Consider the following 57,671-nt stretch of genomic DNA (forward strand, 5'->3'; position numbering starts at 1 on the left):
AACCGAGATTCCCTTAGTAGTGGCGAGCGAACGGGGACTAGCCCTTAAGTGGCTTTGAGATTAGCGGAACGCTCTGGAAAGTGCGGCCATAGTGGGTGATAGCCCTGTACGCGAAAATCTCTTAGTCATGAAATCGAGTAGGACGGAGCACGAGAAACTTTGTCTGAATATGGGGGGACCATCCTCCAAGGCTAAATACTACTGACTGACCGATAGTGAACTAGTACCGTGAGGGAAAGGCGAAAAGAACCCCGGAGAGGGGAGTGAAATAGATCCTGAAACCGTATGCGTACAAGCAGTGGGAGCAGACTTTGTTCTGTGACTGCGTACCTTTTGTATAATGGGTCAGCGACTTATTTTCAGTGGCGAGCTTAACCGAATAGGGGAGGCGTAGCGAAAGCGAGTCTTAATAGGGCGTCTAGTCGCTGGGAATAGACCCGAAACCGGGCGATCTATCCATGGGCAGGTTGAAGGTTGGGTAACACTAACTGGAGGACCGAACCGACTACCGTTGAAAAGTTAGCGGATGACCTGTGGATCGGAGTGAAAGGCTAATCAAGCTCGGAGATAGCTGGTTCTCCTCGAAAGCTATTTAGGTAGCGCCTCATGTATCACTGTAGGGGGTAGAGCACTGTTTCGGCTAGGGGGTCATCCCGACTTACCAAACCGATGCAAACTCCGAATACCTACAAGTGCCGAGCATGGGAGACACACGGCGGGTGCTAACGTCCGTCGTGAAAAGGGAAACAACCCAGACCGTCAGCTAAGGTCCCAAAGTTATGGTTAAGTGGGAAACGATGTGGGAAGGCTTAGACAGCTAGGAGGTTGGCTTAGAAGCAGCCACCCTTTAAAGAAAGCGTAATAGCTCACTAGTCGAGTCGGCCTGCGCGGAAGATGTAACGGGGCTCAAACCATACACCGAAGCTACGGGTATCATCTTAGGATGATGCGGTAGAGGAGCGTTCTGTAAGCCTGTGAAGGTGAGTTGAGAAGCTTGCTGGAGGTATCAGAAGTGCGAATGCTGACATGAGTAACGACAATGGGTGTGAAAAACACCCACGCCGAAAGACCAAGGTTTCCTGCGCAACGTTAATCGACGCAGGGTTAGTCGGTCCCTAAGGCGAGGCTGAAAAGCGTAGTCGATGGAAAACAGGTTAATATTCCTGTACTTCTGGTTATTGCGATGGAGGGACGGAGAAGGCTAGGCCAGCTTGGCGTTGGTTGTCCAAGTTTAAGGTGGTAGGCTGGAATCTTAGGTAAATCCGGGATTCTAAGGCCGAGAGCTGATGACGAGTCATCTTTTAGATGACGAAGTGGTTGATGCCATGCTTCCAAGAAAAGCTTCTAAGCTTCAGGTAACCAGGAACCGTACCCCAAACCGACACAGGTGGTTGGGTAGAGAATACCAAGGCGCTTGAGAGAACTCGGGTGAAGGAACTAGGCAAAATGGCACCGTAACTTCGGGAGAAGGTGCGCCGGTGAGGGTGAAGGACTTGCTCCGTAAGCTCATGCCGGTCGAAGATACCAGGCCGCTGCGACTGTTTATTAAAAACACAGCACTCTGCAAACACGAAAGTGGACGTATAGGGTGTGACGCCTGCCCGGTGCCGGAAGGTTAATTGATGGGGTTAGCTAACGCGAAGCTCTTGATCGAAGCCCCGGTAAACGGCGGCCGTAACTATAACGGTCCTAAGGTAGCGAAATTCCTTGTCGGGTAAGTTCCGACCTGCACGAATGGCGTAACGATGGCGGCGCTGTCTCCACCCGAGACTCAGTGAAATTGAAATCGCTGTGAAGATGCAGTGTATCCGCGGCTAGACGGAAAGACCCCGTGAACCTTTACTATAGCTTTGCACTGGACTTTGAATTTGCTTGTGTAGGATAGGTGGGAGGCTTTGAAGCGTGGACGCCAGTTCGCGTGGAGCCAACCTTGAAATACCACCCTGGCAACTTTGAGGTTCTAACTCAGGTCCGTTATCCGGATCGAGGACAGTGTATGGTGGGTAGTTTGACTGGGGCGGTCTCCTCCTAAAGAGTAACGGAGGAGTACGAAGGTGCGCTCAGACCGGTCGGAAATCGGTCGTAGAGTATAAAGGCAAAAGCGCGCTTGACTGCGAGACAGACACGTCGAGCAGGTACGAAAGTAGGTCTTAGTGATCCGGTGGTTCTGTATGGAAGGGCCATCGCTCAACGGATAAAAGGTACTCCGGGGATAACAGGCTGATACCGCCCAAGAGTTCATATCGACGGCGGTGTTTGGCACCTCGATGTCGGCTCATCACATCCTGGGGCTGAAGCCGGTCCCAAGGGTATGGCTGTTCGCCATTTAAAGTGGTACGCGAGCTGGGTTTAGAACGTCGTGAGACAGTTCGGTCCCTATCTGCCGTGGACGTTTGAGATTTGAGAGGGGCTGCTCCTAGTACGAGAGGACCGGAGTGGACGAACCTCTGGTGTTCCGGTTGTCACGCCAGTGGCATTGCCGGGTAGCTATGTTCGGGAAAGATAACCGCTGAAAGCATCTAAGCGGGAAACTTGCCTCAAGATGAGATCTCACTGGAACCTTGAGTTCCCTGAAGGGCCGTCGAAGACTACGACGTTGATAGGTTGGGTGTGTAAGCGCTGTGAGGCGTTGAGCTAACCAATACTAATTGCCCGTGAGGCTTGACCATATAACACCCAAGCAATTTGCGTCGAAAGGCCAGATTGCGGTGTGTGAAGACGAAACGAACCGAAAGTTCGATGTTCACAAAACACCGACAGCTGTCACATACCCAATTTGCTGAAGCGAGGCCAACAGGTCACGACTCAGTACCCGAATTTCTTGACGACCATAGAGCGTTGGAACCACCTGATCCCATCCCGAACTCAGCAGTGAAACGATGCATCGCCGATGGTAGTGTGGGGTTTCCCCATGTGAGAGTAGGTCATCGTCAAGATTAAATTCCGAAACCCCAATTGCGAAAGCAATTGGGGTTTTGTTTTGCCCGCAGGAAAGTTCGGAGAGCATTCAAAAGCGCAATGGCGCAGGAAGCGTCCGATACTTATTTCGCAAATTTCCTACATTTTGTTTGCCTCGCCAGTAAAAAACAGGGTTATTATCCGACGGCGTTTCGGGTCATAAGCCCGGCGCCAGAAGATTGCCGTGTGTCCACAGACCCGGTAATCGCAGCCGATCGGGACCACCCTGGCGCTGTTATCCCCGCACAGGTTGTTCCTCGTCGTTGACCCTCAAATGGAAGGCGAGGTTTCAATTGGTCACGCGGTTTGCAATCGACGATGTAATGGCCAAGGCGAACGATCTCGCCAGTGCGCCAGTCAATTCTCCAGCTGTTTGTGCTGACCGCGTTGCGGTTTTTTTCGCCTGCTCATCTCCCCCGGATTTCATGTGTGTGCCCGCGTCGGACTTAGCTCTGCACGCGCGCGCCGCGCCATCTCCCTGAATTCGAATCACCGAACCGGCACTTGAGGCCGGGGCCTGACTGACGGGGACGTACTGTCGCCGTCTGATCACAAAAATAAAGTAGTCATGGACGGTAGCCTCCGATGCTCGACAACACTTCCTTGCGCGGGACGACGCCTGCGCAGCCCGACCTTTCATCCAGAAAATCGCCAGCCGCTTCGGCATTGACCGATTCCGACTACCAGCGACTGATCCACGACTGGAACAGCGCGACGCAGTCGTTCGATGAAAACATGTGCGTGCACGGCCTGTTTGAAGCGCAGGTGCTGCGCCATCCCGATGCTATTGCGGCACGTTGGCAGGCAGAGGCGATCAGTTACCGTGACCTCAATACCCGCGCCAATCGCCTGGCCCATCACCTGCGCAGTTTCGGGGTCGGGCCGGACGTGCGCGTCGGGTTGTGCCTTGAGCGTTCGCTCGACACCCTGATTGGCGTGCTTGCGGTGCTCAAGGCCGGCGGCGCTTATGTGCCGCTGGATCCGGCGTATCCGCAGGCGCGGCTGGCACACATGCTGGCTGACAGCGCACCGCCAGTGGTGCTCACCCACGGCGCGGCGAAGCTTGCATTGTCGGCAGCGCTCGAGCATTCGGTCACTGCGCCGAAGGTTCTTGATCTGGATGACACCAGCCATTGGGCTTCGCTCTCGCCAGACAATCCCGATCCGCACGCTGTCGGCCTGACACCTCGCCACCTCGCTTACGTCATCTACACCTCCGGTTCGACTGGCACCCCGAAAGGCGTGATGGTCGAGCACCGAGGGCTCATCGCTGTGAGCGCCGCCTGGGCGCAACTCTATGCCTTGGACGAGCCAATCAATCACCTGCAAATGGCGGGTTTTTCATTCGACGTGTTCAGTGCCGATCTGATTCGGGCGCTGGGTTTTGGCGGCACGCTGGTGTTGTGCCCTCGGGAAACCCTGATTGACCCGCCGGCGCTGTATCGCCTGATGAACGAAGCGCATATCGGTTTTGCCGACTTCGTGCCAGCGCTGCTCAACCCTTTGTTGGCCTGGGTCGAAGAAAATGCTCACGACCTGTCGTTCCTGCGCACCGTGGTCTGCGGCTCGGACATCTGGACCGCCCACAGCGCACGGCAATTGCGCAGGCTTTGTGGTGACCGCGTGCAAATCGTCCAGGCCTACGGTGTCACCGAAGCGAGCATCGATAGCACCTGTTTTGAACTCAGCGACGCAAGCCAGATTGATGGCGTGCTGCCCATAGGTAGGGCGCTGCCCAACACCCGGATTTACCTGCTCGACACTCAAGGTGCGCCTGTCGCCGTGGGTGTCGCGGGTGAGTTGCACATAGGTGGCATCGGTGTGGCGCGAGGCTATCTGAACCTGCCGACACTCACCGCCGAGCGTTTCGTTGATAGCCCGTTCGTGACGGGCGAGCGTCTGTACCGCACGGGTGATCTGGCGCGATATCGGGCCGATGGGCAACTGGAGTTCCTTGGGCGCAACGACTCCCAAGCCAAGTTGCGCGGCCTGCGCCTGGAATTGGGGGAAATTGAAACGCGCCTGGCGGACATCCCGGGCGTGCGTGAAAGCGTGGTGCTGCTGCGTCAGGACGGCGCGCATGAGCCGCGACTGGTCGCTTATTTCTGCGCCGACGCAGCCACCGCGCTGACCTCCCGCTCACTGCGTGAGCAACTGCAATTGAGCCTGCCGGATTTCATGGTGCCGACAGCGTTCGTGCGTCTCGATGCGTTGCCTTTGACCGCCAACGGCAAGGTGGATCGCCCCAATTTACCGGCCCCGAACGTCGAAGCATTTTATCAACAGGATTACCAGGCGCCGCAAGGTTCGCTGGAAACTGCGCTCGCTGCGATCTGGGCCGAAGTGCTCGGCGTCGAGCGGATAGGTCGTCAGGATCAGTTCTTCGCGTTGGGTGGCCACTCGTTGTTGGTGATGCGGGTGCTGGCCCGAGTTCGCCACGATCTTGGGCTGGAAGTGACAGCTTCAGCGCTGTTCGCTGCACCCGTGCTCGCAGAGTTCGCCAAACGGCTGCAAGCCAGTCAGGCTGCGGCTCGTCCAGCCATTACGGCCGTTGCACGGTCGGACGCGCAAACGTTGTCGTCTGCTCAGCAGCGCTTGTGGTTTCTGGCACAAATGGAGGGCGGTAACGCGGCTTATCACATGCCGTTGAACCTGCGCTTGCGTGGCTCACTGGACGTGGCGGCACTTGAACGCAGTTTCAATCAACTGGTGGCGCGCCATGAGGCGCTGCGTACCACTTTCCTCTCCGTTGAAGGCGAAGGGCGGCAACGGGTTTCGCCACCAGCACACAGCATCCGGCTGACGGTGATTGACCTTCAGGGGCCTGACGCGCAAGAGCGTCTCAACCGATTGATCGATGAAGAGGGCGCCAAGCCGTTCGACCTGAGCCGTGGCCCGTTGATGCGGGTCAGCGTGGTGCGGATGGCGGCGGACGATCACGTGCTGTTGCTGACCCAGCACCACATCATTTCGGATGGCTGGTCGATGGGCGTGCTTACCCGCGAACTGGGCGAGTTGTACGAAGCGGCGTTGCAGGATCGCGACGATCCGCTGCCGGCATTGCCCGTGCAGTACGTGGATTATGCCGTGTGGCAAAAGCAGTGGCTGTGCGGTGACGAACTGGCTCGCCAAAACCGCTATTGGCGCGAAACGCTAACGGGTGCACCAGTGCTGCTGGAGTTGCCAGCCGATCACAAGCGTCCGCCCATGCAGGACTACCTCGGCGGTTATGTGACGCTGGTATTCGACGAGGCCTTGACCGTTCGCTTGAAGACCTTGGGCATGCAGCAAGGCACCACGTTGTTCATGACTTTACTGGCCGGTTTTTCGTTGCTGTTGTCGCGCCTGGCGGGGCAGAGCGATGTGGTGATCGGCGTGCCATCGGCCAACCGGCCTCAGCAGGAGTTGCACGGGCTGATCGGCTTCTTCGTCAACACCCTGGCGCTACGCATGACTTGCTCAGGCACACCGTCAGTGGCGCAATGGCTGCAACAGGCGCGGCGGGTGGCGCTGGAGGCCCAGGAACATCAGGATCTGCCGTTCGAGCAAGTGGTGGAGTTGCTCAACCCGCCGCGCAGCCTGGCGCACAGTCCTGTGTTTCAGGTGCTGTTTGCTTGGGAGCAGGATCAGGATTCGGACCTGCTGTTGAGCGGGTTGGAGGTCACTCCGGTCGAGAGTGGTCATCACGTGGCCAAGTTCGATCTGCAACTGGCACTCAGTGAGCGCGACGGCCAGATTGTCGGTGGCCTGGAATACGCCTCGGGCTTGTTCAATCGAGACACCGTCGAGCAGTTTGGCGATTACCTGCGCCGGGTGCTGGAGCAGATGGTCGAGGACAGCCATCAGCCGCTGGCGATGATCAACCTGTTGAGCGCCGAACAGCAGCGCAAAATCGTTCACGACTGGAACCGCACCACCCGCGATACCTCGTCGATACCCGGTTGCGTGGCACGCTTCGAAACCTTGGCCCGGCAGATGCCCGACGCTGTGGCGTTGCTCTCCGAAAGCGAGCAACTGAGCTACGGCGAATTGAACCGCGCCGCCAACCAACTCGCCCATTACCTGATCGAGAAAAACATTGGCCCCGAGCATCGAGTCGGCCTGTGCCTGGAACGCTCGCCGCAGATGGTTATCGGCCTGTTGGCGATCCTCAAGGCGGGCGCGGCGTACGTGCCGTTCGATCCGGCCTATCCGAGTGAACGGCTGGCGTTCATGTTCAGCGATGCCGCGCCGACCCTGTTGCTGACGCAGGCCAGCCTGCTTGCCGGATTGCCCGTCAGCGATGAGATGGAAATCTGCTGCCTGGACACTGATGCGCAGCAATGGGCGCAGCATCCGAGCCACGAGCCACAGGTAGCGGTGAACCCGGAAAACCTCGGCTACGTGCTTTACACCTCCGGCTCAACCGGACGCCCCAAAGGCGTGGCGCACAGCCGGCGTGCGCTGGATAACCTGATCGCCTGGCAACTCGACCAGGCCACCACGCCGCAGCGTGTGCTGCAATTCGCGTCGCTGAACTTCGATGTGTCGTTCCAGGAAATCTGCAGCACGCTCTGCCAGGGTGGCAGCCTGTTGCTGATGACCGAAGACAGCCGCAAGGACCTTGCCGCGTTGCGTCCGACGCTGGTGGCTGAAGGTGTGCAGCGGGCGTTTCTGCCGTTCGCCGTGTTGCAGCAACTCGCCGGCCTGACCGAGGCCGATGCACCGATGCCGGCCGGCGGCTGCGAGATCATCACGGCCGGTGAAGCCCTGCAAATCAATGATGAGTTGCGCGGTTTTGTCCGAGGTCTTGGTGGCGCGCAATTGCACAACCAATACGGGCCGACCGAAACCCATGTGGTCAGTCAATTCAGCCTTTTGTGCAGCGAGGCCGAGGCCTGGCCGGATGCGCCGCCTATCGGTCGCCCCATCGCCAATGCGCGGCTGTACGTGCTGGATGAGCATCTGAATCCAGTGCCGGTCGGCGTGGCAGGCGAGTTGTACATCGCCGGTGCATGCCTGGCCCGAGGTTATCTGAACCGCGCGGATCTGACCGCCGAACGCTTCCTCCCTGATCCGTTCAGTGACGAGCCCGGCGCGCGGATGTATCGCAGCGGCGACCAAGCCAAGTTCCAGTCCGACGGCAACGTGCAATACCTGGGACGCATCGACCAACAGGTCAAGCTGCGCGGGTTCCGCATCGAACTCGGCGAGATCGACAGCCTGTTGCAGCAGCAACCCGGCGTGCAGGAAGCCGCCGTGCTGTTGCGTGAAGACGTGGCCGGCGACAAGCGTCTGGTGGCTTATGTGGTCGGCTCCGCGAGCAGTGAGGTGCTGCGTGCCGAACTGCAACGGCACTTGCCCGAACACATGATCCCGAGCGCGTGGGTCAGGCTGTCGCAACTGCCGCTGACCCGCAACGGCAAGCTCGACCGGCAAGCGTTGCCTGCGCCGGAGCGCAGCACCGGGCCCGCATACGTGGCGCCGCGTAACGACATCGAACGGCAAATGGCCGATATCTGGGCCGAGGTGCTCAAGTGCGAGCGGGTCGGTATCCACGATAACTTCTTCGACCTGGGCGGGCATTCGTTGCTGGCGACGCGGATGATCTACGCGATCAATCAGCGCATGGGCGCGCAGTTGTCGCTCAGCAGCCTGTTCCAGAAGCCGGTGCTGATGGACCTGGCGGCGCACGTGCACGGCGCACGTGATGCCGACACTTATATCGAGCCTGCCTTCAGCCAGATCGAACCGGATCGCGGCGCCCGACATGAGCCTTTCCCTCTGACCGATATCCAGCAAGCCTACTGGTTCGGTCGTGAGTCCACGGTCAGCCTTGGTGGCGTCAGTGCCCACGGCTATGAAGAATTGCGCATTCCCGACTTCGATGCTGAACGTTTCGAGCAGGCGTTGAATCGCATGATCCAGCGTCACGACATGCTGCGCGTGGTGTTCCTCAGTGACGGCACGCAGCAGGTATTGGCACAGGTGCCGACGTATTGCATGCCGCGCAGCGACCTGCGCGGTCTGCCGGCCGAGGTGGCGCAGCGCACGCTGGAAGCGACTCGTGAACGCCAGTCCCATCAGGTGCTGGATGCCAGTCGCTGGCCGCTGTTCGAGTTCAGTGTGTCGCTGCTTGATGACGGCATTACCCATTTGCACATCAGCCTGGATGCGCTGATCGTCGATGCTGCGAGCACGCAGATTCTTGCGCGCGAATTGATGGCGTTCTACGTCGATCCGACCCTTGATCTGGCGGAACCGGGCCTGACGTTCCGCGACTATGTGCTGGCCGAGCAACAACTGCGCAGCGCCAGCCGTTACGAGCAAGCGCTGAGTTACTGGCGTGAACGGGTGACCACCCTGGCACCGGCACCGGATCTGCCGCTGGTGCGTCAGCCCGAGAGCATTGCCAATCCACACTTCACGCGGCGCGACCGCGACATGTCAGCGGCGCAGTGGAGCCGACTCAAAGAGGTGGCCAAACAGTTTGCGGTGACGCCTTCGGTGATGCTCCTGACAGCGTTCAGCGAAGTGCTCGCATTGTGGAGTCGCACGCCACGCTTCACCTTGAGCCTGCCGCTGTTCAATCGCATGCCGTTGCACCCTGACGTCGACGAAATCATTGGTGACTTCACCTCGCTGGTGTTGCTGGAAGTGGCGATCGACGGGGCGCTGAGTTTTACCGAAAAGGCCCGTGCCGTGCAGGCGCGGTTGTGGCAAGACATTGATCATTCGGCGGTCAGCGGTGTACGGGTGCTGCGTGAGTTGTCGCAGGCCCGGGGCGTGCAGCAGACGGCGATGCCGATTGTGTTCAACAGCACATTGTCGGAAGCAGCGCCGGAACTGGCCGAGTTCAATCTGGCGGACGCGTTGAACGCCCGGCACATGCACAGCATCACCCAGACCCCGCAAGTGTGGCTCGACCATACGTTGCTGGAACTGGAAGGACGCCTGTTGTTCAACTGGGACAGCATCGACGAACTGTTTCCCGAAGGCCTGATTGAGCAGATGTTCGTCGCCTACAACGCGCTGCTCGATCGTCTGAGCGAACCCCAAGCGTGGGACGCGGACACACCGCAGCTGCTGCCGCAAGCAGGGCTGCCGGCGCCTGTCGACAGCCACGACACGCTGCCCCTGATGCACGAACTGTTCGAACGTCAGGCGCTCGCCACGCCCGATGCGCTGGCGGTGATCGGCGCGCGGCAGCTGACTTACCGCCAACTGCGTGCAGAGGCTCGGCAACTCGGCGCCGCGCTGCAAGCGCAGGGCGTGGTGCCGAATCAGTTGGTCGCGGTGGTGATGGAGCGGGGCTGGGAGCAGGTGGTGGCGACCCTGGCGATTCTCTATGCCGGTGGCGCTTACCTGCCCATTGAGCCCACTCAGCCGGCTGAGCGCCTGCGGCATATTCTGCAGCGGGCCGAGGCGAGTCTGGCACTGACCCAACCGGCACTGATCGACAAGATCGAATGGCCGGCGCAAGTGACGGCGATTGCCGTGACCGACGCTGTCACTGCTGAGGTCGTTGCTTTGCGACCGGTAGAGCTGGCCAGCAGCGATCTGGCCTATGTGATCTACACCTCCGGTTCCACCGGCCAGCCAAAAGGCGTGGTGATTGATCATCGCGGTGCGGTCAACACGTTGCTCGACATCAACCGGCGCTTTGCCGTCGGCCCGACGGATCGGGTGTTGGCCATCTCGTCGCTGAGTTTCGATCTCTCGGTCTATGACTTCTTCGGCACCCTGGCGGTGGGCGCGGCGGTGGTTGTGCTCGAACCGCAGCTGGCGCTCGACCCGGCGCACTGGTTGACGTTGATCGAGCGTCACCGGGTCAGTTTGTGGAACTCGGTGCCGGCGCTGCTCGGCATGCTGCTTGAGTATGTGGAGGGCGAGGGTGGTGCATTGCCCGCCCACCTGCGCCTGGCGATGCTGTCCGGCGACTGGATTCCGTTGACCTTGCCCGAACGGGCCTGGGCCTTACAGCCGGACTTGCAGTTGATGAGTCTGGGCGGCGCGACGGAAGCGTCGATCTGGTCGATCGGTTACGCCGTGCAAAACGTTGATCCGGCGTGGCGCAGCATCCCTTATGGCAAGGCCCTCGATCACCAGCGTTTTTACGTGCTGGACGAAGCGCTGCAAGTGCGTCCGACCTGGGTCGCGGGGCAGTTGTACATCGGCGGAATCGGTCTGGCCAAGGGATACTGGCGCGATGAAAAACTCAGTGCCGGCAGCTTCTTCGCCCATCCACTGACCGGCGAACGCCTGTATCGCACCGGAGATCTGGGGCGTTTGTTGCCGGACGGCAACATCGAGTTTCTCGGCCGCGAAGACAATCAGGTCAAAGTTCAGGGTTATCGCATCGAACTGGGCGAGATCGAAGCTGCTCTCAACCGCCATCCGGGTGTGCAGAGCGCCGTGGTGCGCATCCTGGGCAGCACGTTGGGAGAGAAGCGCCTCGCCGGTTACGTGCTAAAGGCTGATCCGGAGCTGCAAGCCCGGGACTTCAGCGAATACCTGGCGGATAAGCTGCCGGCCTACATGATTCCGTCGTCGTTCACTTTCGTGGAGGCCTGGCCGTTGTCGTCCAACGGCAAGGTCGACAAGAACCGTCTGCCGGAGCCGGCTCAAATCGAGGAACAAGGGCCGGCACTGCAAGTCGATGGCCCGCAGGAGCAGCACCTGGTGGAGATCGTGCAGGGCGTGCTCAAGCGCGATGCGATTGCCGCCAACGCCAACCTGCTGAACCTTGGCGCGACCTCCATCGATATCGTCAGGATCAGCAATGCGTTGTCCAGCGCCTTGCAGTTCCGCCCGCACGTGGCGCAATTACTGGCCCAGCCGACACTTCAGCATCTGCTCGCCATGTACCGCCAGAGCCGGGTTCGCCAAGAGGTCATCGGCAGCGTTCAGCAACCATCGGACACCCCTGCGCAAGTCATCGAAGATCCGCAGTTACGGGCGCAGTTCAAGGCGGAGCAGCGCGGGCGGCGTGAGTTCGCTCAAGCCTTGCCGACGCTGGAACTGGCCTTGCCACAAGACCCGACGTTCGCCCGGCGCTTCAGCGAGTATCGCTCGGTGCGTCAGTACAGCCCGCAGCCGATTGCCGGCGAGGTTTTCGCGCAATGGTTGGCGGCGTTGGCGCAAGGGCAATTGGACGGGGAGGCGAAATACCAGTTCCCGTCGGCGGGCGGGCTCTATCCGATGCAGACGTACCTGTACGTCAAGCCGGATCGCGTGCGCGGCGTGCCCGGTGGCGGGTATTACTACGATCCCCGCCAGCATCGCTTGCTGGCCCTGCAGAGCGGTGTGCTTGACCCGGACACCTATGACTATTTCGTCAATCGTCCGGTGTACGAGAACGCTGCATTCTCGCTGTTTTTCATCGCCGACATGGCGGCGATTCGTCCGTTGTATGGCGAGCGCAGCCGTGACTTCTGCCACATCGAAAGTGGCGCCATGGCGCAGTTGCTGAGCATGACCGCGGTCGAACAAGGCCTGGGCCTGTGCGGGATTGGTTCGGTCGAGGAACAGTCGCTGACGGCGCTGTTCGACCTCGGGCCGAGCCATGAGCTGATCTACTCGATGATCGGCGGTTTGCGCACGGCCGATGAGCAACACCGCGCGTCGGTCGAGGCGTATGCCCCGGTGCCGGTGACGGAATGCCTTGACGACGATGACATGGAGGAATTCGAAGTATGAATGCCGATCAATTGCTGGCGCTGTTCGCTCGTCATGGCGTGGTGCTCGATGTGGATGGCGACAAACTGCGCTGCAAGGCGCCTCGGGGTTTTCTCACCGAAGAGCTGACCCAGGCGCTCAAGCAACACAAGCAGGAACTGATTGCCTTGCTCGGTGGCCAGGACAGCGCGGCGATTCCCCGTCGTGGCGGCGAGCAAACAGCCTGGCCGTTGTCGTTTTCACAGCGGCAACTGTGGTTTCTCGATCAACTGGAACCCGGTAATCCGTTCTACAACGTGCCGAGCTCAGTGACGCTCAAGGGGCATCTGGACGTTGCGCTGCTGGAGCGCGCGCTGAATGAACTGGTCAGTCGCCACGAAATCCTGCGCACCACTTTCTGCCGCGTGGAAGGCGAGCCGCGCCAAGTGGTGCATCCGCCACTGGCGCAGGCGTTGCCGGTGAAGGATCTGCGCCAGGTGTCTGCCCGCGAGCGTGAGCAGCAGGTCAGCCGCGCCGTCGAGCAGGAGGCCCGTGCGCCGTTCGATCTGGCCAGCGGGCCGTTGCTGCGCGCGTCTTTGCTGCGCCTGGCCGACGACGAATACCTGTGGCTTTACAGCGTGCATCACATCATCGCGGACGGTTGGTCGATGGGCGTGATCCTGCATGAGGTTGCCGTGTTGTATGGCGATTATCAGCGTGGCGAGGCGTCGAGTCTGGCGCCGCTGCCGGTGCAATACGCCGACTACGCCTGCTGGCAGCAACAGCGCGTGGGCGGAGCGATGCTGGACGATCAACTCGACTACTGGCGCCGCGCCCTGGCCGATGCGCCGGCGCTGTCGACCTTGCCCGCCGACCGGCCGCGACCGTTGGTGCAGCGTTATGTCGGGGCGACTTTCAGCTCCTCCGTCGATGGCGGCACGCTGCGCGAACTCACGGCGCTGGCCAGGCAGACGCAGGGCACGCTGTTCAACGTGCTGCTGGGTGCGTTGGCCGTGTTGCTGTGGCGCCACAGCGGCCAGCAGGATTTGTGCATCGGCACGCCATTCGCCAACCGCAACCGTGCGGAAATCGAGCCGCTGATCGGTCACTTCGTCAATACGCTGGTGCTGCGTCAACGCCTGAACCCGCAGCAGACCTTCGCCGAACTGCTGCGCGAGGTGCGCGGCCAGATGCTCGACGTCCACGCCCATCAGGACGTGCCGTTCGACCGCGTGGTCGAGGCTGTCAACCCACAGCGTGATACCGGTCATTCGCCACTGTTTCAGGTGATGCTGGTGCTGCAGAACACCCCCGGCAGCGCCGTGCAAATGCCCGGGCTGGCACTGGCGCCGTACAGCACCAGCAGTGCCACGGCCAAGTTCGATCTGGCGTTTGAATGGGTCGAGCGCGAAGGGCGTCTGGACTTGTTGGTGGAATACAACACCGACCTGTACGACGTCGCGACCATCGAACGCCTGAGCGGACATTACCGGCATCTGCTCGAACAGATCGCCACGGACGCCAAGCAACCGATCGGTGCGCTGCCGTTATTGGCCGAAGCCGAGCGTCAGCAGATTCTGCTCGACTTCAATCACGCGGCTCCGCTGACGCAAGCGGTCGACTGCGTTCATCGTCTGGTCGAAACCCAAGTCGCGCGCAACCCACAGGCCTGCGCGGTGGTGTTCGAAGGCGAGTCGCTGAGTTACGCCGAACTGAATGCCCAGGCCAACCGCCTGGCGCGGCACTTGCTCAGCCTGGGTGTCGGCCCGGATGTGCGCGTGGCGGTGTGCATCGAGCGCTCGCTGGCGTTGCCCGTGGCATTGCTGGCGGTGCTCAAGGCCGGTGGCGCCTATGTGCCGCTGGACCCGGATTATCCGCTGGGGCGCCTGAGTCATATGCTCGGTGACAGTACGCCGGCGGTGCTGCTGACCCTCGGTTCGGCGCACGGAATTTTGCGTCAAGCCCTGCAAGGTTCAACCTGGGAAGCGCCGGTGCTGGACCTCAAGGACGACGCCGCGAGTTGGGCGCAGTTGTCGGCGGACAATCTCGATCCGCACAGTGTCGGCGTCACGCCTGATCATCTGGCCTACGTGATCTACACCTCGGGCACCACCGGTTTGCCCAAAGGCGCGATGGTTGCCCACCGTGGCCTGAGCAATCTGCTGCTGTGGTGTTTGCAGGTCTGCGGCGAAGCAGGGGCGATGCTGCACAAGATCCCGTTCGGTTTCGACGCCTCGGCCTGGGAGACATTCTGGCCGCTGGCAACCGGCGGGCGTCTGGTGATAGCGCGGCCCGGCGGCCATTACGAGCCGGCGTATCTGGCCCGGGAAACCCGCGAACAGCAGGTCACGGCACTGGTGTTTGTGCCGGCAATGCTTGAGCTGTTTCTGGAGGTCGAAGAGGTCAGTCTGTGTGCTTCGCTCACCGATGTATTCAGCGGCGGCGGTGAGTTGCCGCCAGCCCTGGCCCGGCGTTTCCAGGAGCGCCTGCCGCATGTGCGCCTGCACAACGTCTATGGCCCCACCGAAACCACGGTCATCAACAGCATCTGGACGTTGCAGCCCGGCGCCGACGTGCCGGCGCTGAAACTGCCAATCGGCCGACCCATCGCCAACAACCGTTTTTACGTGCTTGATGAACGCGATGCGCCGGTGCCTGTGGGCGTTACCGGGCACTTGCACATCGGCGGTGTCGGCGTCGCTCGGGGTTATCTGGGTCTGGAACAACTCAGTGCCGAGCGCTTTATCGACAGTCCGTTCGTGGCGGGTGATCGGCTCTACCGCAGTGGTGATCTGGCGCGTTATCGCGCGGACGGACAACTCGAATTCCTTGGTCGCAACGACTTTCAAGTCAAGTTGCGCGGCGTTCGCCTGGAACTTGGCGAGATCGAGGCTCGGCTCGAAGCGTTTGCAGGTATCCGCAGCGCTGTGGTGCTGATGGTCGGCGAGACGGCGCAGGATCAGCGGCTGGTGGCTTGCTGCGTGGTCGCCGCGCAACCGGACGAGACGGCGGTGCATGCGCATCTGGCGGCGACGCTGCCCAGAGCGGTTGTCCCCGGCAGCTATCTGTGGCTCGACAGCTTGCCGCTGACCGCCAATGGCAAGGTGGATCGCGCAGCGTTGACGGCACTGGCGGATCAGGACCTGGCCGATCGACAGGTCAACCTGAGCAGCCCGCGCGATCACATCGAACTGGCGTTGTACCAGATCTGGAAAAGCCTGTTGCTGGCGCCGCAGATCGGTATTCGCGACAATTTTTTCAACGTCGGCGGCACGTCCATCGCCGCGATCAAAATGGCTCATGAAATCAGCCAGATGTTTGCGGTGGAAGTACCGGTGCGCGTGGTGCTCAGCTACCCGACCATCGAGGCGTTGGGCGGCTGGCTGCGGATCGGGGCCAACCCGGCCGCCGCGCAAAGCAATCTGATCGAATTTCGCCGGGGCGCAGGCCGCAGCAATGTGGTGTGCATTCACCCGGCGGGCGGTACGGCGTTCTGTTACCTGTCCCTGGCCAAAGTGCTGCCGGATGACGCCGGTATCTACGGTGTGCAATCGCCGGGGCTGAATCCGGGAGAGAGCACCGAGCCGACGGTCGAAGCGATGGCCGAGGCATATCTGCGCCTGATCGAACCGCTGGTCAATCAGCCGCTGGTGCTCACCGGGCTCTCGTTCGGTGGCCTGGTGGCCTACGAGATGGCGCGGCTGTTGACGGCTGCAGGGCATCGTCAGGTGAGCGTGGTGTTGCTCGATACTCAGGGCAGCGACGATCCGGGTTTTCGCGAGCAGATCGGTACGGTGGACATGGCCGAGTTCCGCGACAAGCTGGTGCGCTTCAACGGCATGTATCCCGGCATCGAAGACGCGCAAGTCGAACGCTATTTCCATCTTTACAACCATAACCGCCTGGCCATGGCCGCCTATGAGTGCGCGCCAAGCGCCGGGCGTGTCGTGCTGATTCAGGCGCGGGAAGATTTCAGCCGCCCTCAATTGCATGAGCTGCGCGGATTTTGGCGCCGCCGCGCCGGCAGCGGCTATCTGGCGAAACTGGTCAGCGGCGGCCACTGGGACATGCTCGAAAGCGCGGAAATCCACCGGGTGTCGCAGATCATCAGGCAGGAACTGCAACGTTGCGATTCGCAGGAGGCGAAATGATGAGCGCTACCCATCACATGACGTTGCTCGCACGCTTTACCGCGCAGGTGCAGCGAGATCCACAGGCGTTGGCGGTCATCGATCAATCGGTGCAGCTGACTTACGCGCAACTGGCCAGTGCCAGCGAGCGCATCGCCAAAGGATTGCAGGCACGGGGCGTGCAACCCGGCGAGTCGCTGGCGCTGTGCATGCCGCGCTCCTGGCAATGGCTGGCGACCATCCTCGGCGCTTTGAAACTCGGCGCCGTGGTGGTTCCGCTGGATCGGGCCAGCCCGCTCAAGCGGCGCGACGTGATGTGCGCCGATGCGGCCTGTGTCGGCTTGATCACCTTGGGCGAGGAGCAACCGTGGGCATTGTCATCGCCGCTATGGCAAACCAGTGTCGAGGCATTGCTCGACCAGCCGGATCATCCGCCGCAAGTACTGACTGAAGAGTTCGCCGAGGTGATGTTCCTGTTTTACACCTCGGGCACCACCGGCACTCCGAAAGCGGTGGAGGTCGGCGAGCGCGGTCTGCTGCGTCTGGCGCACACCGACGCTTATATCGAGATTCGTCCGGCGGATCGTTTTGCCTGCCTGTCCAACCCGGCCTTCGACGCGTGCAGTTTCGAGCTGTGGGCACCGCTGCTCAACGGCGGCTGCTGCGTGATGATCGCCGATGAAGACGCGCTGGATGCACGACGTCTGGCCGAAGTTCTGGAGCAAACCCGGGTCGACAACCTGTTCATGACGGTTTCGCTGTTCAACAGCTTGATCGCCGAGTGGCCCGCGTGCTTTTCCAGCCTGCGTCAGGTGCTGATCGGTGGAGAACAAATCAGCGCCGTAGCCGTGCGTGCCTGGTACCGGGCCAACCCTGAAAGCGCCTGCCGGATTTTCAACGTCTATGGTCCCACCGAATGCACCACGTTCGCCGTGTGCTGGCCGATTCCGCGCGACTTTGTCGGCGACCTCGTGCCCATCGGGCGTGCGTTGCCGGACACCGGTCTGCAGGTGCTGGATGACCGGCAACGGCCGGTGGCCGCAGGTGAGGTGGGCGAACTGTATTTGAGTGGCAGCGGTGTCGCCCGGGGTTACCGCAACCGGCCCGAAGAAACTGCACGCCAGTTTGTGCGGTTACCCGAAATCGATGGCGGTGCCCAGGTGCATTACTGCACGGGCGATCGGGTGCGGCGCAACGCCGAAGGCTTGCTGGAGTACTTGGGGCGGGTCGACCGCCAAGTGAAGATTCGCGGTTTTCGAATCGAGCCGGCGGAGGTGGAGCAACGGATTCTTGAGCATCCGGGCGTGGCGCAGGTGTACGTCTGCACCCGGCGCAATGCGGCGGAAGATCATCAGTTGCTGGCGTTCATCGTGCCGCGCGGTGAATTGGACTATCACGCCTTCGAAAGCCATCTGCGGGCACAACTGGCGCCGTACATGCGCCCGCATCAGTTGTTCCTGTTGGAGCGTCTGCCGTTGACTGCCAACGGCAAGATAGATCGCGATAACTTGCTCGCGCAGGCACTGAGCCCATGGCATCCAGCGGCCACCACGCAAGACGGCAGCGTTTCGCCAGCGCTGGAATGGCTGTTGTCGCAGGCCCGCTCACTGCTCGGGCAACCGACGCTGAGTGCGCAGGATGACTGGCTGAGCAGCGGCGGCGATTCGCTGAAGGCCATGCGTCTGCGTTCGGCAATTCGCAGTCGTTGGCAACGCGAGATCGCTGTCGGCACGTTGCTCAACGAATCCTTCGCGACGCTGGCCGAGCAACTGTCCGGTGAACTGACCCGTGACTCGATCTATCCACCCGCGCCGTCCATCAGCACTGCCCGACGCTTGCCCGCCACCGCGGAACAACGTCGCTTGTGGTTGCTGCAACAACGTTCGCCCACCTCGACGGCGTACAGCGTGCCGCTGATTCTGCATCTGGCGCCGGGCGTGGAGGTCGCGGCACTGGCCGAGGCCGTGGAGCGTCTGGTGATTCGCCATCCGGGGTTGCGCACGGCGTTCGTCTCCGGTGCTGAAGGTCTTGATCAGTTGATTGCCGAGCAGGGCCCGGTCTGCCGCACCTTTGCGGTGGGGCATTTCAGCGAACACAACTGGCGGGCGTTCGCGGAGCTGGTGTTCGGCACGCCGTTCGACCTGAGCACACCGAACCTGTTTCAGGCGTGGCTGCTGCCGTTTGCCGATGGCAGCTGTCGGCTGTTGTTGAATCTGCATCACATCATCGTCGACGGTTGGTCGGTGAACCTGTTGTTCGACGATCTGATTCAGCTCTATGCCGATAGCGTGCAAGGCCGCGAGAGCCCGGAACCGCCAGCACGCCTGACCGCGCTGGAATTTGGCCAGTGGCAGCGGCAGTGGAGTGTCGATCCGTATTATCGCGATCAGCGCCGCGCCCTGGCCGAATTGCACCGACGTCAGGAAGAACCCTCGCCGACGCTGCGGCCGATGCGCGCCGTCAGCCCACACGCCAGGCTGTACCGGGAACCGCTGGGCGACGTGCGCAGTGCCGCCCTCGAACGGTTCTGCACGCAACAGCGGCTGACCCGTTTCGAAGTGCTGTTCAGTGTCTTCGCCTGGAGCCTCTACGCTTTGACCGGGGTTGCGCGCCCGCGTATTGCCAGCCCGGTCGCCAACCGGCCACTGGCGGAATTCGAGGACACCGTTGGCATGTTTGCCAACACCGTGCTGATTCCCACCGCCATGGATCAGTCTTCGCCGCTGGGCGAACAGTTGCGCAAGCAGGCCGCCACCGTGCGCGAGGTGTTGGCATTGCAGGACGTCGCACTGGCTGATCTGGTGGAAGACCTGCGGCTGTCGTCGAGCACCGCGCTGTTCGATTTCATGTTTGTGCTGGAAAACACCGATTACGCCGCGCTGGCCGATTCAGGCCTGCGTGCCAAGCTGGAATTCAGCGAGGAGTTGCACGCTAAATGCCCGCTGACATTGCTGATGGTGGGCGCCGGCTCGCAACTGGAGTGCTGGTGGGAATATCAGTGCAGCTACTTTGATGCCGAGCAAATAAGCGCGGTAAACGCGCTGTTCCGTCGTGGCCTGGATCTGCTGCTGGAATCCCCGGCAGCCACCCTCGACGATCTGCTCGACCCTTATCGATCCGGTTTGCCAGCGGCCAGCGAAGGCCCGATCAGCGAACAGGCGTTCAACACGCTCGCGGACTGGTTTGAACATCAGGCGCACAGCACACCCGACGCCATTGCGCTGGTGCAGGGGCAGCAGCGCCTCGCTTATGGCGAGTTGAATGCGCTGGCCGATGCTCTGGCGGCAAGCTTGATCGAACGCCATCCGTTACCGCTCGGGAATACACCGTTGCAGGTCGTGCTGTTCCTCGAGGCTTCGGTGGAGCACATCGTCGCATTGCTGGCGCTGGCCAAGCTCAACCTGACCGCCGTGCCGCTGGATCCTGCGTACCCGGTGGCGATTCAGCGCCAAGTGTTGGCGCAGGCACAACCGCATTGTCTGCTGTTCAGCGCGGCGACCGAGGCGAGGCTGGATGATCTGAATGCGGGGCGGTTTGCCTTGCATCGGGTTGACCTGCACGCCGAAGTTCGGCCATTCGAACGCCCACGCCACGGCGGTGAACTCCCGCTGTACACGCTGTTCACCTCCGGCTCCACCGGTACGCCGAAAGGTGTGCAGGTGTCGGAGCGTACTCTATGCAACTTGCTGCAATGGCAACGCAACGAGGGGCAGTTGCCGGCCAAAGCGGTGACGTTGCAGTTCTCCATGCTGTCGTTCGACGTGTCGTTTCAGGAGATCTTCAGCACCCTGTGCGGTGGCGGTTGTTATCACCTGATCACCCCGGGCTGGCGCCAGGATGCCGAGGCGCTGCTGGGATATCTGGTCGAGGCGCGGATCGAGCGGCTGTTCCTGCCGTATGTGGCGTTGCAGCATCTGGCGCAAACCGCCGTGGCCCGTGGCATTTATCCGGGAGCGTTGCGCGAAGTGGTGACTGCCGGGGAGCAACTGCTCTGTACCGACGCATTGCGCAATTGGTTCAGTGGCATGCCGCAAGCCTCGCTGTTCAATCACTATGGGCCGACCGAAACCCATGTGGTCAGCGCCTTGCGTTTGCCGGCCGTGGCCCGCGACTGGCCGCTGCGCGCTCCGATCGGCCAAGCGATCGGCAATGCCCGATTGCTGTTGGTCGATGAATACGATCACCCGGTGCCGAACGGCTGCCGTGGCTACCTGTTGGTGGCGGGGCCGATGGTTGCCCGGTGTTATCTGGCCGACCCGGCGTTGAATGCCGCGCGGTTTGTCGAACTGGCAGACGGCGAGGGTGGCAGTCGCCTGTTTTATCGAACCGGGGATCTGGCGTGGGCGGACGCTCTGGGTTGTCTGCATTATCTGGGACGCGATGATCAGCAGGTCAAACTCAGTGGTCATCGTCTGGAGCTTGGGCAGATCGAGGCGGCGCTGATGCAGGTGCCGCAGGTGGTCAACGCGGTGGTGGCGGTTCAAGCCGAGCCGCCGCGCCTGACCGCGTGGCTGCAACTCGACGGCGAGCCAGCAACCTGCGCACAACTGGATCGTCAGGTGGCGCGGCAACTGCCGGCCCATGTGCGCATTGATGAGTACCGGCGGATTGACGTCTGGCCACGCACCCCCAGCGGCAAGATTGACCGCAAGGCGTTGCCGGAGATGGGCGAAGCGCTGGAACGGCGCAATGCGCCACCGCCGGGCGTGCCGTTGAGTGCGCTGGAGCGGCAACTGAGCGAGCTGTTCCAGGAAGTGATCGGGCGTGACATCGAGCCGGAGCAGACCTTTTTCGAGGCCGGCGCCACCAGCCTCGGACTGATGCGTTTGCACGTTCGGTATAACCAGGCGTTGTCGCATCAGGTGGCGATGGCCGATCTGTTTGAACACGTCACCGTACGGCGCTTGGCAGCACATCTGTCGAAGGCACCGATGGCTGTCGTGGAGCGCGTGCGCCAGGTCGATGCGGGTCATCAACCGATGGCAATTGTCGGCATGTCGGTCAATGTGGCCGGCGCGCAGAACCTGTCCGAGTTCTGGACAATGGTGCAAGGCAACGGGTTAGGCATCCAACGCTTTAGCGCGAGCGAAGGCTTGGTCGGCGCCCGCAGTCAACTGGCCGGCATGCTCGACTTCGACCCCGAGTATTTCGGCATCAGCCGCCAGGAAGCACGCCTGATGGACCCGCAACAGCGGCATTTGCTGATGGCGTGTGTGCAAGCCCTGCAACACGCGGCCATCGTGCCGTCGGCGCAGGGGCCGCGTATCGGCCTGATCGCCAGTTGCGGCGAAACCACATACTTCCAGCAGATGCTCCGTGAAACCGCTGACGGCGATCTGCCGGACGGCTTCCAGATGGCGTTGCATCACGACAAGGATTTTCTCGCGACCAAAGCCGCTTATCACCTCGATCTCAATGGCCCGGCCCTGAGTGTGCAGGCGGCGTGCGGCAGTTCGTTGATCGCTGTGCACCTGGCCAGTTCGATGCTGCAACAGGGTGACAGCGACGTGATGCTGGCGGCCGGCGTGCTGATCGATCCGACGCTGACCGATGGCTATCGTCATCGCTCACAGCACATCTTTTCCGCCGATGGTCTGTGCTGTCCTTTCAGCGACGATGCCAGCGGAACCATTGGCGCCAGTGGTTATGGCGTTGTGGTACTCAAGCCACTGGCCAGGGCCCGGGCGGATGGCGACCGGATCTATGCGCTGGTCGAAGGCAGCGCGTTGAACAACGATGGTCGGGCCAAGATGAGTTACACCGCACCGTCGGTGGCCGGGCAGAGTGCGGTCATTCGCGAGGCGTTGAGTCGCGCCGGACTGACCGGGGCGGACATCGGCTACATCGAAGCCCACGGCACCGGCACGTTGCTGGGTGATCCGATCGAGGTCGCGGCATTGACCCAGGCTTTCGGCGAGGCGCCTGCCGAGAGTTGCGCGCTGGCTTCGGTGAAAAGCCAGATCGGTCACCTGGGCGCGGCGGCCGGGGTGGTCGGGCTGATTCGCGCCAGTCTTGCGGTGTTCCATGGCGTGGTGCCGCCGAACCTTGGCTTTGGCCGGATCAATCCGCAGATCGATCTTGAGCATTCGCCGTTCTATGTACCCACTTCGTCCCGGCCATGGCCGCAAGGACGGCGGCGACTGGCCGGGGTCAGCAGCTTCGGAATTGGCGGCACCAACGCCCATGTGATTGTCGGTGCTGCACCTTTGGCGCCGGACGTGAGCGAAGAAAACCTGCCACTGCTGATGATCTCGGCTCACAGCCGAGGCGAATTGCTGCGCGATATCGCCACGATCACAGACTATCTGCTGGCGTATCCCGACCGGCATGCCGCGCTGCTGCGATATCTGCAAAGCGGTCGCAAGCAACTGCGCTGGCGCTTTGCGATGCTTTGCCAGCCCGGTGACGACATCCCGTTGCAGTCTGCCTCGATCAAGGAAGTCAGTGCTTCGGGCGTACAGCTGAATGCCGGTGATCATGCAGTGCCTGAGCTGCTGGCCGCCTGGTACGAAGGGGCGAGTATTCAGTGGTCGCGGCGCTCGGCACCGCCGCCCTGGGATTTGCCGCCGTCATCGTTCGATCTTCAGACCTATCGCTTCCAGCCCTCGGTCGTGGCTGAAACCGTTGCGCCGCCGTTGCCAACCCTTGAGCGCCAACCGTTGGCGGACTGGTTCCACCAACGGCAATGGGTTCGTACCCGGCGCTTGGGCGCGATGGCAGCGGGTGCCACCCGTGAAGTCGCGATTCTTTGTAGCCATGACGCACCCGGCGCTGCATTGTTGGAGAGCCTGAGTGCGGTCTATCGACGCGTGGTTCAGGTGCGCGCCGGCAATGGCTTCAAGCGACTCGGCACGGATCGTTTCGAACTTGACCCGCTCGACGCCGAGGCCTTGAGTCGATTGCTCGGTGAGGTGGTCGAAGCGTCGGTCGTCGAACTTGACTGGTTGCACGCCTTGCCGCTGTCGGTGGCGGGCGCGGTCGATGAACAAAGTCTCGACCGATCGCAGTGGGCCTGTCTGGACACGGTCAGCGCCCTGATGCAGGCCTGGGGGCAAACCCCGCGCGCGACAAGTCTGCGGTTGTGGTTGATGTCGTGGCAGGCGTGCCCGGTGGACGGCGAGACACAGCGCCCCGAACTGGCCGCACTGGCGGGGATTACCGAAGTGGTGCCTCAGGAGTATCCGGTGCGTTGTCACTGGCTGGATTGGCCGTCGCCGCACCTCGATACGCAGGCCGGGGAGCTGGCAGCGTTGCTCGGCGACCCGGCGTCGTTGCCACGGCGCATGGCGATTCGCAACGGTTATCTGTGGCAGCCACGATTGCTGCCCCAGCCATTGCCGACCTCGGCAACGTCTTCCAACCTTTTGCCGGAGGAGGGCACGTTCCTGGTGTTGGGCGGCACGGGCGGGATCGGTCGTACCTTGTCCGAACACTTATTGCAGGCACCGGGTCGGCGGGTGGTGCTGCTCTCGCGTCAAGGCGAATTGCCGGCGTCTCTGGCGGCTTATGCGTCGCGGATCGACTGCATTCAGGCGGACATCGCTGACCTTGCTCGGTGGCCACGGATACTCGATCAACTGGCCAAGCGTTACGGGCGAATCAGTGGGGTAATTCATGCGGCGGGTGTCGGTGCCGGCAGCCTGATTCGCCAGCGCGATGCCGGACAAATGGCCCAGGCCATGGCAGCCAAGACGCGCGGCATGCTCGCGGTCGAAGCCTTGATCGAGCGTCTGACCCCGGGATTTGTCCTCTACTGCTCGTCGATGTCAGCGCTGTTCGGCGGCGCCGGGCATCTGGACTACGCGGCGGCCAGCGCAGTGCTCGACGGCTTCGTCCACTATCGTCCGGATTCTGCGAGCGCTTGCCTGCGCCTGGGGATCAACTGGGACATCTGGCGTGACATCGGCATGGCCACGACGAGCAATGGCGCAGACGTTGCCCATCAGGAACATCTGACGGTCGGCCTGTCGGCCGAAGAAGGTTGCCGGGTGTTTGATCTGGCGATGGCCACGCAGTTGCCGCAGTTGCTCGTTTCGACGACGGGCATCGACATTTCGCGGCGGTTTTATCCGGTTCGTCATGGCGTCGCGGGCGCTCCGTCCGAGGCACCGCAAGGCGTGGATCTGCGGGCGCGTCTGGGTGAGTGCCTGTGCAAATGGCTCGGCCTTGCCGATCTGGATGACGACCATTCGCTGTACGACCTGGGTGCGGATTCGCTGACGTTGCTGGACCTGATCGACGAACTGCAAGCGGCCACCGGTGAGGTGTTCCAACTGTCGCAGTTCAGTCACAAGGTCAGCCTCAACGAGGTGCTCGGCCTGGTGGAGGCGAGCGCGGTGGAGGTGCCTTGCGTCACGCAGCCAAGCTGGAGCGACGCGGTGCGGATTGATCAGTGGCATGCCGGAGCCGGTCGCGAGTGGCTGTACCTGATTCACCCGGTGGGTGGCGATGTTCAGGCCTACCGGGAACTGGTTTCGGCACTGCCTGCGGACCTGGGAGTGTGCGTGATCGCCGACCCGGCGTTGCGTGTTCCGGGGTTGCCAAACATCAGCGTTGCCGAGCGTGCGCAGTTGTATTTGCAGGCGATCAAGGCTCACATCCCTGAAGGCTGCGCCTGGCGGCTGGCCGGGTGGTCGTTTGGCGCGTGGGTGGCGCAGGCGCTGTGTCATCAGGCGCAGGTTGCCGGGTTCCGCCAACCGCTGCTGTACCTGATCGACCCACCCGCACCGGATGCCGGGGCGGAACTGGCCGGCATTGACGAGCAGGTAATCGAGCAAGTGTTCGAGCGCGAGTTTGCCCAGCGCTGGCCGAATGTCGAAGGGCAGGCAATGTCCGAAGAACGACAGGCCTATCTGCAACGGCTGACAGTCTGCTGCCGCAACAACATGCACAGCATGGCTGACTTCCAGCCGCCAATGTTGGCTGCGACGGCGGTGCGGATGTTCATCGCCGGGCAACCTAACCCTTATGGCTTGGGCAACGCCTGGAGCATGGATGACCTGCACCGCCGTTGGCAGGCATTGCTGCCGCAGTTGCTCAGTTGGCAACCACTCGACACCGATCACTATGGCATCGTGGCCGGTCGCTGGGCGCGGTTGCTGGCCGAGGTGATCGGCACGGATGGACCGTCAATATGAGTGAGTCGAACGCAATGCCTCGATGGTGGCGCACATTGACGCAAGTGTTGTGCGAAACCCTGCCCAGCGCGCAGGCCGACGTCTTGCGTCAGCGGTTGCACGGGTTCGACGAGCCTGTAGCGCTTCGGGTTGTACACCTGTGGCACGCCGACGTGGTCATGCCGTTGCTGTGCGAAGCCGTGCCGGAGCATCGGCAGGCGCTGCTCGATTTGCAGAGCCTGCATCGACGGGCCGCGCTCGGCCTGCGCGCACGCCTCGGTGAATGGCGGGCGACGCTCAAACCGGTGTTGCTGGCGCTGTATCGACGGGCGTATGCCTACGACGCGGCATACGCCCAGGCCCACGCCGGTGCAATGACTTACGGTCAGGCACCGGCCAACGTCGCCATGATTGCCGAGCACTTTGGCGATGCCGAGGCGTTTGCCGTGTATTACGCGCAATTGAATACCGAAGCCAACGCCACCGCGTTTGCCCAGGCCCACGCCAGCGCCAACGCCGAAACTTCAGCCCGGGCCTTCGCCGCTGACGATGCGCAAGCGTACGCGCATGTCTGCGGTGCATCGACGCGGGTGTATGCCCGGGCCTGCGCGCAGACCGATGAACAACGCCGTGCACTGTTCAACGACTTCGCCGAAGGGCTGTGCCTGCGCATGGCAACGCTGCAATCCCATTCAACAGGAGAACGACATGAGTGACTCACAGCTGCAATTTGATGTGGTGATCAATGGCCAAGGTCAGTATTCCCTGTGGCCCGTTGGCAAGCCGATGGCCAACGGCTGGAGCGAGGCGGGGATGCGCGGTGAACGCCAGATCTGCCTGGAATACATCAATGAACACTGGATCGATATGCGCCCGCGCTCGCTGCGAGAGAGTGCGTCGCAATAATCGTTATCGCACTCGTCCGCTGGGGAAGTGGGTATAGGGCGCTTCAATAAAAAGGTGAGGGAACATGGATCAATTGGCACTCAAGGCAATCGAGCGCATCGCCGCACAACAGCGCGCGCCGTATCAGCACATCACCGTCGACCGGATCACGCCGGTCATTGGCGCCGAGGTCGCCGGCGTCGATCTTTCGCAACCACTGAATGACGATCAGCTCTCAGAAATCCGCCGGGCTTTTCTGGAAAACCACGTGCTGGTGTTTCGCGATCAGCATTTGACGGTGCAAGAACACAAGGCGTTCGGCCGTCTGTTCGGCGAACTGCGTGCCTTGCCGGTGGAGGACATTGACGGCGATGACCCGGAACTGGTGGAGATCCGCGCCAATGCCCAATCACGCTACGTCGCCGGTGAAACCTGGCACACCGACGGCACGGCCGATGTCGCGCCGTCCCTCGGTTCGATGCTGTACATCAAGGAAACTCCGGCCATCGGCACCGGTGGCGATACGTTGTTTGCCAACATGCACCTGGCGATCGAAATGCTGTCGCCGGCAATGCAGCAGTTTCTCGGTGAATTGACCGCCATCCATGACGGGGCGATTCCGTGGAAGGGCTATCAGGCGCCGGCCAACCTGCCGAGGACTGAGCACCCGGTGGTGGTTCGTCACCCTGAAACCGGGCGCAAGTCGTTATTCGTCAATTCCGGGTTCACTTCGCACATCGTGCAGTTGTCCGGTGGCGAAAGTCAGGCGCTGCTGAACATGCTGTTTGATTTGGTGGCCCGAGAGCCAGTCCTCAGTTGCCGCGTACGCTGGGCGCCTAACACCCTGGTGTTCTGGGACAACCGCTGCACCCAGCACCATGCGGTCTGGGATTACTTCCCGCATTCGCGCTACGGCGAGCGGGTGACGATTCTGGGGACGCAGCCCAAGGCTTGATCCCCCGAGGCACGTCTGTGGGCGCAAGCTCACTCCCACAGATGTCCCCGCCTCTACAGGCCATGCTCCAGCAACTGCTCGACGATCAACTCCCCAAACGCCAGATTGCCGTGCAACGGGTCATCCACTTCGCAGAACGCCGAACGCTGGAAACCCTGCTCATCGTTCGCCGCCGCGCGCACGTCGATCAGCTCGACGCCGAGCCCCTGCAGACGCTTTATCAGCAGCGTCTGGGCGGCCATGAACACTCGCGGGTCGGACAGCTCCGGTACCCGTTGCGGCGGTAACACGGCGAACACCTTGAGGTTCATCGCCAGTGCCTGTTCATAGAATGCCAACGCCGACCGGGACAGGGTGTCGACGATGGATTCGAACAACGGTCCTTCAAGAAATCCCGCGTCAAACTCACCCTCTGGCGTCTGGTAACAGGTCCAGTTCGGCGCTGTGGCGAGGTAGTGCAGACTCAGGCCGATTGTGCTCACCAGCGGCACGCCGACCTTCGCCAATTGCGGCGTTTCGAAGGTGTCGAGGGCCTGGCGATACAGGCGTTCCATCTCGCCATCCCTGAACACCACGTCATTGCGGGTGATGCTGAAGAAATCGACGGCGAAATCTCTTCCGGTTCCCAGCGGGCCACCACCGAAAGGCACTTCACGGGCCTGCGCCGCTTTGCCGATGACGCCGGCATGGGAGTCACCCAACAGCAGAAACCTAGGCGTAGTAATCGAGTACGGCGTCTTCACAGACAAGATCCTCGCTGGATACGCAAGTAGAGGGAGCAGAGGCGGGCGCTTGCACTGACTGGACGGCGTCGAGCCCGGCGAAAAACTGCTGCATGACGAACGCCACACCCTCTGGCGTGACTTCTCGCTGGTTGGCCTGGTAGAAGCCGCCCTTGAACGGTGTGCCGGTGATGATTTCGTAGGACGGGAAATAGTCGACGTCGTGCAGGTCTTCACACAGTTGCCCGGCGACGGCGCGCAGCACCGATTTGGAGTAGGTAGTGGCGCTTAACACATGCTGACCTGTGGCCGTTGCCGTCAGAGGTACTGGCGAAACGGTGAGCAGCAGGCGCAGCTGCGGGTTGATCGAGCGCATCAACTCGACTGCCCTGACCATCTCGCCATAGGTGTCGACAAACCCGAAGTTGCGGAACTGGTGGAGCTGCGGATCGAAGGTGCCGCGCACGGTGCCGGGACACATCGGATAGAGCGCAGAGGTCTGGCGATGTTGCCAGCCTTCGGTCAGACCAAGCGTGAACACAAACACCTTGGCGCGGCGCAGGGCGGTGCGAATGGCGGCCAGAGTCGCTTCGCGCGACGCGAATAACGCCTCTTCACTGGCAAAGCCTTCAGGCTCCACCGCGGGGCGGAACGGATCGAAGAAACGCCCGTCGTGGGCCCAGGTTTCGCTGTGCGGCACACTCAAGCCCAATGCCCATTCGAGCCATTGGCGCAACATCGCCGGGGTGTACAGATTGCCGGTGCGGAAAGAAAACACCCCATAGTTGTGGGCCTTCCAGTCGACTTCAGGCAACCCGGCCGGGGCAGGCTCGGCGTCCAGCCAATTCATGCCGCGCTCCACCAGCGCCCGACCGATGTGCTGGGCGAAACACTAACCGGCAGTGACGATGGCATCCTTGTTGCCGATCTCGAATTCCGGTGTCCACAGTTGATCGATGTCCAGCGCGGGTTTGTCGGCCACGGCCGTGCGCCAGAAGGCGCGGGATGGCAGGCATTGATAGGGATTCACGACGAGAGGCCTCCTGGCGGTTCGCAGAGAAAAAGAATCAGCTGATTTGATAGCGGTAGATCAGGTCATCAAACCACCGGTCACCGATCTGATAGGCCAGCGGCACACGGCGTTCGAAGACAAAACCGCATTTCTCCAGCACCTTGCAGGATGCGACATTACCGTCGGTCACGGTCGACTCCAGCGAGTCCAGGCCGATGGCGGCGGCATAATCGATGATCGCCCGCCGCGACTCGGTGCCAAAGCCTTTGCCCTGATGCTCCGGCAACAGCAGGCAACCCACTTCGGCATGTCCCGGCGAGAGAATACAGAACCCGGTCACACCCAGTTCCTGCCGACTGGCCTTGTCAATCACCACCAGGCACAACCAGTGATCCGATTGCGGCCCCCACGCCGGCAACCGATGCTCGAAGCCCTTGCGAATTTGCTCCTCGGCAATTTCGCCGAACACATACTGCATGGTCTGCGGCTCGGAATGCAGCCTGAGGAACAACGGCCAGTCAGATTCGACCAGGGTGCGCAGGTCCAGGCGTTCGGTGGTGAGTTCGAGCATCCGCTGCTCCTTGCGTGGGTGGAAAAGGGAAGAGGTTTTTTACTTGTTGTGGGGGGAAAGATCAATGATCCGATATCGGTGCTTGTCCCCCAACCCGAGCCGAAATCCATTCCCGACTGTAAGCCAGCACGCTGTCAGCAATGGCTGTCGGAAAATGGATAAAACCATGGGGTGAAGAGGGCAGCAGGTACACCTCGACAGGCGCCGACTGCGACCAGCGTTCGGCGATGTCGAGGGTGTCATCGCGCAGCGGATCGAGTTCGCCGGCAAACATCAGTGCCGGCGGGAATCCGCTGAAGTCACCGTACAGCGGTGACAACGGTGGTTGCCGGCGCTGTTGGTCATTCAAGTCTGGCGTGAGCATGCGCAGCGCCTCGACCATGCCGGGGCCGTCCAGCACCAGCGTTTCCGGCGGCGCCGCGCGCACGCTCGGCGTTCCGGTCAAGTCGTAGACGCCGTAATACAGCAACGCGCCGCTTACCCGACTGAGTAAGTCGGGCGATTGTTTCAGCGCCAACAACGATGTCGCCGCCAGATGCGCTCCGGCCGATTCGCCAACGACAATTACCGGCAGATCGGCAAACTCGTGCTCATTGAGCAACCAGCGAGCAGCAGCAATGCAATCTTCCATCACCCCTTCAATGGGCGTCGATACCGCAAGCCGGTAATCCACCGAGACAACTGTCACGTCGCAGGCGTTGACGATGGCAATGTTGAAATTGTCATTCATCTGCGCGTTGCCGATCACCCAGCCGCCGCCATGGAAATCCAGCACAACGCCTTTCGCGCACCCTTTGGGACGAATGATCCGCACGCTGCCCCCGGCAATCGCCTTTCGCTCTGCCTTGAGGCCGTGCTTGCGTAACTTGCTCGCGCCGCCGATCTGACTGACGCGCAGCAGCGCCTGAATCATCCGTGGCAGGACGCGATTGCGGATTTTAAAGCGCGGCAACCAGGCGAGCTTCCGGTTGAAGTCACGCACTTGCGCCAACTCGCGCTCGCCCTGTGGCCACGGCACTTTGCTGCTGCAATCGGTCATCAGCGGTTCTTGATCAAGATGGAAAAATTCAACGCCGCGGCCACACACAGCCACGCCAGATAAGGAAACAGGATCAGGCCGGTGACCAGATCAAGTTGCAAGGCCATCACCACCATCGCCGCGACCACCAACCAGAGCAACGTCAGGATCACCATCGCGGCAAAAACCTGATGCGCCCCGAAGAACACCGGAGTCCACAAGGTATTCAGCGCAATCTGCGCCGCCCATAGCGCCAGCACCGTCTGACTTCCCGGGATCAGGCTCAGTCGGTATCCGGCCCAGGCCAGTAACAGATAGATTAGCGTCCAGGCCACCGGGAACGCCCAGTTGGGTGGCGTGAACGAGGGTTTGCTGAGTGATTCGTACCATTCGCCGGGTTTGAACATGACCCCTGTGGTCGCGGCAGCCGCGCAGGCCAGAAGGAAAATAAAAAAAGTCATCGGCAGTCCTTAGTTTGGGTCAGCTGTTTGAGAGTGTAAGCAGAGGACGCCTCGTGGCGCGAAAAGTTTGGATTGAGCATGAGATTTCTCTGCTCGCGTCCTGCGCTTCATGCCGTTGAACTAAAAGCCTGACTGAGGCGTCAGGATATTCAGTGCCCCTCTTTTCTCATACGGATGACACCATGCACACCTATCGCCTGGAATACCTGTTCAACGGCGAGCCTCGCTCCCACGTGTTCGAACTCAAGCAACCACAACTGGCCGATCACGAGGCCGCGATGCATCTTCTGGAGCTGCATCTTGGCGATGCGGAAAACAGCCTGATCATGCCCACGGCCGATTCGACGCCCCAGGAGATCCTCAAGCAGGCGGAGCAGGTAGGGATTACACGGATTGAGGTGATCGCGTAAATCGACGATCTGTTGTGAAAGCCGGCAATTGTGCAGGTTCTGCCGCCATCGCGAGCAGGCTCACTCTTTCATTGGGAATTCCTCGTAGCCTCACAGCAAACTCCACGAAACGCCTACATAAACCCCCATCCCTTCACCCGGCGTAGACCGCGCCGCATCCAATCCCTTGTCGTCATACCCAGGCGTGACCGTCGCCGCATAGTGTTTGTTGGTCAGGTTGCGCATATCCACCCAGGTCTGCCAGTCACCTTTGGGTGCGTTGTAGCCCAGCGTCGCGCCGAACAGTGCGTAAGGATCGGCGTAGTAGCTATTGGCGTAGTCCACGGCAACTTTGGATACCAGTTGTGTGTTCATCGCCGCAAAGAACCCCTGCGGCCAGCCATAACGCAGCTCACCTTGGTAGTAATGCATCGGCAAGCCCGGCAAGCGGTTGTCACCGAAGCGATCATCATCGCGATAGTGGAAGTCGCTGAGGGTGTACGCCTGACGCAGGCTCAACTGGCGGCCGTCGGCGGCTGACCAGAGTTTGCTGGTCAAACTGGCTTCGATGCCTTGGTGCACGGTCGGGCTGGCGTTTAGCTCGTAGGGCGTTACCGCGTTGGCGTCCGGCAGTACCGAGAGCAATTCGTGACGCACTTGCGCGTAGTACCACGCCAGGCTCCACTCGCCGAGTGCGCTGTCGCCGCGTCCACCGAGTTCGAGGGTGGTGGCGGTCTGGTTTTGCAGTTTGATCGGGTCCTTCTGAGTGCCGGTCGCGGCGCCGTTGCCAGCCGGGAAGCGCACGTTGGAGCTGTAGATCAGCGACCACGGGTGCGGTGCTTCGACCGAGCGGCTGAGGTTACCGAACACTTGCACGTCAGGCGTGATCTGGTAGCGCAGGCCGAGACGGGGCGCGTAGTCCCAGTCGTTCATGCTGGTTTTACCGCCGCCTTCGGGGTAAGTGACTGCACTTTCGCGTCTGGTGTAGATCGCGGCGAGGCCGGTGGTCAGCCACAGGTCGTCGGCGATTTCCAGGTCGTTGCCAAAATGCAGAACGGTGTCCGAGCCTTGATAGGTGAAGTTGCGCATGCGCGTGCCCGGCGCGTAGCCAGCGGTGTTACCGGTGGGGATGCGCACAAATTCACTGGCGCCGTCGTTGGGCAGGTGTTTGGTCACGCGCAGGCCAACGGTGCTGCGACTTTCCATGCCGAACAAAGTGTCACGACGCTTGTAATCGAAGGTCCCGCTGACGTCGGTGTAGGCGACCTTCAGACGATTCGGACCTTCGCGCAGGTCCATCGGATAGTCGTGGTAGACGAGGCCGGTCTGGATGCTTGAGTCGTCGTCAATGTAGAACGTGGTTTTGTTGCCGATGAAGGTGCTGCCCGGCTGCTTGCGGCTGTCGTCGCGCGAGACGTAAGCCGGGTTGGCCGCTCGTGGGTCGTGCTCGATGGAGTGCTTGGTCACGCGGCCGGCGAGGTCGTTGTCGGTCTCGCGGTAGCGGATATAGAAGCGCGTTTCCAGATTCGGGTTGAAGCGATAGCCGAAGTTGGCGATCAGGCCTTTGCTCTCGCTGGCGGTGTGATCCTGATAGCCATCGGCGTTCGAATCGGTCAGCGACACGTAATAATCGAAGTCGCCCAGCACTTGTCCGGAACTGACCTGGCGCTGCTGATAACCATGGCTGCCGGTGGCGTAGCGCACTTGCAGTTTCGGCGCGTCGTAGCCGGTGTGGCTGACGTAATCGACGGCGCCGCCCAGTGCCAGCGCACCGCGATCAAAGCCATTGGCGCCGCGCAGCACTTCAACCTGGTCGACCCACAGGGGTTCGAGCAATTCATAAGGCGTGCCGCCGGGACCGGTCAGCGGCAGGCCGTCGAGCATGGTGTACAGCCCCGAGGCGTGCGCGCCCGGCGCTCGGTTGATGCCCGAACCACGGATCGAAATCTTCACGCCTTCGTTACCGGCCGACTGCGCATAAACCCCCGGCTGATAGGCCAGCACATCCTGATTACTGGCCACGCGACCCTGCAACGGTTGGCGCATGTCGACCACGCTCGTGCCGCCGGGCACCTGATCCAGGCGGGCCTTGGCGTCTTCAACAGCCGCGTCCGTGCCGCTGCGGTCTTGCGCTGAAATCAGCACCTGCCCCAATTCCAGACCTTGAGTCTCGGCCATGGCCGGACAGGCAAGGGCCAGCCCCAACAACGCGGTGGGCAGGGATTTGGACGCGGGCATCGAGAAAACTCCAGGCAGGGACGGGCAATGAACAGTGCGACGTAATAAAGAACGAAGGAAACACATGGGAATTTGCTTTTCTCGGGGTTCCATCCGTCGACTTCACTGAACCACCGTGACGCCGTGTCTTTCTACCGAGTGAGTCCATCACGAGATACCCCTATGTTCGATCAGCGAAAGAAAGAATTACTGGCGGCATGGCGCAAACTGGCGACGCAGTCGCAACCGCGGATGGACCCGGAAGAACAGTACGACGAGTTGCTCAAGGCAGCTGATGAGATGGAGGAGCAGGGACTGATCACCAGCGCCGAATGGCGTCAGTTGGTGAGGGATGCGAGCAGTGTGTTCACCCGCGACGAAGGTCGAAGCCACGGTTGATATCAGCGCTATTGCTCAGTGCTGATTCACCTTATAAACCCTCAAGATTCAGGCCGCTCGTGACGCGGCCTTTCTTTTGCTTCGGCTGTGCGCTTCTTGATGTTTGCAACAGACGCGCGAAGGCCACCTTGTCGATCGGGCGACTCATGAAATAACCCTGTACTTCGTTGCATTGATCCTTGCCGAGGATATCCAGTTGCTCCTCGGTTTCGACCCCTTCTGCGGTAACGTTCAGGCCCATGGCTTTGCCCAGGCCGATGATGGCTTGCACCACCGCCCGATCATTGGCGCCGCTGCTGATCGAGGCGATGAAGCGCTTGTCGATCTTGATCCCGTCGAACGGGTAGGCGCGCAGGTAGCCGAGGGATGAATAGCCGGTGCCGAAGTCGTCCATGTTCAGGCGCACGCCCAGTTCTTTCAGCGCGTTCATGGTGGTCAGCGCGCCGTCGGTGTCGTTGAGCATGACGTTCTCGGTGATCTCCAGTTCCAGGCGACTGGCCGGGAAACGCGTCTCGACCAGCACTTCGCGGACATCCTGAACCACATCGGTCACGGCAAATTGCGCCGGGGAAAGATTCACCGACAGCAAAATGTCTTCCGGCCAGGTCAGCGCCGTTTCGCAGGCTTCACGCAACACCCAGCGCCCAAGAGGGACGATCAGGTCAGTCTGCTCGGCCAGCGGAATAAACAGGTCCGGTCCTAGCAGGCCTTTGCTCGGATGCTGCCAGCGCACCAGCGCCTCGACCGAGACGATCTGCTTGCCGTCAATCTTGTAGCGTGGCTGATAGTGCAGGACGAATTCGTTGTGCTTGAGTGCATGACGCAAATCATCTTCCATTTGCCGGCGCGTCTGGATCTGGTCGCTCATGTGCGCTTCGAAATAGCACCAAGTGTTCTTGCCGTCGGATTTGGCCTGATAGAGCGCGATGTCGGCGTAGCGAATCAGCTCGCTCGGCGCGAAGCCGTGGCGGCGGCTCAAGGTAATGCCGATGCTGGCGCCAACGTGCAGCGGATAGTCTTCGAACATTACCGGCTGGTGCAGGCTGCCGATCAGGCGGGTGCAGAACTTGTCGATTTCGTGATGGCTGTCCATGCCGTTGAGCACCACCACAAACTCGTCACCACCCAGCCTGGCGACGATGTCGTTGTCGCGGGTGCATTCACGCAGGCGCACGGCGACTTCTTGCAGCACCGCGTCACCGGCGGGATGGCCGAGGGAGTCGTTGATCGGTTTGAAGTTGTCTAGGTCGATCATCAACAGCGATAGCGCTGGCGAGTGCTCTTTGAGCAACAGCGCATCATCCAGATACCGCGCCAGCTTGTTGCGATTGGGCAGTCCGGTCAGCGCATCGTGCATCGACAGGTGCTGGATCTGCGCATGGGCAGCGACTTCATCGGTGATGTCGCTGGCGGTACCCCGATAGCCAATGACGACATGCTTGTCGAAGATCGAGCGGGCGGACAACCGACAGTGACGCTGCTGGCCGGAGTGGTCGCGGTAGGTGCAACGCAGGTCGCTGGTGTTGCCTTCCTCGGGCAGTTTCCTTAGCCACAATTGCAGTGGCGTGGTGTCGCAAAACAGCAATTCACCAATATCTTGCCCCAGCCAGAAGGTTTGCGGATAACCGGTCACTTCGCTGAACCGCGCGGACAAGTAGGTCAGCGACAGATCCCGATCGACCTCCCAGATCCAGTCCGAAGCGGCTTCCGCCACCGCGCGAAAGCGTTCTTCACTGGCTTCCAGCCCGCGGTTGGCGGCTTCCAATGCCTCGTTCGAGGTCTGCATGACGGCGAAGCTTTGGTCGACGTATTGCGATGAGCGCAAGGCATGCCGAAAGAAATAGGCGGTCAGCAGCATTAACACCACCATCGTCGCGCCGAGGGTAGGCAGCAATGACCCCAACAACTGTTGTCCCGGCCGCTCCATATCGGCAATCAAGCTGTACCCGGTGCTGCCCAGCGGCACCCGGGGGCGGGCCGGGTCAATCGTTTCATCCAGCGCCAGCGTCAGGTTGCTCAGGCCATACTCACTGCCGATCTTGCGTAATTTGGTGGGAGTGAGCTTGTCGACGAATACCAGCACAGAGGTTTGCTGCGCAGCATCTACCGGCCTTTGATCGTTGGGAATGATTGCCGCCGCTGACACCAGCGCTGGCCAGCCTTCAAACAGTGAATAAGTAGTGAAGGGTTGGGTCAGGTCGGCCTGGGTTTGTACGTTATCCAGCAGCGATGTGGCGCTGACTTCGAGGAAGGCCGAGAGATCGGCCTCAAGCATTTGCCCTCGAACCACTGTGTATTTGGTGCGCTCGCGATTGAGTACGAATACGCCGTCATAACCGTCACTGGTGAACAGGGTTTTACCCAGATTCTGCTCGGTGTATGCCCAGTTTGTGTCGACTTGGTTGCTCAGGCGTTCATAGGCCGTTGTCCAGTAGGCATAACTGGTGATGTAGTTCTTCGACGCGGTGATACGGTTTTCCAGGGCGCGGGCTGAATAGAACTTGATTTTGTTGATTTCTTCGCTGTCCAGCTTATCGGCAATTCCGAGCAGGGCGACAGTCGCGGCCATCACCCCGGTGACGAACAATGCGCCGACGGCAATGGCAAGGCGTCGGGTGACCACGCTTTGCCGGGGTGGAGCAGGCGCCGCATAACTGGAAATATCCATTCGCTCGTCCTTGATCCGCAGTCTTCTGAATCTAGAACAATGGCGTGGGCGCGACGTTCAGATTCTTCGTGGTGCAGTGGTCCGAATCTGTAAAAGCGTAGTGAACGTGTTGAGTCTTTGCTCGAATTTATGTGCAGAAATGGGCACCGGCGCACAGTGTGAGGCCCGTGCAGATGGCATGGCGCCGGTCAGCGGCCATTCCCGAAAGCACAAGACTTCCCGCTCAAAAACCGGATAATGGCCGCCATTCGTTTAGCCGTATTCTGGTAATCCCGCATGGAAATCAAGGTCAATTTTCTCGACAACCTTCGACTTGAAGCCAAGTTCGACGACTTCACGGTGATCGCCGATCAGCCTATCCGCTATAAAGGCGATGGCTCGGCACCGGGACCGTTCGACTACTTCCTGGCATCGTCGGCGTTGTGCGCGGCTTACTTCGTGAAGTTGTACTGCGACACCCGCAACATCCCCACAGACAATATTCGCCTGTCGCAAAACAACATCGTCGACCCGGAAAACCGCTACAACCAGATCTTCAAGATTCAGGTCGAACTGCCGGCGGACATCTCCGACAAGGATCGCCAGGGCATCCTGCGCTCCATCGACCGCTGCACGGTAAAGAAGGTCGTGCAGACCGGCCCTGAGTTCATCATCGAAGAAGTGGAAAACCTCGACGCCGATGCGCAAGCCCTGTTGATGCCGCATTCGGGTTCGGAAGCAGGCACCTACATTGCCGGCAAGGATCTGCCGCTGGAGCAGACCATCGCCAACATGTCGGGCATTCTCGCCGACCTGGGCATGAAGATTGAAATCGCTTCGTGGCGCAATATCGTGCCCAACGTGTGGTCGCTGCATATCCGCGACGCGCACTCGCCGATGTGCTTCACCAATGGCAAGGGCGCGACCAAAGAGGGCGCTCTGGCCTCGGCGCTGGGCGAGTTCATCGAGCGTCTGAACTGCAACTTCTTCTACAATGATCAGTTCTGGGGCGAAGACATCGCCAACGCAGAGTTCGTGCATTACCCGGACGAGCGCTGGTTCAAACCCGGCCCGAAAGATGCGCTGCCGACCGAGATCCTCGACGAATACTGCCTCAAGATTTATAACCGCGAAGGCGATCTCCTCGGATCGCACCTGTACGACACCAACTCCGGCAACACCCAGCGCGGCATCTGCTCTTTGCCGTTTGTGCGCCAGTCCGACCAGGAAGTGGTGTACTTCCCGTCCAACCTGATCGAAAACCTTTTCCTCAGCAACGGCATGAGCGCCGGTAATACATTGGCTGAAGCACAGGTGCAGTGCCTGTCGGAAATCTTCGAGCGGGCGGTCAAACGCGAAATCCTCGAAGGGGAAATGGCGCTGCCGGACGTGCCGCAGGAAGTGCTGGAGAAATACCCAAGCATTCTGGCCGGCATCAAGGGCCTGGAAGAGCAGGGCTTCCCGGTGCTGGTCAAGGATGCGTCTCTGGGCGGTGAATTCCCGGTGATGTGCGTGACCCTGATGAACCCGCGTACCGGCGGTGTATTCGCCTCGTTCGGCGCGCACCCAAGCCTTGAAGTCGCGCTGGAGCGCAGCCTGACCGAGTTGTTGCAGGGCCGCAGTTTTGAAGGCCTGAACGACTTGCCGCAGCCGACCTTCTCGGGGCAGGCCGTAACCGAGCCGAACAACTTCGTCGAGCACTTCATCGACTCCAGCGGTGTGGTGTCGTGGCGCTTCTTCAGTGCCAAGGCCGACTTCGAATTCGTCGAGTGGGACTTCTCAGGCGAAGGCGAAGACTCCAACGCCGACGAAGCCGCGACGTTGTTCGGTATCCTTGAAGACATGGGCAAAGAAGTCTATATGGCGGTCTACGAGCACATCGGCGCCAAGGCTTGCCGCATTCTGGTGCCGGACTACTCGGAGATCTATCCGGTCGACGACCTGATCTGGGACAACACCAACAAAGCCCTGCAATTCCGCGCCGACATCCTCAACCTGCACAGTCTGAGCAAAGTCGGCTTGCGTAACTTGGCCCAAGGCCTGGAAAACAGCGAGCTGGACGACTACACCGACATCACCACGCTGATCGGCATCGAGTTCGACGACAACACGCCGTGGGGCAAGTTGACCATCCTCGAACTGCGCCTGCTGATCTACCTCGCCCTGCAAAAGTACGATCAGGCCAAAGACCTGGTTGAAGCGTTCCTGCAATACAACGACAACACCGTCGAGCGCGGCTTGTTCTATCAGGCCGTGAACGTGGTGCTGGAGATGGAACTGGACGAAGACCTGGAACTGGCCGACTACGAAGCCAACTTCCGCCGCATGTTTGGTAACGAGCGGATGGACGCGGCGATTGGTTCGGTAAACGGTAGCGTGCGCTTCTACGGCTTGACGCCGACGAGCATGAAGCTGGAAGGCCTGGATCGGCATTTGCGCCTGATCGAGAGCTACAAGAAGTTGCATTCGGCGCGGGCCAAAGCCACGGCTTGATCGCCATCAGCTGTGGCGAGGGGGCAAATTTCCTCTCCACTTCGAGTGAACGTAATCTTGCGTTCACGCAGGAACATGGGTGGCGGCGTATCTCGCGCTAGGTCTGGCTATCAGGCCTTAGCGCCCGTGCGCCGCGTTAGCCAGTTCCCCGGTATCGACCCGCACAAAAACCGAATCGCCCACCGCCGTCAGCACTTCCCCTGCGAAGACCTCACAGATCACCCGGGTCTTGCGCCCGACTTCCCCTTCGACTTTCGCCCGCAGAGTCAGCGTTACACCCATCGGCGTCGGTTTGATGAACTTGATGCCCAGGTTGCCGGTAACGCAGTCGATGCGGGGCAGGGTGCCGGGCTCGCGGTTCTCTGCACGGTAGTGATAAGCCATTGCCGTCCAGTTGGAATGGCAATCGACCAGCATCGCGATCAGCCCACCGTAGACCAGGTCCGGCCAGCCGCAGTATTTGGCGTCCGGCACATGCTCCGCGAGGACGTGCACGCCGTCGTCATGCCAATGGCTCTTTATATGCAGGCCGTGCGGATTGCTACCGCCGCAGCCGTAACAAACGCCTTGCGGCGCGGCGCTGTCTTGCAGTGAGGTGTCGAGGCTGGACATGGGTGTGGTCATCCTGGTGTGGTGAGGCCGGTCAGGCGCATGCGGCATTCGGCGCCGCGCCGATCCGTTATTGCTCGGGCGCAAGCCATGTATCGACGACCCGTCGATCCAGCTCTTCCCAATACGCCATGCCCAATACCCGCGTGGTGTTCAGCCCGCGTAGATAACCGCGCAACTGATGGGCCGTGTCGCGAATCAGCTGTGGATCGGCGCCGTCTTTGTTCAGCAACACGCTTTCGTACTGGACCAGGTATTCAGCCACTCGCTCGCGGAAATCAGGCAGAACGGCGTCGCGGATCAAGTCAAACGTTCTCAAGGAGGCTTCCTCATTCATCTTTTTCTAGTTGTGATTGAGTGTGTATCAGTCTGCACATCGGGCAACTATTGCTAGAAGTAATAGTGACCATCAAGAAACGCAAGTTCTGCTTTGTCGGCAATCAGCGGAAAATCGCCTCCATTGAACACGCAGCCAAGGAATTTGCGCGATGAAAACTCTGACTCGACTGGCCCTGGTCGCCCTGCTGATGGGCGCTGCCGCTGCACCGACCTACGCAGATGACGCCCGGTCGTGTCACTTTCAAACCATCACCGGCAGCAGCGCGACGTTGCAGCATTCGCAAACCGTCGGTGTGCTGTACAGCGAAAACACCTTGGACAACCTGCAATACCTCGAGCGCTACCATGACATGGCGGTCAACGGCGCGAAAGATGCGCTGGACTCGCGGATTCGTGAAGCCTTCGTCAATAGTTCCGATCCGGAACTGGCGATTGACTGGTTGATGAGTTCGTTGCAACAGCAGTTCTTGTCCGTGACCGTTTACGACAGCCTTGATGCCTTGGTCCAGGCTCATCCGGATGTGGTGGTCAAGCTCGACACCTTCAACCGTCTGATGACCCAACGCAATAGCCTGGTCGAAGCGCGTTTCACCGCTCGCTTCTACGACGCCGACCTGCAATACATCGGCAAGGCCGAAGGTGCCGTGGAAAAGCAGCTGCCTTCTGCCTGGGTGCAGAACCAGGCAGCGCCGCACATCGCCGCGCAGATCGAGAAGCAACGCGACTTGCAACTCAACGCACTGAAGCAATTCGACAGCTCGCTGAAAGCGCTGGTGTCGGCAAGCTGAACACTTAAAACATAAATGGCAACGGCGGCGCCGTGAAGCTGGACCGTTGCCGGTTGAACCGAACCTTTATTTTCAGGATTACACCGATGCGTCCCTTATTCGTGCCTGCCATGGCTTTTGCTTCCTTGTTGCTCGCCGGTTGCGCCTCCGCACCGAACGACCCGACGCTGACCTTGCAGACCAGCAAGACGCCGGCGCAATACGCCGATTGTGTTGTGCCGAAACTGCAGGGCAGTGCGATGAACCCGACCGTCTCGCAAACCCAGCGCAGCTACCGGATCGTGGTGCCGAGCAAGGTGGCGGCGGACAACGTGCTGGAAGCCTACAAGGCCGGCAATGGCGGCAAGGTGTTTCTCTACGAGCGTCACCTGCTGGCCTCGAACTTCATGCCATCGAGTTTTGAACGGGCAGCCCAGGATTGCATCTGATTTCGCCCGGTAAACGTATCTGACAGAGCTCCTTTGGTTGGCCGCAACCAACCAATTCTTTGCCCCGCGCCTTCACTCGGTCGCGGGGCTTTTTTTTGCCCGAAGTAGCCTCTCAACCCTGTGGCGAGGGGATTTATCCCCGATGGGCGCGCAGCGGCCCTTTCTTTTTGGGCTGCTACGCAACCCATCGGGGATAAATCCCCTCGCCACAGAGCCCTTGATACGGTGATTTTCCACACACAGGAAGACAGGTTGCCTGGCTCCTGTAACATGTCATCTCTCACTTCCCCACGAGCATTGAAAATGGACTCTCACTCGATTCTGGCGTTTACCGTGGTTGCCGCGATTGCCATCGCCAGCCCGGGCCCCGCGACACTCATGGCGATCAACAACAGTCTTGCCCATGGACAGCGCCGCACAATCTGGTCATCGCTGGGCAATGCCAGTGGCCTGTTTTGCCTGTCGGCCGCCGCAATGTTGGGGTTGGGTGCTTTGCTGGCCAGTTCCGAGTGGCTGTTCAATGCGGTGAAGATCATCGGTGCCGGTTATCTGTTCTACCTCGGGGTCAAGCAGTTGTTCAGAAAAGGCCCGATGCTGCCGGAAGGTATCGAGGGTGCCGCGAACAAGCCACGACCGACTCGCGGCAAGCTCTACAAGTCGGCTTTCCTGACGGCAGTGACCAACCCCAAGGCGACGATGTTTTTCACGGCGCTGTTCCCGCAGTTCATCGATCAGGGCGCAGCGTTGCTGCCGCAATTTCTGATCCTCACCTCGATCTTCATGGCGTTGTCAGTGTCGTCGTTGAGCGTCTATGCGGCGCTGGCGTCCCGGGCCAAGGGCGTGTTGACTCGCCCGGCGCTGTCTCGTTGGGTGAGCAGGGTGGTGGGGACGACGTTCATCGGTTTCGGTGCGGCGATCCTGACGATGCGCCGGCAGGCGGCATAAACGCGGGGCGTCAGTTCAGGCCCATTTGAACTGAGCCGGGAACCTCGCCACAAAACAGGTTCCTGATTGGATGTCTGATGTGACGCTCAGGCTGCCGTTGTGCGCCGTCGCGATCTGCGACGCGATATAGAGCCCCAATCCCAGCCCTTCATCGCGCTGCCCGGCTTCGGATCGGGAAAAAGGCTCGAACAACAGTGGCATCAACTGCGCTGGAATCGGCGTGCCCTGGTTGGTCAGCGAGATGACAATCTCGTTGTTCTCGGAACAGGCGTTGAGGATGATCGGTGTGCCGGTTGACCCATGAGTGACCGCGTTCCCCAGTAAATTGGAGAGCAATTGGCTGATGCGCAAAGTATCGCAATAGACACCTGCCGGTATGTCCAGCGCATGCACGAACGTTGCCTGCGGATGGGAAGCCTGGACTTCTTCGAGTGTCAGCAGCAACGTCTTCTGCAAGTCGTCCACTAACTTTCGTTGCACCGGAATCCCGCCGCCCAGCCGTCCCCGGGCAAAGTCGAGGATGTTCTCGATCAGCACGCCCATGCGCACAGAGCTGTGGCGGATCGCCGCAAGCAAATTGAGCGAACGCTTGTCTTCGGTTTTGCTTTCCAGCAGATCGGCGCTCATGCGAATGGCGCTCAGTGGCGTGCGCAGGTCATGCCCCAGTACCGCGATGAATTGCTCGCGCAGCCGGCCAAGCTCATTGGCCGTGTCCAGAGCGGTTTTGGTGGCTTGAAGATGGCTTTGAGTGTCGAGACTCATGGCAATCAGTTGGGCAAAGAGCGTGAGCGTCTTGGCGATGGCGGGTTCTTCAATATTCGCCGGGACCGAGTCGATGGCGCAAAGCGTGCCGAAAAAATCACCGTTGGCTTTCACTATCGGAATGGAAATATAGCTCTCCAGTCCATAGGTTTTTGGCGTGTGATGCTGTGAAAACACCGGGTGGGCACTGGCATGGCCAAAAATCACCGGCTGTTGGTGTTGCCGGATCTCGTGACAGATGGTCGATTCGAGGACCAGCTCGCCGCCAGGCTTGAGTCCGAAATCGATCGAGTCGTCGACTGCGCACGCGACCCAGTTCTTATCGGTGACGCGAGCAACCGCAGCGAAGCGCATGCCAGTGAGGTGTTTGACCATGCTCAGGATCACGGGCACCGCGTCAATGCTGCGGATGGCGTCGATGTCTGCGGCAAATTCTGGAGGGGGCATGGGGCGGCACTTCGAAATGATCTCGCTCAGAGACTATCTCTAATTGCCGAACATGACTAATTGGTGAGGCAAAAAAGGGTGCCGCGGATTTCCCGGGCGCCCTTTGCGGCTGTGCCGAGGGTGTTAAACCACTCAGAACTTGTATTTGGCGGTCAGCATGTAACTGCGCGGATTGCCGTAGTTTTCGGTAGAGCCCCACGTGACGTCGGTGCCGATGGCGGAGTAGTAGACACGATCGAAGATGTTGTTCGCGTTGACCTGCAGATCCAGGTGTTTATTGACTTCGTAGCCAGCCATCAAGTCGGTAATCGCGTAACTGCCCTGTTCAAGGCGATAGCTGCCATTGGTCAGCGCGATGTCGTTGTACATGCGGCTTTGCCAGTAGACGTTGCCACCGACGCGGAATTTTTCCAGTGGCCCCTGGAGGCGGTACAGGGTGGAGACTTTGAACAAGTGCTCAGGCGTGTCGGTTTCGAAACGCTGATTATTGTTAGCTGGGTCTGCGTCCTTGATGTAGTGGGCGCGGGTGTAGGTGTAGCCGGCGCCCACCTGCCAGTTTTCCGTGAGTGCGCCTTGCAGTTCAAGATCAATGCCTTGGCTGCGGACTTTGCCAGATGCGCTGTAGCAGGTCATGACCGGGCAACCCAACTGATTTTCCGAGAGGGTTGAGCGGTTGGTCTGATCCATCTGGAACACGGCCAGGCTGGCGTTAAGTGCACCGTTGAAATATTCGCCCTTGATGCCGACCTCGTAGTTTTCACCCACGATCGGCTCCAGCAGCTTGCCGGAGATATCTTTCTGGGTTTGCGGCGTGAAGATGTCGGTGTAGCTGGCGTAAACGGAGTAGTGGTCGTCGAGTTTGTAGATCAGGCCGGCATATCGCGTCAGGTTGCGGGTGACTTTGTAGTCGCCATCGCCAGTGCGGTCATCGTTGTCGTACCAGTCCAGGCGGCTGCCGAGGATCAGCGTCAGCGGATCGGCCAGACTCAGGCGGGTGGTCAGGTAAACGGCATCTTGTGTGGTGACGTTGCGGGTTTTGCCGTCACGCACAAAATCGGGTTTCGGCGCCCCGATTGGCCACGCGGTGGTGTAGGGATCGTATTCCTTGGAGGTCGCATCGTAGACACGGTTGCTGGCACCCACGACCAGTTCGTGGGTGCGGCCGAAGGCTTCGAACGGGCCGCTGGCGAACGCATCGAAAGCGGTCTGCTTGTCGGTGTTGTGCGATTGGTAAGCCGTGGTTTCCAGAGGGCCGGCGTAACGCGACAGGTAAGTGCCTGAGAATTCGCCGTTCAGTGTCGAGGACGAACCGGCTACGTGGAGTTTCCAGTCGTTGTCGAAGCGGTGTTCGACTTCACCGAAGACCGTGTCGATCTGCAGCTTCTTGTTCTCCCAATCGGAGCCACCGTAGGTGGAGCGGGGCAGATCGAGGTGGTGACCGTTGGTGCCGATCGGCAAGCCGCCCCAGAAATAGTTGGTCTGTTCGTTCTGACGGGAGAAACCCAGGGTCGCGGTGGTGCTGTCGCTCAGGTCGGCTTCACCGATGGCATAGAACAAACCGTGATCGTTTTCTTCTTTGTCGCGGAAGCTGTCGGCGCCCTGATAGGAACCCACAACACGGCCACGCAACGTGCCGCTTTCGTTCAGTGGGCCGGAGGCGTCGATCTCGCCGCGGTAATCATCCCAACTGCCCGCTGCGCCGGTCAGCGTCACTTGCGGCGTGAATGTCGGGCGTTTGCGCACCATGTTGATCGCGGCAGACGGGTTGCCGGCACCGGTGACGAGACCGGTCGCACCGCGCACGATTTCAACCCGGTCGAACATTGCCAGGTTCGGTTGCACCGCCATCGTGTACGGCGAATAAGAACTCGGCAGGCCGTCGTACATGATGTTATCGATGTCGAAACCGCGAGACTTGTAGGTCTGTCGGCCCGGACCGCCGGCCTGACTGAGGAATAACCCCGGCGTTGCCCGCACCACATCGTTGATGCTGGTCATGGCCTGATCGTCCATGCGCTGGCGGGTGATGACGGTCACTGCCTGAGGCGTTTCGCGCAGGGTCAGCGACAGCTTGGTCGCGGTCTGCATCGGGCCGGTGGTGTAGGACTGCGAACCCTCAGTGATGCTGCTCATCTGCGTGGCGCCGATTTCGGTCGCGCCGAGTTCCAGCGTCGTCGGTGCAACGGCGTTTTCAGGCGTGGATGTCGCAGCCTCGTCAGCCATGGCAGACGCGATGCTGGCTGCGCACATAGCCAGTGCCAACAGGTTAGGTGAAAGATTCGAGCGGCGGTGAATGGTGTGAAACGACATCAATCTGCTTCCCCAAATGATACGAAAACGAATCCAGTGCAAGTGCTTGTAGGAATTATTCGCATTAGTGTGTCAGATGGTTCCGCTCGAAGAAAGCTGTACGGCTCAGATAGTTAACAAGATTTTCACATCTGCGCGGGTGCGCAACATCGGGAAGTCCACCGAGCTAGAGCGGTCGGCGGGTGTTGGCAGGCTGGGGAGGTCTGGATCGAGGGTCAACGCAGCGCCTGAAATGGCGCTGCTATTGAGATGGCGTTACGAGTGGGAGAGAGGGGCGTTCAGGTCATCGGCCTGATGACGTTCAGGCACCTGAGTCGCCTCATCGCCCCATGTCCGATTGACGCGCAACCCGCGAACGACCGCAGGCCGATTGGCTATCTCCTCTGCCCAGCGCTGTACATGGGTGTACTCCTGCGCCGAAAGGAACTCTGCCGCCGAATACACATTGTTGCGCACCAGTTGGCCATACCACGACCAGACCGCAATGTCGGCAATGGTGTAGCTGTCACCGGCAAGGTAAGGGCTTTCGGCGAGGCGCCGATTGAGCACATCCAGTTGTCGCTTGGTTTCCATGGTGAAGCGATTGATGGGGTATTCCATTTTCTCTGGTGCATAGGCATAGAAGTGCCCAAACCCCCCGCCCAGATAAGGCGCCGAGCCCATCTGCCAGAACAGCCAGTTGAGGGTTTCGGTGCGTCCAGCCGGATCCTTGGGCAGGAAGGCGCCGAACTTCTCCGCGAGATAAAGCAGGATCGAACCCGACTCGAAGACACGAACCGGTGGCTCGACGCTGTGGTCGAGCAGCGCGGGAATTTTCGAGTTCGGATTGATATCGACAAAACCGCTGGAGAACTGATCGCCCTCGCCAATGCGGATCAGCCATGCGTCGTATTCGGCGGCGGTATGCCCCAGCGCCAGCAACTCCTCAAGCAGGATGGTCACCTTCACGCCATTGGGGGTGGCCAGCGAATAGAGCTGCAACGGGTGCTTGCCGACTGGCAGCGTTTTCTCATGCGTCGGCCCGGCAATCGGGCGGTTGATGCTGGCGAACTGGCCGCCGGACGGCGCTTCGTTTTTCCAGACCTTGGGCGGAACGTAGGGCGCTTTACTCATGAAATTGGCCTCGTCGATTGCTGGCTGAGATGGAGTGAGATAGATACCGTATGGAAAAATGTTGGCGGGTGCCAGTGAAGTCCGGTTATTTCACGTTGCCGGCAGACCTGTCCAAAAACTCGGTAATCAGCGCAATCGTCTGCGCCTGGATCACCGGGCGTGGACGTCCGCCGTCGCCATCGGTGCAGATGATGCCGTCACCGGGGGCGTCTTCTTCGAGCATTGCGATCGCGTCGGGTTTGCACAGCGCCACAAAACTGAAATGGCTGGCGTCGCTGATCTCGACATACTGGCTGGAGGTTTTCGGCAGACGCTTGGCCAGGTCGGCGGATTCCAACTCGGCGGGTAAGTCTTGGGACGGCACGCCTGCGGCAATCACCAACACCGGCACTTGCAGCGCCGCGAGGCTGTCATCGGTGAAGCCGCGTGACAGGCCCAGATCCAGCGAAACCACGGCCGTCACGCGCTTATCGCGTAAATCGGCGGCCAGTCGAGCCTTCGATGCCGGGTTGCTGGCGGGATTCATCTGTTGGTAAACCGAGCAACTGGCCAGTTGCGAATGGACTTTGCATTCTCGTGCATAAAGCTCTGTGTCGAAACGAGCGCCGGCGATTTCCAGGCCGGTCCAGCCGCCCAGTGAATGGCCTGCGACGGCAATACGACGCTGCGCGACTGTGCCGAACTTTTCCGGTTGAGCCGTCACCGCATCGATGGCTCGGCTGATGTCCACGGGGCGCTGCCATAACTGCGCCGCCGCTTCAGGGCTGCGGTCATGGGTGGTACTGCCGGGATGATTGACCGCCGCGACGATGTAACCCTGATGCGCCAGTGCACTGGCCAGCCACGCCTGATTGCCCCAATTGCCGCGGTAACCGTGGGAGAGCACCAGCAATGGATGCTCGCCGCTGACGGGTGGTGCATTGTCGACAGCCAGGACACCGACAAACGCCGGATTGTCGGCGATCAGTTTTGGTGTGGCAGTGCTTGCACCGGCGGGGTACCAGACGACCATTTCCAGCGGGCGTTCATTGTTCGCGTCCGGCAACTTGAGGCTCTGGAAACCGATCGGGTTTTCGTCAGCGAATGCGCTGGTGCTCAGGCAAATGAGCAGCAGAGAACCGAGGGCTTTTTTCATTGTTTTTATCTTCCGTGATGGGGCCGATTGGCGAGGTGGACTTTGCCTCAACCCGAGCGTTTCAGCGAGTGTCTTCGAGCGCCCCGGCGACAATTTCCTCTATCGGCCAGCGTACGTTCAAATGCTCCGTCAAATAATCCATGAAGGCCTTGGCCTTGCCGGTCATCGCCGCACGCTCCTGCACACAGGCGTAAATCTCCATCGGCTCGACCACCGCGTGTGTTGCGTTATCGCGCTGTTCGAACAGCGGCAGCAGTTGGCCGCTTGCCAGATAAGGTGCAGCGACGAATTCTGCCAGCCGAGTAATCCCCGCGCCGCTGATTGCCATCTGCGCCAGCGCGTCGATGTCGTCACTGATGGCGGTGGCATTGATGCTCGCGTCGTAACGCTGGCCGTCACGCAGAAAACTCCAGCGCAAAAAGCGCCCGTCCAGCGGGTAACGAAACGCCAGGCACGCGTGGTTTTGCAGATCGTCCGGCGATTGCGGCAAGCCGGCGCGCTCCAGATAAGCAGGGGCTGCGCAGAAGATGAAGGGCAAGGAGACGATCTTGCGCGCAACGATGCCATCTTCCAGTTGCGGTTTGATCCGCAGGCTCAGATCGATGCCGTCCTGGATGTGGTTGATCTTGCCGTCCGTTGTCGACAATTCAATGAGCAGACGCGGGTGTTGTGCGGCGAAGCCGGCGATCAGAGGTGCCAGCACATGGCGTCCAAACGCAGCGGTGGAAGCGATACTCAGTCTGCCTTGCAGTTCGGTTTCTTCATCGCTGATCGAGCTTTGCGCCGATTCCAGATCAGCCGCGATGCGCTTGACCTTGTCGTAGTACATCGCGCCGTTCTCCGTCAGCGCCATGCTTCGCGTCGTGCGTTGCAGAAGACGCACGCCGAGGTGCGCCTCCAGACGATTGAGGGTCTGACTCACCGCTGCCGCACTGACGCCCAGAGTTTTCGCGGCACCGACGATGGAGCCCGATTCCACCACTTTGATAAAACTGGCAATTGCCGCTAACAGATTCATCCATGGCCTGCGCAATAGGGGTTGATTCGTAAGTTCTGCTTTATAAAGCACCTACGGGTAGCCGTCTAGTTGAGGGCAATCGGCTTTGCTAAGGTGCCCGCTCCCTGTCAATGGATGGAAAAGCCATATGAATCAAAGAACGAGCTCCGATGCCTTGTACGTCAACCGGCGCAAGCTGTCAGCGCGTGCGACACCCTATGTGTTCGCGTTGTATATGGCGACAATCATGGCGTTCCTCATGTCGTTGGTGATCACGGCCTCCAACTCCGGCATTGATAACAACTACCTGAGTAATACGTTGCATGCCTATAAGCTGGCGATGCCGGTGGCATTCCTGTGCATCCTCGTCGTGCGGCCCATCGTGATCAAACTGGTGGCGTTGACTGTGCATCCGCACCTCCCGCGCTGACCTGTTCCCGGACAATCAATCGAAACTTCGCCGTCAGCCCAACTGTCCAGACCCTTACACCTCCCGGCGGATGCGCTGCCGGGAATGCTTCATGCACCGGTGAAGGACGAGGAACAAGATGACGACGACAGTAGGAGATTTTCTGGTTGAGCGGCTCAGCCAATGGAGCGTCACGCGGATTTTTGGATACCCGCAAAAAATAACCCCCAGCACCGGGACACGACCTCTATAGGAGCTGCCGCAGGCTGCGATCTTTTGATCTTGAAAAACAAAGATCGCAGCCTGCGGCAGCTCCTATATTGGAAAACGGAGATACCCATTTGTTTTTCATCGGCTGTGCAGGCTGGAGTCTTGGACTGGGGTGAGGGGGGAAATCCAATTGAGTCCGCGAACCTCAATTCCCATCCGCCACCTTGCGCTCAATCTCATCGATCTTGCGCTGCAACTCCTCGGCATCCTGCTCTTTGACAGGAGTCGACGATGGCGTGACGATATCATCCACCGTCTTGGTGTCATCGTCCCTGTCCTCAAGATCTCGCTCTACCACATTCACTGGTCTGCCGGACGTATCGGTAGGCGGGGCGTTCGGGGGTTTGTTGTCGTTGCTGTTCATATCGTTGACCTCCGTGGGTGTAAACATTGGAGGAGGGGCCGCGGCGAGCGTTCGATCTTTTTCAGGGGCAGTGAATTAACGGCATATAAACTTTGCGCGAGACCAATGGCCCAATCTGTCCAATCCCCAAGTTCCCGAGACGTTGCAGGGGAGGGTGCGATTTTCGAATCTCACTCCCGAACAATTGATGGGAGAACTGGCGCAACAGGGTGTGCAACAGGTCTATGTTGACGGCGGGCTGGTGGCGCAGCCGAGTTCCCGGGTGCGGTCATAGCGACTCCTATTCACAATCAGCCCTTCAAGCAGTGGGCATTTTTTTCATGCCTCGCATCGGATCATCTAAGAGACGAAACTGCTCAAGCATGAAATCCAGCAGTAACCGTGTTGAAGGCAGCATCCCTTGCCTTGTCGCAAATACGGCGTGAATCATTTCTGTTCTGGGTGCCCAGTCCGGCAAAACCACGGCCAGTTCCCCGCGCTCGATGTAGTCGTGTACCAGTGACATTGGCATTTGTGCGACGCCGATGCTGTCGATAGCCGCGCAGCGCAACATCGGCAGGCCTTTGGTAATGAGCTGTGGTCGATGTTGCAGGGTGAATTCCGAGCCATCGTCATGGAACAGCGTCCAGTTGTAGTCTCGCTGTGGACTGCCGTGATGAACGCTGGGAAAGCGCGCTAGATCTTCTGGTCCGTCTGGTGTGCCCAAGCGGTTCAAAAGCGTTGGACTGGCGACCAGGCATTGCGGCCGTTGCGACATGACGCGGCTTACCAGATTGGAGTCCTGAAGTGGCAGGGGACGAACCCTCAATGCCAGATCAATACCCTCGGCAACCACATCGACCTGGCGATCACTGGCTTCCAGGTGCACTTCCATGCGTGGGTACATGGCCATGAACCGCGTAATGATCGCGCCAACACATTCCTCCAGCAGCACCGTCGGACAGGTGACACGCAGCACGCCACCCGGCTCGGTGTGGGTCATGGCAATCGCTGCTTCTGCGGCTTCGGCTTCCTTGAGCATTGCGCGGCAACGGTCGTAATAGGTCTGCCCCAGTTCCGTCACCGAGAAGTTTCGGGTGTTACGGATGATCAGACGCACACCAAGCCGTTCTTCGAGCTGCGCGATGCGCCGGCTCAGGTTGGATTTAGGAATACCCAGCGCACGTGCGGTGGGCGCGAAACCGCCGTGGTCCACCACCATAACGAAGTACTGAAGGTCATTGAGATCCAGCACGGTCGAAATCCATTCAGTCAGAAGGCGCCAACTATACAAGGCTGATCGTTCCTTGTATGGGAATCAGCAGCCCGTTTTTTGCGACTACCGCGCCTGGCAACGGGGGCTTTAGATTGCGGCCGTTGAACGACCGCCTCGGCGTGGCCGGCAAGCGGTATCCACTCAAGTCACCCGTAGAAAATGGACGTTAAATGACGATCGATGAAAAGGTTTTCGACTTCGTGATTCTGGGCGGCGGTTCTGCCGGCGCCGTGTTGGCGGCGCGGCTGTCGGAAGACCGCCAGTGTAATGTGCTGTTGGTCGAGGCGGGGCGGGCGTTTGCGCCGGATGAGTACCCGGAACAAAGCTACAGCAGCAACGTCATCGCCGCCAATGGCGATGCCCGCTATGAATGGGGCTATTTCGCGACACCGATCGAGCAGCCGCAGGCCGTTTATGCACCACGGGGCAAACTGCTCGGCGGTAGTTCGGCGATCAACGGCGCGGTCGCTTGTCGAGCGTTGCCTTTCGACTTCGCCCGTTTTACCGCCAAAGGTCTGAAGGGTTGGAGCTTTGACGAGGTGCTGCCGTACTACAAAAAGATGGAGCGCGCGCCCCACGGCGACGATAGATGGCATGGTCGTAGTGGGCCGTTGCCTATTCACCAGATGTCCCTGGACTATATCACCCCGGTACAGCGCGCGATGCTTGAGGCCGCATGGGCCTGTGGCGCTAACAAAGTGGATGATTTCAATAACCCCTTGGCCAACAACGGCGCGGGTCCCAACCCGATGAACGTGATCAATGGTGTCCGGGTCAATACCGGCATGGCGTACCTCACCCGTGAAGTGCGCGCCCGTGAGAACCTGCACATTCTGGATGAAACACTGGTCGATAAAATCGAGATCAACCACGGCAAGGTTCAGTCGGTGAAATTGGCTGACGGGCAGCATGTCCACGGCCAGGAGGTGATTCTAAGCGCGGGTGCTTACGGCTCGGCGGCCATCCTGCTGCGGTCAGGGATCGGGCCCCGTGCCGATTTGCAAAAGTTGGAGATTTCGGTGGTCAAGGACGCCCCGGTGGGCATGCGATTGCTGGATCACGCTTTTTACTGGATGAACTTCAGTGGCCAGTCATCGTTGAAAGGTCAGGATCATCCAGTGATCGGCGCGCAACTGTGGACCCACTCTTGCTTTGCCGGCTCCGACAAAGAACTCGACATTGGTATTTCACCCTCGCACTTGCTTGACCCTGCCAGCAGCCCGACCGGCGTTGCTTTTTCGCTGGGGCTGGAACTGATGCACTGCACCTCCCACGGCCGTATTCGCCTGAACAGTCGCGACCCGAATGTGGCGCCGATCATTGAGCTCAACCACCTGACCACTGAGGAGGACATGAACCGCATGGTCGAGTGTTTTCGCCTGGCCCGGCAACTGGCCCGGACCGAGCCGCTAAAAAGCCTGATCGTGGAAGAGTTGTATCCCGGCCCGTCGGTGGACAACAGCGACGAGCAAATTCGCCGTGCACTGGCGACTGGTGTGGGCACGTTGCAGCATCCGTGTTCAACCGCGCCGATGGGTTTGCCGGATGACCCCGACGCGGTGGTTGATGAACAGGGCCGGGTTTACGGGGTAGCGGGGTTGCGCGTCATTGATGCGTCAATATTCCCGGAGATCCCGCTGATCAACCTCAATCCGACCGTCATCATGATGGCGGAAAAGTTGTCCGATACCCTCAAACAATATCGTGCATCAGCCTGAACCGTCATGGAGGCCTGCGCACCGGTTGCGCAGGTTTTTTCTGTCTCTCTGGATCTATAACTTGAACAAACTCTGTGAGATGCATTCTTTTGTGACGGTGGTCGACACCGGCAGTATTTCCGAAGCCGCCCGGCGCCTGGGCACGGCTAAATCAATGGTCAGCCAGCGGCTGCAGCAACTGGAAAAACGTCTGGGCAGTATTTTGCTGGAACGCGGACGGCACGCACGCCTGACTGAGTCGGGCGAGGTGTTCTACCGCTATTGCGTGCGCATCCTGTCGGAGGTCGATGATGCTGAAGACGCGGTTCTGGCGTTCCAGTCGAGTTTGCACGGAAGCTTGCGACTGGCCGCACCCATGGCGTTCAGTATTCGCTATCTGACGCCCATTCTGTCGTCGTTTGCCGTTCGCTATCCGCAGTTGCAACTTGACGTCGAATTTGACGACCGCCACGTTAATCTGCACGAAGAGCGCTTCGACGCGGCCATTCGCATCGGTGAGTTGCCAGACTCCTCGCTGGTGGCGAAAACCATCACGCCCAATCGCCACATAATCTGTGCCAGCCCCGACTATCTGGCAGCGCATGGCACGCCGCAAACCCCTCAGGAACTGTCTCGACATTTCGCGATGCTGTATGTGAACCGCGAGCCGCATGGCATGTGGACCTTGCCCGTGAACAACACGCTTGAGTCGTTTCGCGTGCGTTGCCGCCTGCGTACCAACAATGCTCATCAACTCATGGAAGCGGCCAAAGCCGGCATGGGCCTGGCGATTCTGCCCACGTTTCTGGCTGCACAATCGATTGTCGCCGGCGAGTTGCAAGAGGTGTTGGCGCCTTACGCGCCACGTGGCGGCAATATCTCGACGGTGTACCGACAATCGCAGCGCGCGTCGCCCAAGCTACAGGCACTGGCGAGTTTTCTCGCGGAACAGATCGGTAGTCCGCCGGAGTGGGAGCAAATGCTTGCCGCGCATGCACGACAAGCGGGCTGAGTCGTTCGCAATTCACGAAACCCTGATTCGTTTTTTGCCTGCTTATGAGGCCTCTTGCCGTTCCCTATGCTTTCCCTGAAAGGCGCCATCTCGAGCGCCTGACAGGGAAGACATGCATGAAGAACACCCTTGATACAGTTGACGTGCTTATTGTCGGCGGCGGCTCGGCTGGCGCAGTAATGGCGCGTCGGCTCAGTGAGAACACGCAGCGCCAGGTTTTGTTGCTGGAGGCGGGCCACAGCTTCGTACCGAGCGAATACCCCGACGTTGTGGCCAGCAGCGACATTGTCGGGGCCAACGGCAGTGCGCAGTTCGAGTGGGGTTACAAGACTCGCCCCGGCTACATCGAACATCCCATCAGCGCCTTGCGCGGCAAGGTGCTGGGGGGCAGTTCGGCGATCAATGGCGCCGTGGCCATCCGTGCCCGTGCCAGCGATTTCGAGCGCTGGGATCTGCCAGGGTGGAGCTATGAAGACTTGTTGCCCGCCTTCAAAAAACTGGAAAGCCACAGCCGGGGTGCCAGCGATTTGCATGGTAGTGAGGGACCGCTGCCGGTTCATCAACTGAACAACCTGGACGTCACGCCGATGCAGCGGGCGTTTATTCAGGCCACGTTCGCTTACGGCTACAAGATCATCGATGACTTTGACGGCGCTGATGCCAATGGCGTCGGTCCGTACCCGATGAATATCGTCGATGGCGTGCGCATCAACACCGGTATGGCTTATCTCACGGAGCAGGTGCGTGCCCGCAGCAACCTGCAGATCCGCGCGGACAGTCTGGTGGACAAAGTCCTCTTCGAGGGTCAGCAAGCCATCGGTGTGCAGTTGAGCGATGGCTCGCAGTTGCTGGCCCGCGAGGTGATTCTTTGCGCGGGCAGCTATGGCAGTGCGGCGATTCTGCTGCGCTCCGGCATCGGCCCGGCCGAGGATCTGCACGCGCTGCAGATTCCCCTGGTCGCGGATTTGCCGGTGGGCCAAAGCCTGATGGATCACCCGTTCTACTACAACGCCTATGCCGCCCGCGCAGAGCTGATCGGTCGGCAATCGCCGGTGATCGGTGCCAAGTTGTGGACCCACAGCCGCAGTGCCGAGAAGGGGGATCTTGATCTGCACATCACTGCTACGCACCTGTTTCCTCACGATCAAAGCCCTACAAACGTGGGCTTCGTACTCGCGGTCGCACTCACCCGACCGCAATCGCGCGGCAGCGTCACGCTGGCCAGCCGCGATCCGCTGGTGGCACCAAACATCGACCTGAATTTCCTCGCCGTGCCTGAGGATCGCCAACGCTTGCTGGACGGTATTCGCCTGGCCCGCAAGATCGGAGCAACGGCGCCGCTGAACACCTTGATCCACAGCGAGCTTAATCCGGGCGCGGACAGCGAGTCCGACGAAGCATTACTGGCCAGCGTCAGGGCCAGTCTGGACACCTATCACCATCCGACGTCAACCGCGCCGATGGGGCGCCCGGGTGATGCACGTGCAGTGGTCGACTTGCAGGCGCGGGTACTCGGTGTGCAGGGACTGCGCATTGTCGATGCGTCGATTTTTCCTGATGTGCCGTCGGTAGCCACCAACCTCACCGTGATTGCCACCGCCGAGAAAATTGCCGGCCTCTACGCCTAACCTTCAGGACGCTGCCTCTATGAACAACACTATGGTTTTGAACTGGATTGACGGCCTGTGGCTCGATTCCGGTGTTCACAACGATTCCATCGACCCTGCAACCTATGAGCTGATCGGCCGTTACGCCGAGGGCGGTCTGCTAGAAGCACAACTAGCCGTCGAGGCGGCCCGGCGTGCGTTCGTCGAGTCGCCCTGGAAAGACGATCGCACCCTGCGCGCCAAGGTTCTGCTGGAGCTGGCGGACGCGTTTGAACGCAACGCCGGGCAACTGATCGACACACTGGCGCTGGAGAACGGCAAGATCCGCCCCGAAGCCGAGTTTGAAGTGAGCATGGTGCCTTCCAAACTGCGTTACTACGCCGCATTGGTGCGCGCCGAGTATGGCCGGGCGGCCGAGCCGAAGCCGGGGAGGATTTCCCTGGTGCTGCGCCAGCCCGTCGGTGTTGCGGGGATCATCGTGCCGTGGAATTCACCGGTGGTATTGATGATTCGATCATTGGCCCCGGCGTTGGCTGCAGGTTGCACGACGGTGATCAAAGTGCCCGGGCAAACTGCCCAGACCAACGCGCTGGTCGCGTGGATCATGAGCCAGGCGCCGTCGCTGCCCAAGGGTGTCATCAATCTGTTCAGCGAGTTGGGGGCGGCCGGTTCGATCCATCTGGTCGAGTCACCAAAGGTCCCGGTCATCAGTTTTACCGGCAGCACAACCACGGGGCGTGCGATCAGTGCGGCGGGTGCCCAACACCTCAAACGCTTTGGCCTTGAACTGGGTGGCAAGACCCCGATGCTGGTGTTCAACGACGCCGACCTTGATATGGCGGTGCCGGTGTTAATCAAAGCCCTGACGGTGTTTGCCGGTCAATTCTGCATGACGGGTTCGCGGTTATTGGTTCAGCGCGATATCGCCGCCGCGCTGATTGAGCGCCTGGCAGCACGCCTTGAGGCTGTGCGCGTAGGGCCTGCGGCGGATCCCGCCAGCGAAATGGGTCCATTGATCGACAAAGCTAACGTGCAGCGCGTCAACCAAGTGGTCGATGAGGCGATTGCTGCCGGTGCGCAAGTCATCGTGCGCGGCGGTCCTATCACGCAGGGACCTTTGGCCAAAGGCGCGTTTTATCGGCCAACGCTGTTGCGCGTCAGTGATGCCGACATGGCCATCGTCCAGCGTGAAACCTTTGGCCCGGTACTGACCTTGCAGGTTTTCGACAGTGAGGCCGAGGCGATCGAACTGGCCAACAACAGTGAGTTTGGCCTGGCGGCCAGCGTGTGGACCCGCGATGTCGATCGCTCGCTACGAGTAGCACGCGAGTTGGAGGCCGGCACTGTCTGGGTCAACGATTGGGCTATGGTGTTCGACGAGTTCGAAGAGGGTGGTTTCAAGCAATCGGGGCAGGGACGGCTCAACGGTGTGGCGGCGATGGACGATTTCATCGAGTACAAACATATCGCACTCAATCCCGGCCTGCGTCAGGGGTGAATGCCATGGGATTGCAACACTTACTGATCGGGACAGTATTGGCCGGGACGATGACAACGTCCTCGGCCGTGTTCGCC

General features: G+C 60.4%; 33 protein-coding genes, 2 rRNA genes and 1 pseudogene (1 of these 36 running past the window's edge). 19 read left to right on the forward strand and 17 right to left on the reverse strand.

Going from position 1 to position 57,671, the window contains the following annotated elements:
• The 8 genes from ACA074_RS12565 to ACA074_RS12600 all read left to right on the forward strand — a co-directional run.
• A 23S ribosomal RNA gene (locus tag ACA074_RS12565) occupies window positions 1-2,669 on the forward strand (it extends 225 nt beyond the left edge of the window).
• A gap of 151 nt (window positions 2,670-2,820) precedes the next feature.
• Window positions 2,821-2,936 (forward strand): 5S ribosomal RNA (gene rrf, locus ACA074_RS12570).
• A gap of 607 nt (window positions 2,937-3,543) precedes the next feature.
• Complete coding sequence (locus tag ACA074_RS12575; protein WP_497679147.1) at window positions 3,544-12,636, forward strand: non-ribosomal peptide synthetase; 9,093 nt, start codon at window positions 3,544-3,546, stop codon at window positions 12,634-12,636.
• A complete protein-coding gene (locus ACA074_RS12580) occupies window positions 12,633-16,745 on the forward strand; it encodes a non-ribosomal peptide synthetase (RefSeq protein ID WP_497679148.1) in 4,113 nt (1,370 codons plus the stop codon). Before ACA074_RS12575 ends, ACA074_RS12580 begins: the two co-directional genes overlap by 4 nt.
• Window positions 16,742-25,861, forward strand: coding sequence for a hybrid non-ribosomal peptide synthetase/type I polyketide synthase (locus ACA074_RS12585; protein ID WP_497679149.1), 9,120 nt, complete (start codon window positions 16,742-16,744; stop codon window positions 25,859-25,861). The genes ACA074_RS12580 and ACA074_RS12585 overlap by 4 nt, the downstream gene beginning before the upstream one ends.
• On the forward strand, window positions 25,858-26,556 hold the full coding sequence (locus ACA074_RS12590) for a hypothetical protein (RefSeq protein ID WP_497679150.1): 699 nt from the start codon (window positions 25,858-25,860) through the stop codon (window positions 26,554-26,556). Before ACA074_RS12585 ends, ACA074_RS12590 begins: the two co-directional genes overlap by 4 nt.
• Window positions 26,549-26,746 carry an MbtH family protein gene (locus ACA074_RS12595; protein ID WP_497679151.1) on the forward strand — a complete coding sequence of 66 codons (198 nt, stop codon included), beginning with the start codon at window positions 26,549-26,551 and terminating at the stop codon, window positions 26,744-26,746. Before ACA074_RS12590 ends, ACA074_RS12595 begins: the two co-directional genes overlap by 8 nt.
• A 64-nt stretch (window positions 26,747-26,810) precedes the next feature.
• Window positions 26,811-27,680: a TauD/TfdA dioxygenase family protein gene (locus ACA074_RS12600; protein WP_187680819.1), complete on the forward strand. Its 870-nt coding sequence runs from the start codon at window positions 26,811-26,813 to the stop codon at window positions 27,678-27,680.
• Between the two features lie 53 nt (window positions 27,681-27,733).
• Here the strand turns inward: ACA074_RS12600 and ACA074_RS12605 are convergent, their stop codons facing one another.
• The 6 genes and pseudogenes from ACA074_RS12605 to tspO all read right to left on the reverse strand — a co-directional run bounded on the left by ACA074_RS12605 (window position 27,734) and on the right by tspO (window position 31,464).
• Complete coding sequence (locus ACA074_RS12605) at window positions 27,734-28,423, reverse strand: hypothetical protein (RefSeq protein WP_497659411.1); 690 nt, start codon at window positions 28,421-28,423, stop codon at window positions 27,734-27,736.
• Window positions 28,392-29,282, reverse strand: a pseudogene (locus tag ACA074_RS12610) (GSCFA domain-containing protein); the annotation flags it as partial. The gene ACA074_RS12605 and the pseudogene ACA074_RS12610, both read right to left, overlap by 32 nt.
• A 12-nt stretch (window positions 29,283-29,294) precedes the next feature.
• On the reverse strand, window positions 29,295-29,432 hold the full coding sequence (locus tag ACA074_RS12615) for a hypothetical protein (RefSeq protein ID WP_497679152.1): 138 nt from the start codon (window positions 29,430-29,432) through the stop codon (window positions 29,295-29,297).
• A 37-nt stretch (window positions 29,433-29,469) separates the two neighbouring features.
• Window positions 29,470-29,985 carry a GNAT family N-acetyltransferase gene (locus ACA074_RS12620; protein ID WP_187680818.1) on the reverse strand — a complete coding sequence of 172 codons (516 nt, stop codon included), beginning with the start codon at window positions 29,983-29,985 and terminating at the stop codon, window positions 29,470-29,472.
• Window positions 29,986-30,046: 61 nt separating this feature from the next.
• Entirely contained in the window at window positions 30,047-31,024 is a 978-nt protein-coding gene (locus tag ACA074_RS12625; protein ID WP_497617956.1) for an alpha/beta hydrolase, read from the reverse strand.
• Window positions 31,024-31,464: a tryptophan-rich sensory protein TspO gene (gene tspO / locus ACA074_RS12630; RefSeq protein ID WP_187680816.1), complete on the reverse strand. Its 441-nt coding sequence runs from the start codon at window positions 31,462-31,464 to the stop codon at window positions 31,024-31,026. The genes ACA074_RS12625 and tspO overlap by 1 nt, the downstream gene beginning before the upstream one ends.
• A 182-nt stretch (window positions 31,465-31,646) precedes the next feature.
• Here tspO and ACA074_RS12635 point away from each other — a divergent pair, with 182 nt between their 5' ends.
• Window positions 31,647-31,874, forward strand: a complete 228-nt coding sequence (locus tag ACA074_RS12635; protein WP_187680815.1) for a hypothetical protein — start codon at window positions 31,647-31,649, stop codon at window positions 31,872-31,874.
• Between the two features lie 90 nt (window positions 31,875-31,964).
• On the opposite strand, the gene ACA074_RS12640 is transcribed toward ACA074_RS12635, so the two are convergent.
• Window positions 31,965-34,091 carry a TonB-dependent receptor family protein gene (locus ACA074_RS12640; RefSeq protein ID WP_497679153.1) on the reverse strand — a complete coding sequence of 709 codons (2,127 nt, stop codon included), beginning with the start codon at window positions 34,089-34,091 and terminating at the stop codon, window positions 31,965-31,967.
• A 162-nt stretch (window positions 34,092-34,253) separates the two neighbouring features.
• Between ACA074_RS12640 and ACA074_RS12645 the strand changes: the two genes are divergently transcribed.
• Entirely contained in the window at window positions 34,254-34,469 is a 216-nt protein-coding gene (locus ACA074_RS12645) for a hypothetical protein (protein WP_187680813.1), read from the forward strand.
• A gap of 31 nt (window positions 34,470-34,500) precedes the next feature.
• On the opposite strand, the gene ACA074_RS12650 is transcribed toward ACA074_RS12645, so the two are convergent.
• Window positions 34,501-37,137, reverse strand: coding sequence for a bifunctional diguanylate cyclase/phosphodiesterase (locus tag ACA074_RS12650; protein ID WP_497679154.1), 2,637 nt, complete (start codon window positions 37,135-37,137; stop codon window positions 34,501-34,503).
• A gap of 276 nt (window positions 37,138-37,413) precedes the next feature.
• Here ACA074_RS12650 and ACA074_RS12655 point away from each other — a divergent pair, with 276 nt between their 5' ends.
• On the forward strand, window positions 37,414-39,609 hold the full coding sequence (locus ACA074_RS12655) for an OsmC domain/YcaO domain-containing protein (protein ID WP_497617963.1): 2,196 nt from the start codon (window positions 37,414-37,416) through the stop codon (window positions 39,607-39,609).
• 117 nt (window positions 39,610-39,726) lie between these two features.
• Here ACA074_RS12655 and ACA074_RS12660 read toward each other — a convergent pair whose 3' ends face one another.
• Together ACA074_RS12660 and ACA074_RS12665 are read right to left on the reverse strand one after the other, a co-directional pair.
• Window positions 39,727-40,221 carry a PaaI family thioesterase gene (locus tag ACA074_RS12660; protein WP_497679321.1) on the reverse strand — a complete coding sequence of 165 codons (495 nt, stop codon included), beginning with the start codon at window positions 40,219-40,221 and terminating at the stop codon, window positions 39,727-39,729.
• Window positions 40,222-40,288: 67 nt separating this feature from the next.
• Window positions 40,289-40,537 carry a hypothetical protein gene (locus tag ACA074_RS12665; protein ID WP_187680809.1) on the reverse strand — a complete coding sequence of 83 codons (249 nt, stop codon included), beginning with the start codon at window positions 40,535-40,537 and terminating at the stop codon, window positions 40,289-40,291.
• A 169-nt stretch (window positions 40,538-40,706) separates the two neighbouring features.
• Between ACA074_RS12665 and ACA074_RS12670 the strand changes: the two genes are divergently transcribed.
• The 3 genes from ACA074_RS12670 to ACA074_RS12680 all read left to right on the forward strand — a co-directional run bounded on the left by ACA074_RS12670 (window position 40,707) and on the right by ACA074_RS12680 (window position 42,718).
• On the forward strand, window positions 40,707-41,345 hold the full coding sequence (locus ACA074_RS12670) for an ATPase (RefSeq protein WP_187680808.1): 639 nt from the start codon (window positions 40,707-40,709) through the stop codon (window positions 41,343-41,345).
• Window positions 41,346-41,431: 86 nt separating this feature from the next.
• Window positions 41,432-41,773: a hypothetical protein gene (locus ACA074_RS12675; protein WP_187680807.1), complete on the forward strand. Its 342-nt coding sequence runs from the start codon at window positions 41,432-41,434 to the stop codon at window positions 41,771-41,773.
• A 303-nt stretch (window positions 41,774-42,076) separates the two neighbouring features.
• On the forward strand, window positions 42,077-42,718 hold the full coding sequence (locus ACA074_RS12680) for a LysE family translocator (RefSeq protein WP_497679155.1): 642 nt from the start codon (window positions 42,077-42,079) through the stop codon (window positions 42,716-42,718).
• A gap of 15 nt (window positions 42,719-42,733) precedes the next feature.
• Here the strand turns inward: ACA074_RS12680 and ACA074_RS12685 are convergent, their stop codons facing one another.
• The 5 genes from ACA074_RS12685 to ACA074_RS12705 all read right to left on the reverse strand — a co-directional run bounded on the left by ACA074_RS12685 (window position 42,734) and on the right by ACA074_RS12705 (window position 49,503).
• Entirely contained in the window at window positions 42,734-43,927 is a 1,194-nt protein-coding gene (locus tag ACA074_RS12685; protein ID WP_497679156.1) for a GAF domain-containing sensor histidine kinase, read from the reverse strand.
• Between the two features lie 132 nt (window positions 43,928-44,059).
• On the reverse strand, window positions 44,060-46,237 hold the full coding sequence (locus tag ACA074_RS12690; protein ID WP_497679157.1) for a TonB-dependent siderophore receptor: 2,178 nt from the start codon (window positions 46,235-46,237) through the stop codon (window positions 44,060-44,062).
• A 255-nt stretch (window positions 46,238-46,492) separates the two neighbouring features.
• A complete protein-coding gene (yghU, locus tag ACA074_RS12695) occupies window positions 46,493-47,350 on the reverse strand; it encodes a glutathione-dependent disulfide-bond oxidoreductase (protein WP_497617970.1) in 858 nt (285 codons plus the stop codon).
• A gap of 85 nt (window positions 47,351-47,435) precedes the next feature.
• Window positions 47,436-48,485 carry an alpha/beta hydrolase family protein gene (locus ACA074_RS12700; RefSeq protein WP_497679158.1) on the reverse strand — a complete coding sequence of 350 codons (1,050 nt, stop codon included), beginning with the start codon at window positions 48,483-48,485 and terminating at the stop codon, window positions 47,436-47,438.
• A gap of 61 nt (window positions 48,486-48,546) precedes the next feature.
• Window positions 48,547-49,503 carry a LysR family transcriptional regulator gene (locus ACA074_RS12705; RefSeq protein ID WP_497679159.1) on the reverse strand — a complete coding sequence of 319 codons (957 nt, stop codon included), beginning with the start codon at window positions 49,501-49,503 and terminating at the stop codon, window positions 48,547-48,549.
• 127 nt (window positions 49,504-49,630) lie between these two features.
• Here ACA074_RS12705 and ACA074_RS12710 point away from each other — a divergent pair, with 127 nt between their 5' ends.
• Window positions 49,631-49,912, forward strand: coding sequence for a DUF2798 domain-containing protein (locus ACA074_RS12710; protein WP_401264899.1), 282 nt, complete (start codon window positions 49,631-49,633; stop codon window positions 49,910-49,912).
• Between the two features lie 394 nt (window positions 49,913-50,306).
• Here ACA074_RS12710 and ACA074_RS12715 read toward each other — a convergent pair whose 3' ends face one another.
• Window positions 50,307-50,525: a hypothetical protein gene (locus tag ACA074_RS12715; protein WP_489879750.1), complete on the reverse strand. Its 219-nt coding sequence runs from the start codon at window positions 50,523-50,525 to the stop codon at window positions 50,307-50,309.
• Between the two features lie 298 nt (window positions 50,526-50,823).
• Complete coding sequence (locus ACA074_RS12720) at window positions 50,824-51,759, reverse strand: LysR substrate-binding domain-containing protein (RefSeq protein ID WP_489879751.1); 936 nt, start codon at window positions 51,757-51,759, stop codon at window positions 50,824-50,826.
• A gap of 191 nt (window positions 51,760-51,950) precedes the next feature.
• Here ACA074_RS12720 and ACA074_RS12725 point away from each other — a divergent pair, with 191 nt between their 5' ends.
• From ACA074_RS12725 to ACA074_RS12740, 4 genes are all read left to right on the forward strand, one after another.
• Window positions 51,951-53,498 carry a GMC family oxidoreductase gene (locus tag ACA074_RS12725; RefSeq protein WP_489879752.1) on the forward strand — a complete coding sequence of 516 codons (1,548 nt, stop codon included), beginning with the start codon at window positions 51,951-51,953 and terminating at the stop codon, window positions 53,496-53,498.
• A 61-nt stretch (window positions 53,499-53,559) separates the two neighbouring features.
• Entirely contained in the window at window positions 53,560-54,489 is a 930-nt protein-coding gene (locus ACA074_RS12730; RefSeq protein ID WP_497679160.1) for a LysR family transcriptional regulator, read from the forward strand.
• 116 nt (window positions 54,490-54,605) lie between these two features.
• Entirely contained in the window at window positions 54,606-56,117 is a 1,512-nt protein-coding gene (locus tag ACA074_RS12735; protein WP_497679161.1) for a GMC family oxidoreductase, read from the forward strand.
• Window positions 56,118-56,136: 19 nt separating this feature from the next.
• Complete coding sequence (locus ACA074_RS12740) at window positions 56,137-57,594, forward strand: aldehyde dehydrogenase family protein (protein ID WP_497617977.1); 1,458 nt, start codon at window positions 56,137-56,139, stop codon at window positions 57,592-57,594.
• The last annotated feature ends 77 nt before the right edge of the window (window positions 57,595-57,671 follow it).

The organism is Pseudomonas sp. LBUM1655, assembly GCF_059716085.1.

What these genes read in the sequence shown, in the direction of transcription:
- ACA074_RS12575 (WP_497679147.1), top strand. Translation starts at nt 3,544, where the DNA reads ATGCTCGACAACACTTCCTTGCGCGGGACGACGCCTGCGCAGCCCGAC.
- ACA074_RS12580 (WP_497679148.1), top strand. Translation starts at nt 12,633, where the DNA reads ATGAATGCCGATCAATTGCTGGCGCTGTTCGCTCGTCATGGCGTGGTG.
- ACA074_RS12585 (WP_497679149.1), top strand. Translation starts at nt 16,742, where the DNA reads ATGATGAGCGCTACCCATCACATGACGTTGCTCGCACGCTTTACCGCG.
- ACA074_RS12590 (WP_497679150.1), top strand. Translation starts at nt 25,858, where the DNA reads ATGAGTGAGTCGAACGCAATGCCTCGATGGTGGCGCACATTGACGCAA.
- ACA074_RS12595 (WP_497679151.1), top strand. Translation starts at nt 26,549, where the DNA reads ATGAGTGACTCACAGCTGCAATTTGATGTGGTGATCAATGGCCAAGGT.
- ACA074_RS12600 (WP_187680819.1), top strand. Translation starts at nt 26,811, where the DNA reads ATGGATCAATTGGCACTCAAGGCAATCGAGCGCATCGCCGCACAACAG.
- ACA074_RS12620 (WP_187680818.1), bottom strand. Translation starts at nt 29,985, where the DNA reads ATGCTCGAACTCACCACCGAACGCCTGGACCTGCGCACCCTGGTCGAA.
- ACA074_RS12625 (WP_497617956.1), bottom strand. Translation starts at nt 31,024, where the DNA reads ATGACCGATTGCAGCAGCAAAGTGCCGTGGCCACAGGGCGAGCGCGAG.
- tspO (WP_187680816.1), bottom strand. Translation starts at nt 31,464, where the DNA reads ATGACTTTTTTTATTTTCCTTCTGGCCTGCGCGGCTGCCGCGACCACA.
- ACA074_RS12635 (WP_187680815.1), top strand. Translation starts at nt 31,647, where the DNA reads ATGCACACCTATCGCCTGGAATACCTGTTCAACGGCGAGCCTCGCTCC.
- ACA074_RS12640 (WP_497679153.1), bottom strand. Translation starts at nt 34,091, where the DNA reads ATGCCCGCGTCCAAATCCCTGCCCACCGCGTTGTTGGGGCTGGCCCTT.
- ACA074_RS12645 (WP_187680813.1), top strand. Translation starts at nt 34,254, where the DNA reads ATGTTCGATCAGCGAAAGAAAGAATTACTGGCGGCATGGCGCAAACTG.
- ACA074_RS12650 (WP_497679154.1), bottom strand. Translation starts at nt 37,137, where the DNA reads ATGGATATTTCCAGTTATGCGGCGCCTGCTCCACCCCGGCAAAGCGTG.
- ACA074_RS12655 (WP_497617963.1), top strand. Translation starts at nt 37,414, where the DNA reads ATGGAAATCAAGGTCAATTTTCTCGACAACCTTCGACTTGAAGCCAAG.
- ACA074_RS12660 (WP_497679321.1), bottom strand. Translation starts at nt 40,221, where the DNA reads ATGTCCAGCCTCGACACCTCACTGCAAGACAGCGCCGCGCCGCAAGGC.
- ACA074_RS12670 (WP_187680808.1), top strand. Translation starts at nt 40,707, where the DNA reads ATGAAAACTCTGACTCGACTGGCCCTGGTCGCCCTGCTGATGGGCGCT.
- ACA074_RS12675 (WP_187680807.1), top strand. Translation starts at nt 41,432, where the DNA reads ATGCGTCCCTTATTCGTGCCTGCCATGGCTTTTGCTTCCTTGTTGCTC.
- ACA074_RS12680 (WP_497679155.1), top strand. Translation starts at nt 42,077, where the DNA reads ATGGACTCTCACTCGATTCTGGCGTTTACCGTGGTTGCCGCGATTGCC.
- ACA074_RS12685 (WP_497679156.1), bottom strand. Translation starts at nt 43,927, where the DNA reads ATGCCCCCTCCAGAATTTGCCGCAGACATCGACGCCATCCGCAGCATT.
- ACA074_RS12690 (WP_497679157.1), bottom strand. Translation starts at nt 46,237, where the DNA reads ATGTCGTTTCACACCATTCACCGCCGCTCGAATCTTTCACCTAACCTG.
- yghU (WP_497617970.1), bottom strand. Translation starts at nt 47,350, where the DNA reads ATGAGTAAAGCGCCCTACGTTCCGCCCAAGGTCTGGAAAAACGAAGCG.
- ACA074_RS12700 (WP_497679158.1), bottom strand. Translation starts at nt 48,485, where the DNA reads ATGAAAAAAGCCCTCGGTTCTCTGCTGCTCATTTGCCTGAGCACCAGC.
- ACA074_RS12705 (WP_497679159.1), bottom strand. Translation starts at nt 49,503, where the DNA reads ATGAATCTGTTAGCGGCAATTGCCAGTTTTATCAAAGTGGTGGAATCG.
- ACA074_RS12710 (WP_401264899.1), top strand. Translation starts at nt 49,631, where the DNA reads ATGAATCAAAGAACGAGCTCCGATGCCTTGTACGTCAACCGGCGCAAG.
- ACA074_RS12715 (WP_489879750.1), bottom strand. Translation starts at nt 50,525, where the DNA reads ATGAACAGCAACGACAACAAACCCCCGAACGCCCCGCCTACCGATACG.
- ACA074_RS12725 (WP_489879752.1), top strand. Translation starts at nt 51,951, where the DNA reads ATGACGATCGATGAAAAGGTTTTCGACTTCGTGATTCTGGGCGGCGGT.
- ACA074_RS12735 (WP_497679161.1), top strand. Translation starts at nt 54,606, where the DNA reads ATGAAGAACACCCTTGATACAGTTGACGTGCTTATTGTCGGCGGCGGC.
- ACA074_RS12740 (WP_497617977.1), top strand. Translation starts at nt 56,137, where the DNA reads ATGAACAACACTATGGTTTTGAACTGGATTGACGGCCTGTGGCTCGAT.